We start from the raw sequence: 57,671 nt of genomic DNA on the forward strand, positions 1-57,671 counted from the left end.
CTCGTCCCGAAGTTCACGGACAGCCTGACCGGCTCCTCCCTGACCGTGAGCGGCTCGGAGTCGGCGCGGGCCGAGAAGCTCATGAAGGAGGAGTTCGACAGTGCGGTGACCGAGGACGTCGTGGTCGTCTTCGACTCCTCCACCCGGTCCGCCCGCGACGCGGAGTTCCGCGACGTCGTGCGCCGCGGCGTCGCCGAACTCCGCGAGCGGTCCGGGGTGGCGAGCGTCGAGGACCCCTACGCGGCCGGTGGCGAGCAGCAGATCGCCGCCGACGGCCGTACGGCGCTGGTCCTGGCGGGGCTGACGGGCGACGAGCGCGAGCGGCAGGAGACCGCCCCCGAGATCCAGAAGACGCTGGATCGCGTCGAGGGCGACGGCGTGGACGTCATGCTCACCGGCTCCAGCGCTCTCAACGCCGCGGTCATCGAGCAGCAGGACAAGGACCTGGCGCGGGCCGAGACCATCGGCCTCTCCATCGCGCTGATCGTCCTGCTGATCGCCTTCGGCACCCTGGTGGCCGCCGGTCTGCCGCTCCTGCTCGGCGTCGCGGCGCTGATGACGTCGTTCGGCGTGCTGGGCGCGCTCAGCTACGTGACGACGTTCGACACGTTCGTCCAGGCGATCGTCACGATGCTGGGGTTGGCGCTCGGGATCGACTACTGCCTGTTCATCGTGACCCGGCAACGTGAGGAGCTCCAGGCGAAACCCGGGCGTCCGATCGCGGAGACGGTCGGAGCCACCATGGCGACCGCGGGCAAGGCGGTGCTCTTCTCGGGCTGCACCGTCCTGATCTCCGTCGCCGGTCTCTTCCTGGTCCGGGCGCCGGTGTTCTGGTCCATGGCCTTCGGGGTCATGGTGGCCGTGGCGGTCATGCTGACGGTGGCCATGACCCTGCTGCCCGCGATGCTCGGGCTGTGCGGCACCAGGATCAACCGCTTGGCCGTGCCCGGGCTGCGGCGCACCGTCAACCACCCGGACCCCGAGCACTCGGTGTGGGCACGCTGGACGAGGGTGGTGCTGCGCCGCCCCGTCCTCATCGGGGGCGCGGCGGTGCTGGTCCTCGGTGCGGCCGCCATCCCCGTGACCGGTCTGAAGCTCGGCTTCGACGTCGGCGCGAGCGCGGTGGAGGACGCTCCCGCCGGTGCGGGATACGACCTCGTCTCCGAGAAGTTCGCCCCGGGCGCCGCGGTTCCCGTTCAGGTGGTCGTCACCAGTGAGGACGGCGCCTTCGACGACAAGGGCCTCGCCGCGGTGGAGCGCCTCACGAAGACCGTCAAGGACAACAAGGAGGTCGACGGCGTCCTGTCGGTGACCGACCTGCTCAAGGAGAAGGCGGGCCGCAGCGACAGCGCGACGCTGAAGGCGGCCCTCGAACAGGACGACGACGGCGCGCTGGCGAGGATCGTCAGCTCACGCGGTGACGCCGCCATGCTCACCGTCTTCTCCAAGGCGGCTCCGGACTCGGACGGGACGAGCGCGCTCGTACGCTGGATCCGGGACACCGCCGCGCCGGAGGCGGAGCGGAGTGCCGCGGACGGGATCACCGTCACCACGGGCGGGCTGACGGCTCAGACCGTGGACGTCGCCGAGGAGATCAACCGCGCGACCCCCTGGGTGCTCTGCGCCATCCTCGGCCTCTCCTTCCTCCTGCTGCTCCTCGCGTTCCGCAGCCTGCTGCTGGCCTTCAGCGCGATCCTGATGAACCTGCTGTCGGTCGGCGCCGCGTTCGGCCTGCTCACCTGGGTGTTCCAGGAGGGCGCGGGAGAGGCGCTGTTCGACTTCAGCAGCCGGGGCTTCATCCAGGCGTACCTGCCGCTGCTGACCTTCGTCGTGCTGTTCGGACTGTCCATGGACTACGAGGTGTTCATCATCTCCCGCATGAAGGAGGAGTGGGACAGGACCGGTGACAACCTGCGCGCCGTGACGGTCGGCACCGTCCACACCGCCAAGGTCATCACCGCCGCGGCCGCCATCATGGTCGTCGTCTTCTCCGCCTTCATGATCACGAGAGTGGTCGAGCTGAAGCAGATGGGATTCGCTCTGGCTGTGGCGGTCCTGGTGGACGCGACGCTGATCCGGGTGGTCGTCGTCCCCGCCGCCATGCGGCTCGCCGGTCCGGCGAACTGGTGGATGCCCCGCTGGCTGGACCGGGCCCTTCCCCGCGTGGAACTCACCGAAGGGCCGAGCCCCGTTCCCTCCGACGGGTCCGGGGAACCGGGCGGGCCGCGTGCGCCGGCACAGGAGACGGCGGCGTCCGCCCGCTCCGGGCGATCCGCAGACTGACCCTCGCCGCTCGTGCTACGGAGCGGGGGAGCCCCCAGCCACATCCCCGCGCTCGCCGTCGCCGGACTGCTCGGCGACGGCACCTACCGCACGCACCTCCAGCGGCTCCGCGAACGCCTCACGGAACGCCGGAACGCCCTGGTCACCACGGTGCGCGACACCCTGGGACAGGATTTCACCGTCGCCCTGGACCTTCCGGGCCGCCGGAGCCTCCCGCCGGACGGCTGGGACCGGATGCTCATCTGGGCCTTCGACGACCACCGCCGGGGGCGAAGGACCGACCTCGTCAGCGCCGTCGAGGTCGTGATCGACCCCGCGCACCGGGGCCGGGGCCTGTCCACGCTGATGCGGCGCGCGATGGCGGACAACGCCCGGACGGAGGGATTCCGCGGCCTGGTGGTCCCGGTCCGCCCGACCGCGAAGCACGAACAGCCGGAGACGCCCACCGAGGACTACGTACGTGCCCTCGGGCCCGACGGCCTGCCCCGCGACCCCTGGCTGCGGACGCATGTCCAGCTGGGCAGCGAAGTCGCCGGCATCGCCCCGGCGTCCATGACGATCCCCGGATCGCTCGAACAGTGGCGAACGTGGACCGGCCTCCCCTTCGACGAGTCCGGCCCGGTGATCGTCCCCGGCGCCCTCGCCCCGGTCCACTGCTCGGCCTCCGCCGGATACGCGGTCTACGTCGAACCCAACGTATGGATCGCGCACAGCCTCACCTGACCGCCGAGCGCGGGCCCCGTCGTCGGCCGGAGCGGGTCGGGCGTGAGCGCGGCCGACCGGACCGCGGACCGCTACCGGTGCTCGTTCGCTGGTGGAGTTGCGTTCGGCATCGTCCAGCACGACGCCCGCCCCGCCCAGCGCGCGAACCTGCGGCACGTAGTCACCGGCCGAGAAGCCGCCGGCGGCATCGGCTCCCAGCGCGTCGGCGACCTGGACGGCGGCCGAGTGAACGCGGCGTGACCGGAGGAAACCGTCTCGACGTCGGCCGAGGGCAGGGGAGCGGACCCGCAGAGGCAGGGCCGACCCTTGTGCGACGATATGTCGCCCCGCGTTCGAGCTCTGTACGGTGTGCTGATCCGAGAACGGTGTTCTCGCTCTGGATGAGGAGAGTGTTCGCCCATGTCCCTTCACGTCATCGTCGGGGCCGGTCCGGTCGGCTCGGCAACCGCGAAGTTACTCGCAGGCAGAGGCGAGCAGGTCCGCCTGCTCACGCGCCGCGGCGGCGGTCCGGAACTGCCGGGCATCGACCGCGTCGCGGCGGACGCCACCGACCCCGACGCCCTCGCCCGGCACGCCGAGGGCGCCGTCGCGCTCTACAGCTGCGGGGGTCCGGCCTATCACCGCTGGCCCACCGAGTGGCCGCCACTCGGCGCGGCCCTGATACGTGCCGCCGAGGCCACCGGCACGGTGCTGGTCACCACCGGCAACCTGTACGGCTACGGTCAGGTCGATGCCCCCATGACCGAGCAACTGCCCATGCGCCCCAACTCCGTCAAGGGAGAGGTCCGGGCCAAGCTGTGGGCCGACGCGCTGGCCGCGCACCAGGCCGGGCGCATCCGCACGGCGGAGGTCCGGGGATCGGACTACCTGGGCGCGGACGCCAACACACCCTTCACGGTCATGGTGCTGCCCAAGGTGCTCGCAGGCCGACGCGCCTCCGTGCCCGCCGACCTGGACGCGCCGCACAGCTGGACCCACGTCGGCGACGTGGCCCGCACGCTGGTCGCGGTCGCCGCCGACGAGAGCGCGTGGGGCCGCCCGTGGCACGTACCCACGGCCCCGCCCCTGTCCCTCCGCGCGCTCGCCGCCCGCGCCGCCGAACTGGCCGGAGCCCCAGCCGCCAAGGTGACCGCCATGCCCGGCTTCGCACTCAGGATCGCGGGCGCCTTCAACCCCGCCGCCCGGGAGATGGTGGAGGTCCAGTACCAGCTGCGCCGACCCTTCGTACTCGACTCCTCCGCCGCCACGGCCGCCTTGGGAATCGACCCGACACCGACCGACGAGGCACTGCGCGAGACCATCGACGCCCTGCCCGCGAAAGCCACGCGCTAGGTTCGGCGGCCACCGCCTCGACCGATCTCGCGAGCCGTAAGCCCCACGCCCCCACGCCAGACACCGGCGATCGAGCGGGTCGCGGTGATGTCGGTGGTGGGGTCACCGTGTACGAGGAGCAGGTCGGCACGGAGGCCGGGGGCGATCCGGCCCCGGTCGGTCAGCCCGAAGCGGCGGGCCGGGACGCTGGTGGCCGCCGCGAGCGCTTCCTCGTTGCCGAACCCGGCGTCGGTCAGCAGTACGAGTTCCCGGTGCATGGCGGAGCCGTGCGCGGGCCGGGCCGGGGTGGCGTCCGTACCGGCGAGCAGGCGAACTCCGGCACGGCGCAGGTCCCTTGCCGCCCGGACGGCGTTCCCGGCGCCGAGATCGACCGTCTCGAAGTACGCCAGCGTGCTGACGACGAACACACCCCGTGCGGCGATCCTCCTGGCGATGCGTGCGGCTTGCGGGCCGGTGTCGCAGTAGACGTGCGCCAGGCCGTCGACTCCGGCGTCCAGGGCGACGTCGACGTCCCGGAGGGTGATCGCGTGCGCGATGGTGCGGAGCCCGGCGGCCCTGCCCGCGTGGACCAGCGCGGCGACGGTGTCGGGCGACAGCTTGGGCAGCGGCGTCCCGGCCTGGACTCCGCCGTCGATGACGATCTTCAGGTAGTCGGCGCCCTCGGCCACCCGGTCGGCGACGAACCCCTCGGCCTCGCCAGGATGGGCCACCGTGTCGAACTCGACGCCGGGCACCAGCTGGCTCGGGTGTCCGCCGGGGGCGGTGGCGAGGAGGCCCGCGCTGCGGATGTCGGCCACGTCGTCCCGCTCGGCGGCCAGTTCGCGCTGTGCGGCCAGGGTCTGCGGCAGGCAGAACATGTCGAGCTCGGTGGTGACGCCGAAGCGCAGCGCCTGCGCGAGGCTCCCGTCGTCGACGTGCGTGTGCGCGTCGATCAGGCCGGGCAGCAGGGTCTTCCCCGACCCGTCCACCACGACGTCGGCCGTGTCGGCGTGTCCGTACCCGTGCCGGTGCCCACGCCCGTACCCGTACCCGTGCCCGTGCCCGCTGTACAGCCCGGCGATGCGGTCGCCGTCGATCAGTACGCTGGCGCGTGGCGTGGTCCGCTCGCCGTCGAACAGGCGAACGTTCCGGATCACCGTCACCGTGCGCCCGCGCCCCTTCCGGTGGTGCCGTGGGCTGTCGGCCGAGGCGGTCGGCCCCATCGCCGCCGCACCGAGCGCACTCGCCGCGGCCAAGCTGAAGTCACGCCGGGAAATCATTCCGTGGCCCCTTTCTCCGGGGTTCTCTCGGTCGCTCTCGCGAGCGTTGATGCTGCGAACCAAGAGGGAAGCCGGGCCCGCGAGTGTGACACCGTGTGACGTGAGTCACGGCTCTGCGCCGGGATGTCACACTCGGGCCGCCTCGCACGTTCTCAGCTGGCATGAGCGATTCCACCGAGGTCTTCCTCGGCCACCGGGAGCTGCTGTTCTCGGTGGTCTACAGCATGCTGGGCAGCGTCGCCGACACCGAAGAGGTGCTGCAGGAGACGTGGCTGTCGTGGGAGTCGAGATCGAGATCGGGCAGCCCGGTCGAGCACGCGCGCGCCTACCTCGTACGGATCGCGGCCAACCAGGCACTCGCCCGCCGCGCCGCGATCAACCGGCGCAAGGAGAACTACACCGGGCAGTGGCTGCCGGAGCCGCTCGTCGAGGAGGACGAGGACGGCGACCCGGCCGTCCGCGCCGAGTCGTACTCGATGGCGATGCTGGTGGTGCTGGAGACGCTGACACCGCTGGAACGCGCGGTCTTCGTCCTGCACGAGGTGTTCGGCTACGCGCACACCGAGATCGCCGAGATCCTCGACCGCCGCCCGCCCGCGATCCGTCAGCTGGCCCACCGCGCCCGCGAGCACGTGCACGCCAGGCGCCCGCGCTACCGGGCCGACCCGAGGGTGTGCCGGGAGGTGACGCAGCGGTTCCTGGACGCCGCGGTCGGCGGAGACCTGGAGGCGCTGCTGCGCATCCTCGCGCCGGACGTGACCTTGTGGACGGACGGCGGCGGCAAGGGCCCCGCGTGGAGTCCGCATCCGGTGCACGGCCGCGAGCGGATCGCGAAGCTCTTCGCCGCGATCCACGGCCATCTGCCCGGGCGGCTGGACATCCGTCACCGCCGCGTCGGCGGCGACTCCGCGGCCGTCCTGTTCCTCGACGCCGCGCCGCTCGCGGTCTTCGTCCTCAGCCTCACCCCGGACGGCGGACAGGTGAACCGGATCTACTCGATCACCAACCCGGACAAGCTGCCGCGGTGGACCACGGCGCGTTCGGCGTAGCGGGTGGCCGGGCCGCGGTATCGCTTGAGGGTCTACCCGTCGGTCCAGTGCAGTGTCCCGGGACGGGCGGGATCGGTGTGCGTCGCCTTCCTCTTCTTGTCGTCGGGGAGGGTGAGGGTCCAGGGCGGTTCTGAGTCCAGGGCCTTCCCGACACAATCCAGGACCGTGAGTGGGGTGCCCCATTCCTGGTGCCAGGGCTCGCCCCCGCCGCTGCTTTCGGGGCTCCATGAGCCCAGGCTCTTGTTGCGGGTCTGGACGAGCATCACGGTGGGGCCCAGGGCGGCGACAGGCACATACAGATTCGGAGTCTTGTCGAAGCCGCGCACCCACCATTCCTCGCGCATCTCGCGGCCGAACTCGATCCACATGTCGTACCGTTCGATGATGTCTTCGACGCTGAGCAGCGCGAAGCCATTCGGGAAGACGGCCACGGTGCCGGAGCCGTTGTGCCGCAGCAGCGAGCGTTCCATCTCCCGTGGCAGGCGCACTCCGACCCGCTCATGGAGCCGTTCGAGGTCCTCCCGGCTGCACGGGCCGGGCAGCGGAAGTTCGGCGTGCGCGTAGGTGGCGAGCCAGTGCTCGATGCTCTGCCATGCGCGGTCCGTGCGTTGGTCGCGGAACTCCGCGAGTATCTCGGCCCGCCGTGATGTTCCCATGACGTCTCCTCCGCCGACGCGGTCCTCAGTGGTCCCTATCGGTCCCTGTCGGTCCTCATCGGTCCTCGGGTCGGATCCAGACGAGGGTTTCGGGGAAGGTGTCGTCCTCGTTGGTCGCCATCCACTCTTCACCGTCGGCGAGGACCACCCGGCAGGGCGGAGGGGAGTCCAGGCCGCGGGCGATCCTGGCGAGCACGTCCTCCAGCGAAGGCCAGTCCTCTTCCCACGGTGCGCTGCCACCGTCCACGGCCCACCCTCCCAGCCCGCCGGTACGGGTCTGGACCATGACCATGCTGAGGGTCAGCTTGGCGAGGGGGACGTACAGGTTCGGTGTCTTGTCGTAGCCGCGCACCCACCATGCCTCACGGTCACGGCGCCCGTACTCCACCCAGGCATCGAACTCCTTCGCGATGCCCGCCACGCTCAACAGCTCGAAACAGATCGGGATGAGGGCTGTCACCCCCGAACCGTCGTGACGCAGCAGCGAGGCTTCCACATCCGCGGGCAGGCGCACCCCGAGGTGCTCGTAGAGCGCTTCGAGTTCCCGGCGGCTGCACGGCCCCGGCAGAGGGGATCCCGCCGGCGCGTACCTGGCGAGCCAGCGCTCGATCTGCTCCCACGACTCTTCAACCGTCACGAGCCCATTGCTCCTTCACCTCGTTGCGGGACGGGCGGGGTGTGGTGCTCACCCTGGCAGGCACCACACACCCCTTCAACGGATGCGTAGATCACCCAGTCTTCTTGCGTGCCGAACACACCGCGCAACTGGCGCAGTCGTACAACGAGCCGGAGTACGGCAACGCCCGAATACTCGGCGGTTCCGGTGGACAACCAGTGGACTGAGTACGGGCACCGGCTACCACGGTGGTTTACGCGGATACCCCGCTCGGTTGACGCGACTCTTCCATTACACGGGTACCTTCGTTCTCCGAATACGCGACTTCCGCGTGCGGAGGAGGAATCACCTTGCCTGTCATCCGAAAGGTCACCGTCGGCATAGCCGCCGGGCTCGCCGCGATTGCGAGTGCGCTTGTCCCGATGAGCAGCGCCGGTGCGGCAACCACTGACACCACTAACAGCAAGTGCGCCGTCAAGTCGCCGTGGGGCGTAAAGGGATACAAGCTGTGCAACAGCGACCCCTACAAGCACGGTTACGTCGACTGGGACTCCAACGGCACGACCGATGAAGTCTTCGTCATCGCTCCGGACTACACGATCTGGCACACGTGGAAGGCGGCGGGCCGTTGGGTGGAGATGCCAGGAAAGGGGCGGGCCGACGGAATTGAGGGCCACAATGGGAGCAACACCACGCGGGAACGGTGCATCGTCGTCACAGTGAGCTGGAAGGACTACCCCTACTACCAAAACTGCTTCTACAGCGGAAAGTGGCATTCCTGGCGAACCGCCGGCTGACCTCACCCAGCCGCATGGCCTCCTTGGCGAACCACTGTCGGGGGTAGCTCTGCGCCGCCACTTCGGCGCGGAGCACCTTGGGTGGTGTCGGATGAACCGGAACCGTCGATGCCGATATCTCCCCCTCAAGGCGTGAACGCCTCGCCGTCCCAGGTGAGTGTGGCGAGTCTGGCGGTTACGGCCGCTGCCCAGCCCGAGGGGGTGTCATGTGTTCCGGCGGACGGCACCAACGGGGTCAGCAACTCGACGATCCGGTGTTGTTCCAGGAGATGGCGATCCTCCCCGCCGTGGAACCAGTCCTCGACCGTGAAGAAGCTCCCTGACACCTCCGTCAGCAGGCGCTGCAGGGCGGGTTTGTCGCCCCATCGCGCGAGCAGCCATGGTGCGTAGAAGCGGATTTCCGCTTGTGTCTCCGAGACGAGCGGGGCGACGAAGGGGGCGTGTTCGGCTCGGTAGCGTCCGATCCGCACATATCCATGGAGTGATTGCGCCGCGCAGTTGACGTGCTCGTCGCGCATTCCTTGCAGGAGTGACGGAAGGCAGCGTTCGTCCGCGATCAGGGAAAGCGCGCGGAGCGCGCAGTAGCGGGGGAAGTACTGCTGATCGGATATCAGCGGGGCCAGCGCCTCGACCGCTGACGGATCCCCGAGCATTCCGGCGATCTCCGCCGCGTGGCCGCGTACCTGGGGCTCGTCGGAGCGCAGCAGACCGAGCAGTCCGGGCAGGACGGCCGGAGCGGGAAGGGTCGAGATCAGCCGTGTGACGGATTCCATGAACCAGGGCGACGAGACCATGAAGGGCGACGGCGCGGTGGCGGCCACGTGCTCAAGGAGGACGTGCACGCCCGAGGGGTCTCCGAGTTCGGCCAGCGCGCTCGCGGCGGCGACGCGGGTCTCCGGGTCGTCGTCGGAGAGCCGTTCGACGAGCGCGGGGGCGGCGGCCGATGCCGCGGACAGGCCACGCAGTCCGGTCACCGCGGCCAGCCGGACCTCGGAGTCGGCGTGTGTGGTCAGCGGGATGAGCGCCGGTACCGCGGACGTGTCGCCGAGCCTGCGGATCATCTCGACGGTGGCGGCCAGCAGGCCGGGGTCCCGCTCCCGTTCCAACTGCTCGCGAAGGACCGGAAGGGCCTCCGGAAAGCCCCACGCCCCGAGGGCCAGTGCGACCTGGATCCTGAAGTGTTCGTTGCCGAGGAGCGGCACGAGACTCGGGCCCGCCTGCGGGTCGTCGATGGCCTCCAGCAGCGAGACCAGCTTGCCGAGCTGGATCTCGTCGGACTCGCCGGCCAGTCGGTTGGTGATGTCACGCACCGGGCCGAGGGCGAGGAGCACCTGTTCGGCCCGCGCGCTGGCCTCCTCGTCGGGGGAGAGGAAATCGGACAGGTGCTGGTCGATGGCGACGACGGCCCGTGCGCTCGCGCGCCAGATCCGCTCGGCCAGATCGCCGAGCGCGGCCGTCATGGCTTCTCTCGTGTCCTCGAACTCGATCTCCTCGACCAGCAGCGGCTCGGTGCTGAGGTCCTTTTTCACCAAGGAGACGCGCAGGGAGGCGGAATACCGGTCCGGCCCTTCCGCGCGTTCGACATAGCCGGTCACCATGACGCAGGGCGCCAGTGCGCGGACCTCGTTCACGGTGTCGGCCGGGGGACCGCTTCTCATCTGCCAGACGCTGACGGGATTCCACCCTTCGGCGTGCCGGGCGTCCGCCTGCAACCGCAGGAGCTGGTTCAGCAGGATGCCCGGCAGCCGGCTGCCCGTCTGCTCGGCGCGCTGGCTTCCGAGGTACTCCTGGAGGTTGTACACGCGGATGAGAAGCGCGTGCTCCTCGTCCCGCCTCTGCCCTTGCCCCTGCGGGGTGTCATCAGCGTGAACGGCCGCCCGCCGCGCCAGCCATGCCGCCGCCCCCAGGGCGAGCACCGCCACGCCGAACCAGATGGTCTGAAGCCACCAGGGGCCCTCGACCCGATTGGTCGCCACTCCGCCCAGCACGGCGACGACGGCACCCGTGCCGGAGAACAGACGGCCGCGTAAGCGCCCGGGCATGCCCTCAGAGTGCCACCTGCCCCAACTCGACGGCGACCGAGAGGCGACCGGCGAGGGGCGGCGCGTGCACGCATACGGCGAGCCGCGTCCGTTGTTCTGCGCTGTCAGGCCAGGGGCGTGCGCGGTGAGCACGTCCAGGTCGCCTCGGGATTTGCCAAGCTGTCGGTGCGTGATCGACATGCGGGCCACGGGCAGCAGCCGTCCGGGCCCCGCCTTTTCACCACTGCAGCACTTTCCTCAAGGAGGCCGTCATGTCCTGTCTCACCGTCGGACGCGAGAACAGCACCGACATCGACATTTACTACGAGGACCACGGGTCGGGGCAGCCGGTTGTGCTGATCCACGGATATCCGCTCGACGGAGATTCCTGGGAGAAGCAGACCGAGGCCCTCCTGGAAGCCGGATATCGTGTCATCACCTACGACCGCCGGGGTTTCGGGAAGTCCAGCCGCCCCACCGTCGGTTACGACTACGACACCTTTGCCGCCGACCTCAACTCCCTGATGGAAAGCCTGGAACTGGCAGAAGCCGTGCTGGTCGGCTTCTCCATGGGTACCGGCGAAGTCGGCCGCTACCTCGCCACGTACGGCTCGGGACGCGTGGCCAAGGCGGCCTTTCTCGCCTCTCTGGAGCCCTTCCTCCTCAAGACCGAAGACAACCCGACCGGAGTCGACGGGAGCGTTTTCGAAGGCATTCTGGAAGCCGTCGCCAAGGACCGCTACGCCTACTTCACGGACTTCTTCCGGAACTTCTACAATCTCGACGAGAACCTCGGCACGCGCATCAGCGAGGAGGCCGTCCGCGCCAGTTGGAACACGGCAGCCGGGGCCTCACCCCACGCCTCCAGCGCCTGCGTCCCGACCTGGACGACCGACTTCCACGACGACGTGGCCAAGATCGACGTACCGGCGCTCATCCTGCACGGCACGAGCGACCGCATTCTGCCCATCGACGCCACCGGCCGCCCCTTCCACCAGGCCGTACCCCACGCCGACTACACCGAGATCGAGGGCGCGCCGCACGGGCTGCTGTGGACGCACTCCGAGGAGGTCAACACCGCCCTCCTCACCTTCCTCGCCCAGTGAGCCCCTCGCCCACCCGGCCGCCACGGGAAGCGGCCCGTCAGCCGACCAGCATCCCGCCGTCGACGTGGAGATCATGCGCGTTCATGCCCGCGTTGCGCAGCAGGAAGTCGGTGGCGTCGACGATCTCGGCGGTCGTCACCAGCCGTCCGATGGGGGTGCGCCTTTCATGCGGGTGATCCTTGACGTCCCGCCACCTGGGGCTGTCTCCGATCACACCGGGATGCAGGGCGTTGATCCTGTGCGGTGCCAGCTCCACGGCGAGGGTCTTGACCAGGCCTGACAGGCCGGAATTGAACGTGGTCACCATGGTGGAGCCGGGGTAGGGGCGCTCCTTCGCCATGCCGCCGAAGAGGACGACGGAGGCGGTCGGCCGGAAGCGGTCCCGCAGGGCACGGACCGCTTCCGCGTACCCGACGAGTTTGATCGTCACGGCCCGGACGGCGTTGTCGACATCGAACTCGGCCAGGGAGTTCGGCACGGGATCCATGGCAGTGAGGACCAGATGGTCGACCTCGGTGACGCTGGTCAGGGCCGGGAGGATCGACTCGGGCCGGGAAAGATCGACGGCCAGGCCGCGAGTCGATCCCGATCCTCCGATCTCCTCCGCCGCCGCCTGAGCCCTCGTCCCATCACGGCTGGTGACGACGACGGAATCGCCGCGGTCGGCGAACCGTCGGGCGACCGCACGCCCGAGACCGCCGCTCCCGCCGATGACGATTGACGTGTGCGTCTGCATACTTCGTACCTCCGGGCTGGTCGCTGTGCGTGGCAGTGGTGCGCCTGTGCGGAAGAGGACGGCGCCGCCGACGGAATGTTCTCCGGAATGATCGCCGCGCACTCACCCTGGCAAAGAGCGCAGCGATCCGGGTGTGCTGAGGCTGCAGGCCCATCGCCTCCCAGCGAACGGACGTGAATTCATACCCGGGGGTGAGGGTGATGCTCGGCGCGCCATTCGGTCGGGGTGCGGCCCAGAGCACTGCGAAAGCGGCGGGAGAAGTGCGAGGCGTCAACGAACCCGCTGGCACGGGCGACGGCGGCGATGGTGAGGTCTGGTCGTGCGATCAGGCGTTGCTGAGCGGCTTCCAGGCGCAATTGCATGATTGATTCGCTGAGGGAGAGCGGCTGGGACTGCCAGAGCTGGAACAGTTTGCGCACCGAGATGGCGTGGGCCGCGGCGATGTCGTCAGGGCTGAGGCCCTGGTCGACGGCGTGCATGCGGAGGAAGAGCCTGATCCGGTCCAGGAGATGGTCGTGAGCGGCGGTGCGGGACGGGCCGTCGTCGTCCCGAGCCGCGCTGGCCACCAGCCCCTTCAGCAGGGCGACGGTCGCCTCGGCGGTGGACTCACGGGCCACGGGACCGGTCAGCAGTGGCGCGTTGCTGGACAGGGATGCCAGGTGGTCGCGGACCACCCCGTACAGAGGGCTGCTCGCCAGCCGGTGGTCGGCCCGGCGGACGGTCTCCACGCTCGACTCCAGGAGGGAGCGGTCGACCTGGACGAAGCCTGCCCTGTAGGCGGCGGAGGCATGGAAGGCGAAGGCCGTGTTCACATCCGTGACGTAGAGACCGCCGCGACGTAACGGGCGGCTGACGCCGTCGTGTTCGTAGTGACCGGGCCGGTCGCCGTCGAACAGCAGAAAGTAGACCCGCTCTGGATCGGCCCCTCGCCGGTCCGCGCTGGTGCGCTCGATCGCGAGGCCGCCGCCGATCGTCTCCGCGAAGAGGACCCCGCGGTCCAGCTCCATCCCGGACACGCGGGCTCGGGAGGACGTGGACGTGGGCCGCTCGGCGAGCGTACGGACCCGATGGGGTGAGCCCGATGTGGACGTCAGGAAGTCCGACATGGCCACGGCGCGATCCCTCGGTGCGAACCGCGAGGTGTCGAACAGCACCTGCATGTATCCGCCTCCCCCCGGAGCCACGGCCACCGCCTGCGCGCTCCTACGAGTAGAACCATGTGTAGCGTACAGGGGGCTTTGTGCGCGCACGCCGGAAAGGTGCTGCCATGCGACTCGTCGCCGTTGGTGCCGGTGAACGGCAGGCCCGGCGACCCTGGCGGCCTCACCCGACACCGGCGCCGTCGCTCGCCTCGGGACTGCCGCGGCAACGGGCCGAGCTGCGCAACGAGGGCGGGGGGCCGGCGTACGCCCTGGAGGAACTGGTCCTCGCCCTGCCCGTGCCCGCGCAGGCCGCTCAACTGCTCGACTTCACCGGGCTTCGCGTAGCTGTACGTCTTCCCGTTGATCTCCTTCGTCTTCGCTTCCCGCTCCTCGCCGTCGACCTTGAGCGTGGCGTGTTTCCCGGGGAAGCGGGCCTCCCAGGTGTAGCTGTCGGGGCCCGACGTGTTCGTCAGGGTCGACTTGTCCGCCCCGTTGTGGCGCAGGGTGAAGGTGTTGCCGCCGAGCTCGATGTCCTTGATCTGCAGCCAGTCCATGCCGGAGGGCAGCCGGGACCCCGTGCTGAGGGTCTTGTCCGGCGCGTCGGGCTCGACGCCCATCAGGCCCTCGCCGCTCCAAGCGTCGTTGAAGTACATCTTGAGCTTGTCGGCCTTGTACGTGAACTGCGGGTCGATCTGCACGCGCGCCGCGGAACGAGTCGAGGCAGGCAGCGGCGGGGACGTGGAGCGGCAGGAACCGACGGAAGAGGCCTATCTGCAGGCCGAGGAGGATCAGCAAGACCGCGCGTGGCAGCAGCGGTGAGGGGCCGGGCCGCCACCCCGTGGCGGCTGCACGCCACCCTTCCGCGCAGCGAGGCCAACGGTCCCGGGGTGCGGTACGTGATCTGGAGCCAGGGGTGTTCGCTGGGCTGCCCCGGCTGCTTCAACCCGTCGACGCATCCCGGCGAAGCGCCGCTGACGCGCACCGTGGAAGGCGTGGTGGCCGATGTGCTCGACGGGGCCGACGGCCTGGAGGGCGTGACGCTGAGCGGGGGCGAACCGCTCGAACAGCCGTGTGCCGTCGCCGAGTTCTGCGCCCGGATCAAGGAATGCAGCTCCCTCGGCATCATCGTCCTCACCGGGCTGACGCGCGGCGAGATCGAGGCTGACCGGGACCGGGCCGCGGCCGTCGCCGACGCGGACCTGGTCGTCGCGGGCCGCTACAACGCACGGCGGCATCACGGTCGAGGAACAGCGCGCGCTCGACGTACTGGACCAGGTGCGCCATGCGCGTGACCCCGAGTCCGACCTCATCACCTGGGACATCGCCGACGGTCTGGAGTCCCGGCGCGGGCGGCAGATGCCGAAGGCGCTCATGCCCCCGGACGCGCTCGGCAAGGTGCTGGAGCTGGCGACGAAGGAGCCGGGCCGCCGGGACCTGTACGTGCTCAAGGACTTCCACGCCTTCTGGGAACGCGACCACGCCGTCCGCAGGCGGCTGCGGAACCTCGCGCACAAGCTCGTCTTCACCGGCTCCTCGCTGGTCGTCACGACCCCGGTCCGTACGCTGCCGACCGAACTCACCGACGACGCCGTCGTCCTGGAGATGCCGCTCCCGGAGGGCGAGGCGCTGCGTGGTGAGCTCGACCATCTCATCGACAGCACGCAGGGCGTGAAGTCGACCCCGACACCGGCCGGACGGGGGCGGCTCGCCCAGGCGCGCCGGGCCTTCGCCAAGGCCATCGTCCGCGACGCGGTGCTCGACGACCGGGACATCGAGGCCGTGCTCGCCGAGAAGAAGGCCGTCTTCCGGGAGGACCAGGCTCTGGAGTACTACAGCGCGGAGGAGAGCCCCGAGGACCTCGGCGGTCTGGACGCGCTGAAGCAGTGGCTGCGGCTGCGGGAGCGGGCGTTCAGCGAGGAGGCGCCGGCGTACGGGCTGCCCGCGCCCAAGGGCATCTTGCCCTGTCCGCCGGGGCCGTGCAGCCAGCGTGCGGCGAGCCGCGTGCCGCGGTCGTCCCGCCACTCCCGCAGCTCCCGCAGCTCGGCGTCGCGTCCGGTGAAGTCCACGACGGAGAACCGGGAGTTGAGCATCCGGCTCGGCAACTCGGCCAGGAACTCCGGGCTCACGTCCGGGGTCTCCCGCCAGTTCTCCAGCACGTGGACGGGCAGCCCGTCGCCGAACACATGGATGTCGGCGCCGACCGTCCCGTACGCGAAGCCGCCGGTCGCGGTGACCCGCTGCTCGGAACTCATTGCCGCGCGGCCTGCCCGCCCTCGTCACGCGGGGGCGGCGTCGGCGCGGCGTGGTAGTGGGCGTCGCCACCCTGGACACCGATCGCCACGCCGTTGCTGTGGGCCGTGACGTGCTGGATCTGCGCGGGCTTCTCGTCCGACACCGGCTCTACGCCCAAGTGCCGTGTCAGTGACCGCAGTTCGTCAGCCCGCTCAGGTCGGTCGCGCAGGAGGACGAGCAGCTGTTCGCGCCAGAGGTCGGTCAGAGCCTCCCGGGTTCCGGGGTCCTCCGTCGCCCCCACCACCGCCGACGCGCCCGTCGTCGCCAGAGCAATCACGGCTTCCCCCACTGGGGTCCCCCTCGCTCTCCGCAGCCACGCCGTTCCTCGGTCAACTGCCGTAAGGCCAACGGTAAACGGCCTCTGTACAAGCCGTCAGTGGATCGGTCCGGCCACCCTCCAACAGGAAGAAAGGTGTCAGGTGGCGGGGGCGCGGAAGCCTGCGACGAGGTAGGTGATCAGGCGGGTTTCTGTGTCGGGGGAGTCTTCGCTGGGGTTTTCGTTGGGGTTGAGGTCGAGGAGAGCGCCGGATTGCCAGAGGCCGAGGAGGCCGATCATGGCGGTGTGGCGGAGGACGGCCTCGTTCCGTGGGAGGTGGGGGAGTGCGCGGATGACTGCTTCTTTGTAGCGCCCTTCCACGTCGCGGACCTCGTCGCTGAAGATGGTGCGCATCTGGGGGCTGGGGTCGGAGATGACGCGGCCGATGAAGCGCGCGGTGTGTTCGCCGTGCTCGTGGTGTGCGGTGGTGGGGTCGGTGGTCTCGTTCGGTGTGGGGATGAGGTGGATGCCGGTGGAGACGAATGCGTGGACCAGTTGTTCGATGGTGGGGGTGGTGTCGTCCTCTTCCAGTTTGTCGAGGAGTTGGCGGCGGCGTTGGTTCATGGGGCCGACGGCGCGGGTGATGACGGCGCGGAGCAGTCCTTCCTTGGAGCGGAAGTGGTAGTTGACCGCTGCTACGTTGGCGCCTGCGCGTTCGGTGGCCGCGCGTAGTGATGTGCCTGTGAAGCCGCGCTCGGCGAAGAGGGCCTCGGCGGCGTCGAGGAGGCGTTCCCTGGTGGCCGCGCTGGAGCGGGAAGTGGCGCGTGAACTGTTTCCCGTCGTTCTCTCCACGAGTGCGGACCGCACCTTCCATCTGGTCGGATCGCTGGACAGGAGTCCAGCTTAGAGCCTCGACCGGGAAGTGTTTCAAGCGCCCGCTTGAAACGGGGTGCCGCCGCCCAGGTCAAGCGGGAGGCCCGCGGCGACGGCCTCGGCCATGACCTCGGCGGCGTGCTTGCTGTCGTTGTACTCGCGGATGGCGGCGATGCGGCCGTCCCGCACTTCGAAGACGTGCGCGTAGTGGTTGTTGTACTCGGTGCCGTTGCGCAGGTGTCCGAGGCTGACGGACTCGGCGCAGACCGTGTCGCCCTCGGCGAGCATGCTGAGGATCTCCGTGCGCGGCTCGCCCTCGCGGAAGATGTTCAGCGCCGAGGGGAGCATCGTCTCCAGCAGCTCCTTCTTGCTGTGAACGCCGGATCCGGGGATGTTCCTGGCGCTGATCGTCCAGGTGGCGTCCTCGGCGAGCAGGGCGTCGAGTTCTCGCAGGTCCTGCCGGTTGAGCGCGTCGATGAAGGCGCGGACCGTCTCCTTCTTCCCTGCCTCGGCTCCCGGTTGGGGCTGACCCATCAGCGTGCCTCCTTGGTTGCGAGCGGTCGGTTCGTCTTCTAGCGTAGTTGAATCAAGCGAGCGTTTGAAGCGAACGATTCAAATGATTGTTGCGCATGCCTGGCGGCGAGGACTGTCGGGCCGACCAGGGGAGAAGAGCCGTGGACGACGTACGGAGCGGGGGCCCGGAGCGCCCCGCGGAGGGGGCGCCGGGGTTGGGGAGGCGGCGTGCCGTGCTCGCGGTGCTGTGCGTGGCGCTGATGATGATCGTGAGCATGGTGGTGTCGCTGACGGTCGCGCTGCCGGACATCGCCGGGGATCTGGGTGCCAGTCAGACCGAGCTGCTGTGGATCATGAATTCCTACGGGCTCGTCTTCGCGGGGCTCCTGCTGCCCGCGGGTGCGTTGGGTGACCGTTACGGCCGCAAGGGCATGCTGCTGGCCGGTATCGGCGTCTTCGGTGCGGCCTCGGCCGGGGCGCTGTGGGCCGATCAGCCGGGGGCGCTGATCGCGTTGCGTGTGGTGGCGGGCGCGGGCGCCGCGATGATCATGCCGATGACGCTGTCGATCGTCACCACGACCTTCCCCGCCAAGGAACGCGCGGGCGCCGTGGCCATCTGGTCGGCGGTCTCCGCGGGCGGCGCGCTGATGGGCCTGCTGCTCGCGGGGGCGCTGCTGGAGGGCTTCTCGTGGCGCTCGGTCTTCGGTCTGAGCCTGGCGCTCGCCGTGGTCTCGGCCCTGGGGGTGGTGGCCGTGGTGCCCACCTCCCGGGATCCGGAGGGCACGGCCGTCGATGTCGTGGGCGCCGTGCTGTCGGTGGTGGGGCTGTGCGCGGTGGTGTACGCGATCGTCGAGGGGCCGGAGCGGGGCTGGAGCGACGCGGCCGTCGTCGCGGGAGCCGTCGGGGGAGCGGTGGCGCTGGTCGCCTTCGTCCTGTGGGAGCTGCGGGTGGAGCATCCGCTGCTGGACCCCCGGTTCTTCCGGATCGGTGCCTTCTCCGCCGGGTCGGTGGTCATCGTGATGGCCAGCGTGGGGATCTTCGGGCTCTTCTACATCCTGTTGCAGTACCTGCAGTGGCTCAAGGACTATTCGCCGCTGACGGCGGGGCTCGCGCTGATGCCGATGATGCTCGCGGTCGGCGCCGTCTCGCCCGCTGCTCCGGTGCTGGTGCGCCGGTTGGGGCTCAGGGTCGTGCTGACCGTGGCCATGCTCGTGATCGCGGTGGGGATGGGGGTGCTGGCCACGCTGGACGAGGGTTCCTCGTACGGGCCACTGGCTGCGGGCACCGTGGTCGTCGGGGCGGGGATCGCGCTGTGTCTGGCGCCTGCCACTGATTCCATCGTGGCCTCGTTGCCGCCTGCCAAGCAGGGGGTGGCCTCCGCGGTCAACGACGTGACCCGTGAGGTTGGTGGCGCGCTCGGGATCGCCGTTTTGGGCAGTGCCTTCAACAGCGGCTACCGGGGCGGGATCGGCGAGCGGGAGGGCGAGATTCCCGCGCAGGCCCTCGGGGCCGCGCGCTCGTCGGTCGACGCGGCGCTCGCCACCGCCGAACGCCTCGGCGGGAGCGCGGGGGAGAAGCTGGCCGCGGCGGCTCGCCATGCCTTCGCCTCCGGGATGGACCGCGCCATGCTCGTCGCGGCCCTGTGTGTCTTCGCCGGAGCCCTGGCCGTCCTCCTCCTCGCCCCCGGCCGGACCGAGAGCGTCCGCCTCCAGCAGCGCCAGGAACGCCAGCACACGGAGGCCCGCCAGGGGTGAGCAGGGCGCCGACGGTGACTGAGCTGATCGGGGTGACCGTGGTGACCGGACGCGCGGCCCGGGCCGGGGGACGGCGGCCCGGCCCGGGACCGTGGGCGGGCCCGGCCACGGTCCCGGGTTCGGAATCGGGGTCTCTTCGTGGGGCATCAGATCGACATGCCGCCGTCGGCTGGAAGCACCGTGCCCGTGACGTACCGGGCCTCGTCCGAGGCCAGGAACGCCAGGGCCGCGCATGTCGACTCGGGCGGGGCGAAGTAGCCCGCGGGGATGAGGGCGCGGAGTCGTTCGCGTTGGTCGTCCGGGAGTGAGCTGATCATGCGGGTCTCCGCCACGGGGGAGACGGCGTTCACCGTGACCTGGAAGCGCGCCAGCTCCTTCGCGGCGGTCTTGGTGAGCCCGATGACTCCCGCCTTGGCCGCGGCGTAGGCGGCCTGTCCGGGGTTGCCGTGCGTGCCCGCGTACGAGGTCACGTTGATCACGCGGCCCCCGCCCTGCCGCCGGAAGGCCGGGACGCAGGCGCGGATGAAGCGGAACGGGCCGCCGAGGTGCACGCCGAGGACCGCTTCCCAGTCCTCGTCGCTGAGGTTCCAGAGGAACCTGTCCCGCAGGAAGCCGGCGTTGTTGATCAGGACGTCCACCCGGCCGGTGTCGGCGAGCACCTCCGCGACGACGGCTTCGGCGTCGGCCGTACGGGCCACGTCGGCGGGCCGGAAGCGGGAGCCCTCCAGCGCGTCGGAGGCGTGCTTGAGGCGGTCCTCGTCGCGGCCGATCAGCCACACCACCGCGCCGGCGGCGTGGAAGTGGCGTGCGGCGGCCAGGCCGATGCCGCTGCTCGCGCCGGTGACGAGCACGGTCCTGCCCTGGAAGTCATGGGGAGTCTGCACGGTCTCACCTCGCCGGAACGGGCCGGAAGTCGTCGTCGGAGCACCAGCGCACGAGCGCGGCGCCGTAGTTGAGCCCGCCGCCGAAGGCGAGCAGCAGGGCCAGGTCCCCGGGCCGCAACCGCCGGGCCGCGGCGGCCTCCTGGAGGACCAGGGGTACGGAGGCCCCCGAGGTGTTGCCGAACCGCTCGACATTGGTCAGCGTCTTGGTCAGGGGCTGGTCGAGTGCCTCCAGGACCCCGTGCACGAGGCGGAGGTTGGCCTGGTGCACGGCGAAGAAGTCGATGTCGTCGGCGGTCAGTCCCGCCCCCTTGAGGAACTCCCGGACGAAGTCGGGGATGACGCCGAGCACGAACGCGCGGATGTCGGGCCCGCGCATCGTGGTGAAGTTGTCCCCGAAACCGGAGGACTTGGCCCCGCCGTCCGAGGCGGCGACCCGGGCCTCGCGCGCCGCGTACACGGACCAGTAGTGCCGAGGATCGCTGCGCAGCAGCACGTCCTCGACGCCCCGGCCCGTGACGGTCGGCTCCAGCAGATAGCAGGCGGCGGCGTCGCCGAAGATGACGCCGACGGTACGGTCCTCCGGGTCGAACAGCCGCGTGCTCACATCGGTGAGAACCACCGCGACGCGTTCGTAGCCCGGCGAACGGACGTACTTCGCGCCGACGTCGAGGGCGAAGACCGCGCCCGGACAGCCCCCGCTGTTGACGTCGAACCCCGGCGTCCCCTCCAGCCCGGCCTTCCGCATGAGTGCCGCGGCGGTGTTCGGCAGCATGTGGTCGGGGGTGTAGGTGCCGCACACCACGAGGTCCACGTCCCGTGCCGCGATGCCCCGGCGGGCGCAGGCGTCCTCCAGCGCCCGTGCGCCCAGGTCCGAGGACCACTGGCCGGGGGCGGCGAACCGGCGCTCCCGGATCCCGATGCGCTCGCGGATCCAGGCGTCGCTCGTCGGAAGGACGCTCGCCAGCTCGGCATTGGGCACCATGCGCTCGGGCAGGCAGGAGCCGATGGCGCTGATCCCGACCCCGGGCGGCGGGCCGTCTTCGGGTGGCGGCCCGTCTTCGGGCGACGGCGGATGTTCCCTCACGGCCTGGCCACCTTTCGCTGGGCTGCGGTCCTGCGGGCGTACGCGCTCACGCGGGGGTCACGCGGGATTCACGCGGTAGAGGGGGAAGTAGCCGGCGACCTTTCCCGCCGCGTAGTCCTCCACGAGCTGCGGCACCTCGTCGAAGGCGTAGATCCCGGCCGGGTCGATCCAGGGGATCCAGCCGGTCCGTTCCTGGTGGTCGCGGATGGCGGGGGAGTCGGCGTACCGCCATACGTGCGTGTTCACGTGCAGGTGGCGTCGGATGCACTCGCTCGCGCGCAGGTGGAAGGTGCGCATGCCCGCCTTCCAGCCGACCGTCGTCAGCACGCCCTCACGGGCGAGGGCCTTGACGGTGGCCTTGTGGAGCGGGGCGCCGATGTTGTCGACGAACACCGAGGCGCCCGCGCCGTCGCTGAGCTCGCCGACGGTCCGCAGGAATTCCCGCTCCGAGGAGCGGTAGCGCTCCCGCTCCGTGTCGCTCGGCGGTCCGGACTCCGGGTCCAGCGCCAGATGCGGGAAGGCGCGCCGGTCGACGGGGGTGATGCCGCGCGCGGCGAGGAAGTCCAGCCTGCTGTCGCTGCTCGCGGTCATGGCGACACGGAACCCCTCCCGGCGGGCCAGCTCCATCTCCGCCAGTACAACGCCGCCGCCCCAGCCGAAGACCAGGTGATCGCCCGGGTCCGCGTCCGGCAATTGCGCCCGCCAGCAGCGGCGGGCGACGTTCCAGTTGTCCCAGGCGGTGAAATAGCGGGCGTAGGCGGCCCATTGAGGGAGTGAATACGGGCTGTCTTCCGGTATGGGCAGCAGGAGGTCTTCCTGGATTTTCGTCCGCTTCGCCAGCAGGCCGATCGTACGCGGTTCCTCGTAGGCGAAAACCGTCTCCGCATAGCCGAATCTGTCCCGTTTCCCGAAGGGCATCACCATGCAGATTGTGCCCTCTTCCAGCGCGGTGGACCCGGCGCGCAGCACGCGGACGATCCCGAGGTTTCCCAGCACCACGGAGTCCTCCTCCCGGAGATGGCACACATCGATCGGCTGCCGGGACAGTGCATGCTCGATGTTCGCCTCCCAGGATCCGAAGAGCGGCTCCACCAGCGCCTCTTCGTCCGACGGTGCGGAGAAGGAGAAGGATTCCCTGTGGAGTTCACCCCGGGGTGCCGGCGCCGACGGCCCGCTCCCGGGGCCCGCGCGCAGAACCCATGCCTCGGTCTGCTCCATGTGTCGCCCCCTGAATTCCTGGAGTCTTCCGCAAATTGTTCTACCCGAGCCCGGGCGCCGCCGCAATGAGGAATGCGAATTTCTACGACGTGGTGGTTGTACGGAAAGGTAGAACGACGCGGAGGTAGAATTACCGTCCACTATTGCTATTCCGTGAGGCTACGGGTTAACGTCGCTCGCCATGAAGAGCAACCGGTTATCTCCGATATGGGCCCGGCAGTACGACAGGCTCTCCGAGAAGTTGGAGCACCGCTTCGACGGATCGCGGCTGCGTTCCGGCCTGGTCGGAAACCTGACCGGTCGGGTGGTGGAGATCGGTGCGGGCACGGGACGGAACCTCCCGCACTACGCCGAGGCCGACCACGTCGTGGCCGTCGAGCCGTCCGCAGGAATGCGCTCGGTCCTGGAGGGCCGGGTCGCCTCGGCCCCCGTCAGCGCGGAGATGCGGGTGGCGACCGGCGAGCGGCTCCCCTTCGCCGACGAGGAGTTCGACGCCGCCGTGGGCACGCTGCTGCTGTGCGTCGTCGACGATCCCCGCGTCGTCCTCGCCGAGATCCACCGGGTGCTGAGACCCGGCGGCGTCTTCTCCTTCTTCGAGCACGTCCGGGACACCGGAGCCCGGGGCCGCAAACAGGACCGCTGGGAACCGGTGCTGCGCAGGGCGCTCTTCGGCTGCCGCCCCAACCGCCGCACCCTCGACGTGATGCGCGAGACGGGGTTCGACGTGCGGAGCTCCGCGCCACCCGTCGAGTTCAGCCCCAAGCCGCCGCTCAGCGGCCCGTACCTCACCGGTACGGCGACCCGCCTGTGACCGGCGGCGACGGAGAGGCACAGGTCATGACCGTCCCGAGCGAGTCGATCGACCAGGACGTCCCCGCCAGGGTCCTCGCCGACGTCCAGTTCGAGATCCCCTACAGCAGCGCGGCCTCGTACCACGAGTACTACGGATCCGGAGCCCCGCCGTGGCGGCTCGGCCGGGGCTGCGGATGGCAGACATTCGAGGTCGCGCGGCGGATCGCGCGCCACCACGGCGTCCGGCCCACCTTCCTCTACGCGGGCGGCCACGCCCCCGCGATGTACTTCGAGGACGGCGGGCTCACGCTCCTGGACCCCTATCTGCCGCACCTGGCCCCCCTGCGGCTGCGCCGTGCGGACGCCGTGGACGGCACGGTGAGCGCCGCGGTGGACGCCTACCCCCTCCGGACCCGCGCCGACGGCTCGGCCGCGCCGTCACGGCTGGCCGCCACCTGGTGGCTGCGGGACGGCGTGCTGCTGCTCGAATACGCCCGCTACAGCCCGCGCCGCGCGGCCACGGTCACCCACCGCGCGTTCACCTTCCACCTCGGCACGGAACTGCCCTTCTTCCCGGTGCCCGGCGGCTTCGCCCGCCGCATGCTCCTGGAGCCCATGCAGAACAACCTCTCACTGCGTGCCCTGCACCCCGGCGACCGGTGCCTGCGCGAACTGGTGCTGCCCTTCACCGGCCGCCCGCGCGCCGAACTGCGGGACCCGGCCTTCCTGATGACCAAGAACAACCAGGGGCAGGTCAGCCGGCGCGGCACCCCTGGGTACGACGAGGACCTGGCGGGGCTCGCCGACGCCGTACGGGCGACGCCCGAGGAGGTCACCGCCTTCGTGACGGACGCCGCCGCGATCTACGACCGCGTCGTGCCGCACACCCAGGAGTGGCCCGCCTATTCCGTGGAGGACGAGTGACCACCAGCTACTTCCTGGCCGGAGTCATGCAGGGTGCCCGCCGCGCCGTCGACGCCGCCGACCAGAGCTACCGGCCCGCGCTGCGCGCGCTCATCCACCGCCACGACCCGGGTGCCGTGGTCCACGACCCCCACGAACTCGTCCTCGCCCGGCACGGCGGCGGCCAGCGCGCCGCCCGTGACCGGCTCGCCGCGCTGGCCGGCCCACGCACGCTCGTCCGGGCGGAGCTCGACCGGCCCACGCGCCAACTGCTGGAGCTCTTCCACGAGATGGCCCGGCTCGCCGCCGCGAGCGACGTGTGCGTCGCCTGGCTCCCCGGCGACGAGCCCAGCATGGGCACCGCCGCCGAGATGTACGCCGCCTACGCGGCGGAACGCACCGTCGTCGCCATCACTCCCATGCGGCACAACGTGGCCGTCCTCGCCTGCTCGACGGTCATCGTCCCCGACCTCGACGCCTTCTCCGTCTGGCTGTCGCCGCACGCCGCCGGAGAACGGTCCCCGTACCCCCCGCGCTCCCAGCCGGAGGAGCCGAACCCGAAAGGCGCCCAGCCGTGAACACCATCACCACCCGCGCACTCGGCGCCGAGCTCGCCGTCCTCGAACAGCGGGGCCTGGCCGCCGCGTTCCGGGCACTGGCCGCGGCACGCCCCGAGGCACGTGCCATGACCTTCCTCGACCACACCACCTCGTGGGAGGGCGAGACCCTCCACCTCTCCCGGCGTGAACTCGACACCCGCGCCCGGATCCTCGCCGGCCGGCTGCTGGACCACGCCGTGCCCGGGGACCGCGTCGCCATCCTCTGCCCCAACGGGCCGGGGTACGTGGCGGCGTTCCTCGGCTGCCTGTACGCGGGACTGCTGCCCGTGCCCCTGCTCCCGCCCGATCTGCAGCGCCAGTCGGAACGGCTCGCCCCCACCCTGGCCGACGCCGCCCCCGGCGCCGTGATCACCCTGGAGGCGCACCGGGAGCCCGTGGAGGCGGCCCTCGCCGCCGTCACCGGGCCCGCCGCTCGTGCGCGTGTGCTGACCGCGGACGACCTGGGCGCCGCCCCGACGCCCGCGAGCGGCCCGCCGCCGGGGGCCGTGGAACCCGGCGCGACGGCCTACCTCCAGTACACCTCCGGCTCCACCCGTAAGCCCAACGGCGTGCAGGTCACCCACCGCAACATCGCCGTGTCCGTCGCCCAGCACGTCGACCGCCAGCGGATCGCGGAGGACTCCACGATCGTCAACTGGCTCCCGTTCTTCCACGACATGGGCCTGGTCTTCGCGCTCGTCCTGCCGCTGGCCGTGGGCATCCCCGCCGTCCAGCTGACGCCCCAGGCGTTCATCCAGCGCCCCGCACGCTGGCTGCGCCAGTTCGGCACGTACGGCGGCACGCACGCGATGATCCCGAACTTCGCCCTGGACGTGTGCGTCGACGCCGTGCCCGAGGGCGAGCGCGCGGGCGTCGACCTGTCCACGGTGCGCTACCTCGGCAACGCCTCCGAGCCCGTCCGCGCCGCCTCCCTCTCCCGCTTCACCCGGGTCTACGCGCCGCACGGTTTTCGGCACACCGCCCACTCGCCCTGCTGGGGCCTGGCCGAGGCCACACTCATCGTGACCGGTGACGGGGCCGAGATGCCGCCGGTCGTCATGGGGTTCGACCGCGAGGCGCTCGCGGACGGGCGGGTGGTGCCCTGCCCCGAGACGGAGCCGGACGCGCGCCGTCTCGTCGGCTGCGGAGCGCCCTTCCAGGGCCAGCGGGTGCGCGTCGTCCACCCCGGAACGGATGCCCCCGCCCCCTCGGGCACCGTCGGGGAGCTGTGGGTGTCCGGTGAGAACGTGTGCGACGGCTACTGGCTCCACGACGGGAGCGACCCCACCTTCCAGGGCACCCTCGACGGCGGCGGGCGCTGGCTGCGCACCGGAGATCTGGGCTTCGTCCACGACGGCCAGATCTTCATCGCGGGCCGGGCCAAGGACGTCCTCATCGTCGACGGCCGCAACCACCACGCCATCGACATCGAGGTGACGGTGGAACAGGTCAGCCCGGCCGTGCGTCGCGGACACATCGCTGCCTTCGCCGTGGAGACGGGCGAGAGCGAACTCGCCGTCGCGGTTGTGGAACTGCGTCCGGAGGCCGAGGCGGTGACGGACACGGAGGCGCTGCGCGCCGCGGTGCGCGCGGCCGTCGCCGAGGCCCATGACGTCGAGCTGTACGACATCGCGCTCGTCAGCCGCGCCACCATCCCCAAGACCTCCAGCGGCAAGCTGCGCCGCCGGATCTGCCGCGACCTCTACGTCCGGGGCGAGCTGGCCGCGCAGGCCGTCGCCCGCGACAGGGCGCCGCGATGAGCGCGCTGCGCCACTGGCTCACCGAGCAGCTCGCCGAGCGGTGCGCGCTGCCGCCCGGACAGATCGACATCGACCGGCCGTTCCGCGAGTACGGGCTGCGCTCGCGGGAGGCCACCGCGCTCTCCGGCCGCCTCGCGGCACACCTCGGGCGGCCGCTGGCCCCCACGCTCCTGTGGCAGCACCCCACCGTGCGCCGCCTCGCCGCGCACCTGGAGGAGGTGGCCGACGATGGCCTGGAGGGGACGGAGGGCGGCCCAAGCCCTTCCGGCCCCGCCGAGGGCGGGCACGGCGGCGGCGCGATGCCGCTCGCCGTCGTCGGCGCGGGCTGCCGGCTGCCCGGCGGCCTCGGCAGCCCCGCCGCCCTGTGGGAGTTCCTCCGCGACGGCGGCGACGCCGTCTCCGAACTCCCCTCCGGGCGCTGGGAGGAGTACCGCGGCGCGTCCCCCGCGCACGCCTCCGTGCTCGATCGCACCACCGCTGTCGGGGGATTCCTCGACGACGTCGGCGCCTTCGACGCGGACTTCTTCGGGATACCGCCGGGCGAGTGCGCCGAGATGGACCCGCAGCAGAAGCTCTTCCTGGAGGTCGCCTGGGAGGCGCTGGAGCACGCGGGGATCCCGACCGAGCACCTCGCGGGCACCTCCTGCGGGGTGTTCGTGGGCGCCAGCGGCGACGACTTCGCGCGCCGCCGCATGGAGGCCCTCGGCGACATCAGCGGCTGGACCCTCCAGGGAAGCGCCCTGAGCGTCATCGCCAACCGGCTCTCGTATCTCCTGGATCTGAACGGCCCCAGCCTCACCGTCGACACGGCGTGCTCCTCCTCCCTCGTGGCCGTCCACCTCGCGGCACAGAGCCTGCGTACCGGCGAGAGCGACCTCGCGATCGTCGGCGGCGTCAACGTCCTGCTCTCGCCCGGCGGCACGGTCTACGCCGACCAGGCCGAGGCGTCCTCGCCCACCGGGCGCTGCCGCCCCTTCGACGCCGCGGCCGACGGGATCGTGCGCGCCGAGGGCTGCGTGGCGCTCGTCCTCAAGCCCTACGCCGAGGCGCTGCGCTCCGGCGACCGCGTCCTCGCCCTGCTGCACGGCTCCGCCGTCAACCAGGACGGCCGTTCCAACGGACTGACCGCACCCAGCCCATCCGCGCAGGAGGCCCTGCTGCGCAGGGCCTGGCACGCGGCCGGAACCGACCCCGCCCGGCTCGGCTACGTGGAGGCGCACGGCACGGGCACGCGCCTGGGCGACCCCATCGAGGCCGGAGCGCTGGGCCGGGCGCGTGGCCCCGCGCCCCGGCCGCTGCGTATCGGCTCCGTCAAGGCGAACTTCGGGCACCTGGAGGCCGCCGCCGGCCTCGCCGGGACGCTCAAGTGCGTCCTCGCCCTGCACCACGGCCGGCTGCCGCCCACCCCGCACCACCACCGCGCCCACCCGGACATCGACTTCACCGGTCTCGGGCTGGACGTCGTCGCCCGCCTCACCCGGTGGGACGCCCCACAGGGCCGCCGCCTCGCGGGCGTCAGCTCGTTCGGCATCGGCGGCACCAACGCGCACGCCGTCCTGTCCGACGCGCCGTGACCCGAACCCCGACCGATCCGAGGTGCACATGAAGTTCGGACTGCTCTGCGTCATCACAGACTTCTCCTACGACCCGGTCTCCCTCGGCCAGGAAGCGGAGGAACGGGGCTTCGAGTCGCTGTTCGTACCCGAGCACACGCACATGCCCGCACGTATCGAGACCCCGCGCCCGGACGGCGGCGCCGTCGTCCCCGAGGCCCTTCAGGGGCTCGACCCCTTCACCGCGCTGGCCGCCGTCGCCGCCACCACCGAGACGCTGCTGATCGGCACCGGCATCTGCGAGGTCCCCGTACGGGACCCGCTGATCCTGGCCAAACAGGTCGCCAGCCTCGATGTCCTCTCCCAGGGCCGGTTCCTCTTCGGCGTCGGCACCGGATGGGTCACCGAAGAGCTCCTCAACCACGGCGTCGACCCCGCCACCCGCGCCTCCCGGCTCGTCGAGCACCTGGAGGCCATGCGTGCCGTGTGGACCCGGCACGAGGCGGCGTACGCCGGACGCTTCGTCAAGTTCGACCCCGTGGTGTCGCTGCCGAAGCCCGTGCAGCGCCCGCACCCGCCCCTGCTCATCGGGCTCACCGGGCGGCGCGCGCTCGACCGGGTCCTGGAGACCGGCGGCGAATGGATGCCGATGTACAGCATCGAGGGGGCGGGGCTGGGCGAGCGCATCGACCAGCTCAACGCCCGCGCGGCCGACGCCGGACGGCCACCCGTACCGGTCACGGCGGTCGAGGTGCCGCCCGAGGAGGAGGCCGTCGCCCGCTGCGTCGAAGCGGGCGTCAGCCGCTGCGTGTTCACCCTGCCGCCCGGTGAACGCGAGGACGTGCTCCCCCTGCTGGACTGGTACACCGAACTGATCGAGCAGGCGGACTCCCTGTGACCGCCCCCGCGGATCCCGAGCCGCTGCTCTTCCCCCTCTCCTGCCGCTCCCCGCGCGGCCTCGCCGCGAAGGCCGCGGCCCTGGCGGAGTGGCTGAGCGGCCCCGGCGCCGAGGTGCCGCTGTCCGACCTCGCCCATACTCTCGCCCGCCGCCGCTCCCACCACCCCGTCCGGGAGGCCGTGCACGCCCACGACCCCGGTACGCTCGTACGCGCCCTGCGGAGCCTCGCCGACCGGGCGGGCAGCCGTACGGCGGTGGGCCCCTGCACGCCGGGCGTCGTCTTCGTCTTCTCCGGATACGGCTCCCACTGGAACGGGATGGGCCGCGCCCTCCTGCGGGAACCCGCCTTCGCCGAGGTCGTCGGCGACCTCGGGCCCGTGCTCGACGGGCCCTGCGGCGGTTCGCTGCGCGAGGCGCTCACCGGGGCCGACCTGGCACAGGCCGAGGCCCCGCTGCTCCAGCCCCTCCTCTTCGCCACGCAGCTCGGCCTCGCGGCCGTCTGGCAGGCCCGGGGGCTGCGCCCCGACGCCGTGCTGGGCCAGTCGATGGGCGAGCTGGCCGCCGCCGTCGTCAGCGGCGCGATGGACCGGCACGAAGCCGCCCGCGCCGTGACCACCCGTGCCCGGGTCATGCAGCGGCGCATGTTCGGCCATGGCACGACGGCCGTCGTCGACCTGCCGCCCGGTGAGACCGAACGGCGGCTGCGCGCCCACCCGGAGGTGGAGATCGCGGTCCACAGCTCCACACGTTCCTGCGTGGTGGCCGGGCCCGCCGCGCCCGTCGACACCTTCCTCACCGCCTGCGAGGCCGAGGACATCGCCACCTACCCCGTGCGCGGCGGCCACGCGCCGGGCCACAGCAGCCTGGCGCAGCGCGCCGTGCCGGACCTGCTCCGGGCACTCGACGGAATCGGCGGCGAACCCCCGTCCCTGCCCTTCTACAGCACGGCACTGGCCGACCCCCGGGAGGTCCCGGACTTCGACGCCGCCTACTGGACGGCCAACGTGCGCAACCCCGTCCGGCTGCTGGACGCCGTGAACGCCGCCCTGGAGGACGGCATGCGGGTCTTCGTGGAGGTCGCCCCGCACACCGTCGCCGCACGCCCGCTGACGGACACCCTGGCCGACAGCGGGATTCCCGACACCCTCGTCCTGGCGTCCCTGCGCAAGGACGCGCCGGACACCTCGGCCCTCCGGGACGGCGTGGCCCGCGCCTACGCGCACGGCTGCGCCCTGGACTGGGCACGCCTGTACCCCTCGGGCCGGCTCGCGGACGTACCCACCACCGTCTGGCACCACGCCGCCGGTCCTTCCCCGTCACCTGTCACCGCCCCGGCCGCGACCGCCGTGTCGCAGGACGCCGGTACGCACCCCCTGCTCGGCGTCCACATCCATCTGCCGGGCGAGCCCGAGCGGCATCTGTGGCAGCAGACGCTCGACACCGCGCGGCTCCCCTGGCTGGCCGACCACCGGATCGGGGATCTGCCCCTGCTCTCGGCGACCAGCTACTGCGAGATGGCCCTCGCCGCGGGAAGGACCGCGCTGGGCACGCCGGTACGGGAACTCGCGCTGCGGGACGCCGAGTTCCGCAGAATGCTGCCACTCGCAGCCCCCGTCACGCTCACCACGGCGCTCACCGTCACGGAGGACGGCGCCGACATCGAGTTCAGCACGCATCAGCGCGGGGCGACGGTGCTGCACGCCACGGCCCACCTGACGGTTCCGGGACCCCGCCCCGTGTCCGCACCGCCCACTCGGACCCGCACGGACGGGGAGGCCCCCACGCGCACCGCGACCGCCGTCTACGACCGGTTGAGCGCGGCGGGACTGCGCCACGGCCCGGCCTTCGCCGCCCTGACCGGGCTCACCCTGCCCGCCGCGGCGGACGGCGATGACGAGGAGGACGCCGGGGGAGGCGACGGCGGGGGCACGGCCCGCAGCCGGGTCCGCCGGCCCGACGGGCTGCCGCGCGACGCGCGGATGCACGCGCACCCCGCGCTGCTCGACGCCTGTCTGCACGGCCTCGCCGCCGCGCTGGTGGAGGAGACCGGCGGCCTGTGCGTACCGGCGCGCATCGGCGGACTCCGCCTCCACGCCGACCTGCCCGCCTCCCTCGCCTGCGCGGCCCGGCTCCGGCCCCACCCGGCGGGGCGGGCCGCCGACATCGAGGTCGGCGACGAGAGCGGACGGCTCGTGGCCGAGCTGCGCGACGTCGTCCTGCAACGCCTGGACGAGGACGCGCTGCCGGTCACGGCCGACGGTCTGCTCCACGAAGTGACGTACGTGGCCGCGCCGTTGCCCCCGCCCCCGGCGGACCGGGCAGTGGCCCGCACCTGGCTGATCGCGGAGGGAGCGGATGACGGCTTCGCCGCGAGCCTGGCCGCGGAGCTGGAGCGGCGTGGCGCGACGGCCGAGACGCTCGCCCTCGCCGACCTGGCGGAGTGGACCGGGCGTGCCGGGCCCTCGGCGCCGCCGGTGGACGGGGTCGTCCTGCTGGGCTGGTCCACGGATCCCGTGGACGACGGCCTCCCCTCGCCGCGGGAGGACGACGGGCGGCGCTGGGCGTCCTTCCTCGGTGCCGCGCGTGCCGCCGCGCGGCACCCCCGGCAGCCCGAACCGCCCAGGCTGTACGCCGTCACCCGGGCGACGGAACCGGCGGACGCGGAGCCCGACCTCGCCCAGGCCGGGCTGCCGGGCCTGTTCCGCTCCCTGCGCGCCGAGGTCCCCGAGCTCCGCCCCACGCTCGTCGACCTCGACCAGGACGCGGGCCCCGTCCGGCTGGCCGACGAGCTCTGCTCGGGGGCCGATCACGCGGAGGTCGTGCTGCGCGGCGCCACCCGCCGTCTCGCCCGGGTGACCCCCGTGGAGCCGGGCGCCCGCCCCGTCGCCCCCTCCACGGGCCCCCTCGTACGGCCCGACGGCGGCTATGTCATCACCGGCGGTACGGGCGGCCTCGGCCTGGCCACGGCGCGCTGGCTCGCCGCGCACGGTGCCCGTCACCTCGTGCTCAACGGTCGCTCGGCGCCCGGCCCTGAGGCCCGGGAAGTCATCGGCGCGCTCACGGCGGACGGCACGCACGTCGAGGTCGTCCAGGGGGACCTCGCCGAACCCGGCGTCGCCGAACGGCTCATGGACGCGGTCACCGCACGCGGCGCGGCGGTGCGCGGCATCGTCCACGCGGCGGGGCTCACCGACGACGCCCTCGTCTCCGGCATGGACGCCGCCAGGACCGCCCGCGTGTGGCGGCCCAAGGTCACCGGCGCCTGGCGTCTCCACCTGGCCTCTGCGGGCCACCAGCCGGACTGGTGGATCGGCTACTCCTCCAGCGCGGGGCTCCTGGGCTCGCCCGGCCAGACGAACTACGCGGCCGCCAACACCGCCCTGGACGCCCTCGCCCTGTGGCGCCGTGCCCGGGGGCTGCCCGCGCTCGCCGTCGACTGGGGCCCCTGGGCCGAGACGGGCGGCGCCAGCGGCCGGAGGGTGACCGGCATGGACAAGATCCGGCCGCGCGAGGCGTTCGCAGCGCTGGAAGAGCTGCTGGCCCAGGGCCGTACCCAGGCCGGAGTGCTGCGCCTGGCCCCCGACTTCGCCCTCGTCTCACCGCACGCCACGGCCTCCTCGTACCTGGCCCCGGCGCTGCCCCGGGGCAGCGAGGACGCGGAGCTGTCGCCCGAGGCGCTCGCCCTGCTCGGCCCCGAGGCGCTGCGGCGCACGGTCGGCGACCGGCTCGCCCATCGCGCCCGTCCCCTGCTCGGCGGGCAGCACGAACGGCTCCCCGAGCGCGAGGCGCTGGTCCACCTCGGGCTCGACTCCCTGGCCGCCGTCCGCATCAAGAACGCCGTACGGGACGACTTCGGCACCGAGATCCCCGTCACCCGGCTCCTCCAGGGGGCGACCCTCGCGGATCTGACGGACGAGATCACCGCCCGGCTCACACCCCCTACGTCCGCCACCACGACCGCCACCACGACCGGAACCGCGCGGAACGGCGCCGACGACGGAACCGCTCGCGCGCAGACCCGGTCCCGGTCCCGTCGTACGCGTACCGCGCAGCAGGCGAGAAGGAGAAAGCCGCAGTGAACCCCGGAGAGCACGAGCACAGTTCCCAGGACGGTACCGACGCCCAGGAGGCCGTCGCCGTCGTGGGCATGGCTGGAAGATTTCCCATGGCCCCCACCGTGCGGGACTTCTGGGAGAACCTGCGCGACGGCCGCGAGTGCCTGGAGACGCTCGGCGAGGAGGAGCTCCGCCGCCAGGGGGTCCCGTCGTCCGTCCTGACCGACCCCTCCTACATCCCCCGGGCCGGGACCCTCACCGGCATCGAGGACTTCGACGCCGGCTTCTTCGGCTTCGCACCCAGCCTCGCGGCCACCATGGACCCCCAGCAGCGGCTACTGCTGGAGTGCTCCTGGCACGCCCTGGAGGACGCCGCGTGCGACCCGTACCGCCACGAGGGCGCCATCGGCGTCTTCCTCTCGGGATCGGCCTGCGGCTACTACCCGTACCACGTGCTCTCCCAGCAGGACCTGCCCGCCTTCCTGGGCGCCGGGAGCTCCTCGGCGCAGATGAGCGCCTGGTCGGCGAACGACGTCAACTTCTACGCGACCCGTGTCGCGCACGCCTTCGACCTGCACGGCCCCGCACTGAGCGTGCAGACCGCCTGCTCCAGCGCCCTCGTCTCCGTGCACCTGGCCTGCCAGAGCCTGCTGTGCGGCGAGTCGGACATGGCTCTGGCGGGCGGCATATCGGTCAAGGTGCCCCACCGGGTCGGCTACGTACGCGACCTGGACTCTGTGATGTCCCCGGACGGCCACTGCCGCCCGTTCGACGCCCAGGCGGGGGGCACGGTCTTCACCAGCGGCGGAGGAGTCGTCGTGCTCAAACGGCTCGACGACGCGCTGCGCGACGGCGACCCCGTACGGGCCGTCATCCGCGGCTCGGCCGTCAACAACGACGGCTCGCTGAAGATGGGTTATACGGCGCCCAGCGTCCAGATGCAGGCCGAGGTCGTCAAGGAGGCGCTCGCGCTCGCCGGCACCGACCCCCGCACCATCGGCTACGTGGAGGCCCACGGCACCGGCACAGCGCTCGGGGACCCGGTCGAGGTCGCCGCGCTGCGCGCGGCGTTCGGGCAGCACGAGGAGTCCGGCTGGTGCGCCCTGGGCTCGGTGAAGGGCAACGTCGGCCACTGCGAGACGGCGGCGGGCGTCGTCGGCCTCATCAAGACGGTCCTCTGCCTGGAGAACCGGACCCTGGTCCCCACGCTCCACTTCACGGAGCCGCACCCCGAGCTCCAGCTCAAGGACAGCCCGTTCCGCGTGCAGGACCGCCGCACCCCCTGGCCGGAGGGCGAGGGCGGCACACCCCGCCGGGCGTGCGTCACCTCCCTCGGCGCGGGCGGCACCAACGCGCACGTCGTCCTCGAAGAGGCCCCCGCCCGCCCCGACGCGCCCCTCCCGCCGGGGCCCCAGGTGCTCACGCTCAGCGCCCGCACGGCGGAAGCCCTCCGCGAGGCGCGCACCCGGCTGGCCGCGCATCTGCGGGAGCGGCCCGGCGCCGATCTGGCCGCGGTGTCCTCGACGCTGTCCCGCGGCCGACGCGCCTTCGGCCACCGGCACACGCTGCTCGCGTACGACGCCCGGCAGGCGGCGGAGGCGCTCGACCGGCCCCTCGCGGACGCGGAGGCCGTACGTGTGGCGACGGCGGCCGGGGACGCGCCGCCGCCCGTGCTGCTGCTGTTCCCCGCCGCGCCGAAGGGCGGTCCAGGGCTGCCGCCCGAGGGTTTCCGGGCGCTGTGCGAGGCGGAGCCCGTCTTCGCCCGCCACCTGGAGGAGGCCGCCGGGGCGGCCGGGGAGCGGCTGGGCGTGGACCTGTTCGCCCGCCTCCTCGACCCCGGGGCGGATGCCGCCGAGGACGACGGCTGTGGCCCCGCGCTGGTGTTCTGCGCGCAGTACGCGTGCGCGCACGGGCTCTCCGCGTGGGGCGTCTCCCCGTCGGCCGTCGCCGGTCGGGGGGTCGGCGAGGTGACGGCCGCCTGCCTCGCGGGGGTCGTCGGTCTGGAGGACGCCGCCGCGCTGGTGGCTCGCTGTCCGATCGGGGCCGGGGCCGGGGCCGGGGCCGGGGCCGAGGGTGAGGGCGGGCCCGCGCCCGTGCTCGCGCCGCCGGGCTCCCTCCCGTTCCTCTCCGCGGCCCACGGCGGCTGGCTGAACGGGGCGCCCGCCGACCCTGACTGGTGGCTGCCGGACGAGGAGCACGACCAGCGGGGCTGGGCGAAGATCCTGGGCGCGGTCCCTGAGACCGAGCGTCATCTCCTGCTCGAAGCGGGGCCGGGGCGGGCCGTGCGGGTGCTGCCCGGTTCCGCGGAGGGCGAGGACGAGGGGGCGGAGGACGAGGACGCCGTCCCGGCCCTCGACCGCTTCCGGCGCGCGCTGGGGAGGTTGTGGGAGCAGGGCGTCGACGTGGACTGGTCGCCGCTCCACCTGGGACGCGTCCCCTGCGCGTTGCCCGGCTACCCCTTCCAGCGTGCGCGCCACTGGGTGGAGTCCGCCTACGCGGCGGGCGGGCGGCACGAGGCCGCCGCATCGCAGGCCGCCGGACAGGGCGGGAGCCCCGAGGCCGGGAGCCCCGAGGCCCAGCTGGCGGGCCTGTGGGCACAGACCCTCGGGATCACCAGCCCCGACCCGCGGGCCAACTTCTTCACCCTGGGCGGCGATTCGGTCATGGCGGCCCAGATGTCGGGCCGGGCACGCTCGGCCGGGCTGCGCTTCAGCCCTCGTACCGTCCTGCAGAACCCCACGCTCGAAGCGCTCACCCGCGCCGTCACCGGCGGAGAGGTCCAGGGCGCGGAAGCGAGCGCCACCGCGGGTCCTGCGGACGGAGGGACGGCCGCTCCTTCGGCCCCCTCGGGGCCCGCGCTCGTGGAGCTGCCCCTCACCCCTCCCCAGCTCGATCTGCTCGCCGACGCGGCGGCCGTTCCCGGGCTCGACGTCCCCCTTGTCCTCCGCCTCGACGCGGCGGCCGGCGCCGATCACGTACGCCGGGCCCTGCACACGGTCCTTGAGGCCCACGACGCGCTCCGGGTCCGGCTGTCCGTACGCGCGGGACTGTGGGAGACCTGGCTGCCCGACCGGCCCGGTCCGCCGGACGAGATCCTGACGTTCGCTCAGGGGCCGGAGGCGGCGGAGCCCTCCGGGGACGAACTGGCGGCCGCCGCGCGCGCGGCGTACGGCGAGCGTGCCGGGGACGGCGCGCGTGCCGGGGACGGCGCGCGTGCCGGGCTCGAAGCGGTGCTGCTCGACGCCCCGGACGGCGCGCCGCGCCACCTGGTGCTCGCGCCGCACGCCGCGCTGGCCGACCGCACCACCCAGCGGCTGCTCGTCAAGCACCTGACCACCGCGCTGCGCTGGGCACTCGCGGACCGTACGAACGCGCTGCCGCCCGCACCCACCAGCTGGGCGCGGTGGGCCGGGACGACCACCCGGCTGGACCTGGACACGCTCGCCGGGGAGAGCGCGTACTGGCTGGACGTCCTGCGCCGTGCCCCCGGCACGCCTCCGGTGCGGGACGGGCAGGGGAGGGGCCCCGCGCGGCGCGCCCGGCTGACCCTGGACGCCACCCTGACCTCGCGCCTGCGGACGGCGGGAGGCCCACGCCGCCCGCGAGCCGCCACGGTGCTCCTGGCCGCCCTGGCGGGGGCGCTGGCCGCGCACGCGGAGCAGGACGGTGCGCTCGTCGAGGTCCTGGGCAGCGCCCGTACGGAGAAGATCCCCGGTATGGATCTCGACCAGGCCCTCGGCTGCTTCACGGCCGGACACCCGGTCCTCCTCCCCAGCCTCGGCGCCGGTGGAGTGGCGGACGTGGAGGCCGCGGCGGACGCTCTGGCGGACGTCCCGTTCCACGGCCTCCACTACGGCACGCTGCGGCACTTCCACCCGCCGACCGCGGTGGCGCTGAGCCGCCTTCCCGCGGCCCGCACGACCTTCACCGACCAGGGCACCCGCGCCCTCACGGCGGCGAGCGGGCACGCCCTGCTCGTCCCGGTGCCGGTGGAGGGCGAGCCGCTGGGCGAACCCGCGCTCGCCCGTGGCCAGTTCCTCGACGTACGGGCCGTGCGGGAGGACGGCCGCGTCCACCTCGACTGGTGGTACGACCCCCGCCGGTACACGGAGGAGGCGGTGCGCGCGCTCGGCGAGCACACCGCCGAGCTCCTCCGCTCCCTCACGCGCACGGGCCGGAGCTGACCGCTCCGGCCCTGCTCGGAGGGGAGTTCCTAGCCGCACCAGCCCGATCGGCCCGGCGCGGCGTCCGCCGCCGGCCCGCTTCCCTCCCACCGGGGGGAGGCGGGCCCGGCCACGGCGGTCGCCAGTTGCGCCCACAGCGCCGGATCGGCGCGGGCCTGCGCCACGAAGTGCTCCACCGCGTCGGCCCCGTAGTGCGCGAACACCTTCCGCACCGCCAGGCCCACCTCACCCCGGCAGGTCGCCTGGTAGAGGAAGAGGCGCCCGCTGCGCTCCCGCGCCGCGGCGCCCGCCTCCACCAGGCGCCGCAGCACGGTGAGGACGGTGGTGTACGCGAGCCGGTGCTCCTGCTCCTGGTTCAGCCGCTCCTGGATCTCCCGCCCCTGGAGGGGTCGGTCGGCCGACGACAGCAGATCGAGCACCCTCACCTGCAATGACATGCCCGTCTCCTCCCATGCCCCCGGGGGCGTCTCAGGACGCCGTCTCCACGGCGGGGACCAGAGTGCGCGAGACGCTGCGCAGCTTCTCGCAGGTCTCCTCGAACTCCCGCTCGGGGCGCGAGTCCCCGACGATCCCGGCGCCTGCCCGCAGCCAGGTCCTGCCGCCGCTGCGGAAGACGGTGCGCAGCACCAGTGCCGCGTCCATGGCCCCGTCGTGGCCGACGGTGAGCACCGCGCCGCTGTAGAGGCCGCGCGGATCGGGCTCCAGCCGCCGGATCGTTTCGTAGGCCGCGGACTTGGGGACCCCGGAGGCCGTCACGGCCGGGAAGACGGCGGCCAGCGCCGCCCAGGGCCCCTCCCCGTGGGTCCGCAGTTCGCCGGTGATCCGTGAGGCCAGGTGCTGCACGCTGCCGCGTTCCCTGACCGTCATGAACTCCTCGGCGCGTACGGAGCCCGCTCGGCACAGGGCGGTCAGCTCGTCCCAGGCGACCTGGACCGATATCGCGTGCTCGTAGACCTCCTTGGCGTCCGCGAGCAGTTCCGCGCGCCGGGCCGCGTCACCGTCCGCGTCGCCGGTCAGCGCGCGGGTGCCGGCCAGCGGCTGGGTGGACACCCGCCCCTCGGGCGTCACCTCGACCACCGTCTCGGGGCTGAAGCCGGCGGCCTCCGTGCCGCGCAGCCGCAGCAGGAAGGAGCGCGCGGGGGAGTTGGCCGCCCGGCCCGCCAGATACGTCGCGGGCAGGTCGATCTCCGCGCCGACGGGGACGGTGCGGGAGAGGATGACCTTGCGCAGCTGCCCCTCCTGGATCGCCGAGACGGCCTGGGACACCGCGCTCCGGTAGGCCGACAGTCCGCTGTGGCCCGGGTCGAGATCGACCGGGACGGCGCGGTGCGGCCCGGTCCGCGGGTCGGTCCGGGGCTGTGCCAGCGTGGTCCGCAGGGCCTGCTCCGTCGCCGCGTCCGGGCAACATCGGATCTCGGCGCCGCCGTGCGTGAGGGCCACCTCCGCCTCGGGGACCACGAGATGCAGCAGCGGCCCGTGCTCCCCGGGGGCGGCTCCGGCCAGGGCGTACGCCATCTCGAAGGCGACCCAGCCGTAGGCGCGCCACCGGTCCATCGGGAGCTGGGCGAGCAGTTCGCGCACCGCGGACAGCGGATCGGCGCGCCAGGCCCGGACCACCTCGGTGCCGCCGTGCCGCAGGGTCGCGCTGCCGGCCTCGACGGTGACCGAGGCCGCGACGCCGCCCGCGTACCACCAGGTGCCCTCGCGCTCGTAGACCACGTACTGCTCGTAGGGGCCCGAACGGGCCAGCCGGGCCGCGGCGGTCGCGGGCGAGCCGGTGAAGGCGGCGTGCGGAACGGGCCGGGAGACGGGAGCTGCGGGCATGACGGACGTCCTTTCGTACGGAGGGGGGATCACGGGGCGGCGCTCAGGAGGCCGACCGGGCCGACCGTTCGCCGCTGTCGGCGGCGCGGCGGGCGAGGGCGCGCTTGTCGACCTTGCCCACGCCGGTCACGGGCAGCGCGTCCAGCAGGTGGACGAGGTCGGGGCACTTGAACGCGGCGACACCCCGCTCGTCGAGGAAGGCGGCCAGGTCGGGCTCGGCGGTGTGCGGGGCGCGCAGCACCAGGAACGCGCAGGTGCGCTCGCCGAGATAGGGATCGGGCACCGGCACCACCGCCGCGTCGAGCACGGCGGGGTGGGCGCGCAGATGCCCCTCCAGCTCGTCCGCCGAGACCTTGTCGCCGCCCCGGTTGACGAGGTCCTTCTGCCGTCCCTCGACGACGAGTTCGCCACCGGGAAGCACGCGTACGAGATCGCCGGTGCGGTAGAAGCCGTCGGGAGTGAAGGCGCGTGCGTTGTGCTCCGCCGCGCGGTAGTAGCCGCGGGGCGTGTAGGGCCCGCGGGTCAGCAGCTCGCCGACCTCGCCGGGGGCGACGTCGCGGTCCTCCTCGTCCACGACGCGGATCTCGTCGTCGGGGCTGAGCGGGCGGCCCTGGGAGACGGCGGTCAGCTCCTCGTCGTCGGAGAGCCGCGTCATGCTCAGCAGCCCCTCGGCCATGCCGAAGACCTGCTGCAGCGTGCACCCCAGGCCAGACGGCACGCGGCGTGCCACCTCGGGCGACAGCCGGGCGCCTCCGACCTGGAGGAGCTGGAGACTGCCGAGGTCGGGGGTGTCCCACTCGGCCGCTTGGAGCCACAGGGCGGCGAGCGGGGGCACCGCGGAGGTGATCGTCACCCGGTGCGCGGCGATGAGGGGGAAGACGGTCTCGGGCCCGGGGGAGCGGCTGAGCACGACGGTCCCGCCCGCGCCGAGGGTGCCGAGCACGCCGGGGCAGGCCAGCGCGAAGTTGTGCGCGACGGGCAGCGCGGCGAGATAGACCGTTCCGGGGCCCAGGCCGCACAGCTCGGCGCTGGCGCGGGCGTTGTACGCGTAGTCGTTGTGGGTGCGCGGGATGAGCTTGGGCAGCCCGGTGGTCCCGCCGGAGACCAGCAGCAGCGCGGGGGCGCCGGGGTCGGGCTCGGGGAGGGAGGCCGGGAGCGGCGCGGACCCGGCGCGTTCGACCGCGTCGAGACCGTGGGCGCGGTGTCGGCCGGGATCCCCGTCGACCAGGACGTGCCGCAGCTCGGGGACCTCGGCCCGGACCGTGTCGGCCAGTTCGCGGTGGTCGAAGCCGGTGACCGGGTCGGTCGCGGGCACGGCGTAGGCCACGGCGCCGGTCTGCCGGCACAGATGGACGATCTCGCTGCGGCGGTACGCGGGCAGCCCCAGGACGGGCACGGCGCCGATCCTCAGCAGAGCGAAGAGCAGCACGAAGAAACCCGGCTCGTTGGGCAGTTGGACCACGACGCGGTCGCCGGGGCGCAGTCCGAGCCCGGCGAGTCCGGCAGCGAGCCGGGCCGCGCGCTCCTCCAGCTCCGGGTAGGTGAGGGAGCCGCCGTCCCAGACGAGTGCTGCTCCCTCGCCCCGCGCGCGGGCCCCTTCGGCGAGCAGCTCGCCCAGCGGCCGGTCCCTCCAGTACCCCGCCGCGCGATAGCGCGCGGCCTGCTTCTCCGGCCATCGAACCATGTCCACGGTGAATCGCACTCCTCGGTGACAGGGAAATCGAGAAAACGGGAACGCGGCCGGGTCCAAGAATTCTGGAAGGCCGACACCGTGTAAATAGTTCCCCAGCTTGCCGGGAGCCGAGTCAATAACGGAATGATTACTTTCTGGAAAACCAACGAAAAATTGACTGGCGATTTCGGGGGGTGAAGTGGCTGTATGTGAGGAAAAAGGGGACATACCTGGGGCAGGTATTGTCCCTTCGATTACCTACCTTTTCGCTGTCCTGCGACTGACGTAGATTGGCTGACCGTGTCCCGGGTCGGGAATGAATTCTGGAATGCCCTTCTTCCCGGTCTCGCACTGAATTCCAAAAGGCGTGGAAAGGATTGGCCATGGCGCAGGACGATCCCGCTGTCGACCCGCGTGTCGACCCCCGGGTGAGCGAGGCGGTTGCCGAGGTCCTCGGGACCCGCCCGGCGGCGCTCGCGGCCGACGACAACCTCATCCGCCGCGGGCTGGACTCGATACGCACCATGGCGCTGCTCGGCCGATGGCGCGCCCAGGGCGCCGAGGTCGACTACGCGGAGCTGGCGCGCGAGCCCACCCTGGCCGCCTGGTCCAGGCTGCTGGCCGAACGCCGATGTCCGGGCGCGCGGCAGCCGCACGGCGAACACGGTGAACAGGGCGAACAGGGCGGCCGGGAAGCGGGGCAGGCGCCCCGGGACGGCGCCGGGCGGGCGGCCCGGAGCGAGGACGCCCCCTTCCCGCTCACCCCTGTGCAGCAGGCGTACTGGCTCGGCCGCGGCGAGGGCCGGACGCTGGGCGGCAACTCCTGCCACGCGTACATGGAGTTCGACGGGCACGGCGTCGTCCCGGACCGGCTGGAGGACGCCGTCCGGGAGGTGGTCGCGCGGCACGCCATGCTGCGGGCCGTGTTCGCCGAGGACGGCACCCAGCGCATCGCCGCGGACTCGGCCTGGCCCGGCCTGACCGTTCACGACCTGCGCGAACTGACGGCGGATCAGGCGCGGGAACGGCTGGAGTCGCACCGTGAGCTCTATGCGCACCGCCGCTTCCCCCTCGCCTCCGGCCCCCTCTTCGACGTCCAGCTCTCCCTCCTGCCGGAGGGTGCCACCCGCGTCCACTTCGACATCGACCTGCTGATCGCCGACGTCCTCAGCATCCAGCTCCTGCTCGGAGACCTGGCGCGCGCCTACGCCCGGCCGGGCAGCGTCACCGGCGACGCCGGACCCGCGTACTCCTTCCCGCGCTACCTCGCCGACCTGGAGACGCACCGGGCCGCCGACCGCGACAAGGCCCGCGCCTACTGGCAGGAGCGACTGCACGAGTTGCCCCCGGGCCCCCGGCTGCCGGTCGCCACCGACCCGGCGACGCTGGCGGCACCCCGGTTCACGCGCCGTACCCATCGCCTGGCCGCATCCGACTGGGAAGCCTTCGCCCGGCACGCGCGGGCCCACGAGCTCACCCCCTCGATGGCGCTCGCCGCCGCCTACGCCGCCGTGCTCGGCGCCTGGAGCGACAAGCAGCACTTCGCCCTCAACCTCCCGCTGTTCGACCGCCAGCCGCTGCACCCGGACGTGCACGGGCTGGTCGCCGACTTCACCAACCTGGTGCTGGTGACCGCGGACACCGGCCAGCGCGAGCCGTTCGCCCGCCTCGCCGCCCGGCTCCAGGCCCGCACCCGTGAGGACGTCACGCACGCCGCGTACTCCGCCGTGGACGTACTGCGCGATGTCGCACGTGCCCGCCCGCAGGAGTCCTACGCGGCCCCCGTCGTCTTCGCCTGCAACCTGGGCGGTCCCTTCGGCGGGGCCTTCGTCGGCGAGGAGTTCCGCACGCACCTGGGCGAGTTCGGCTGGATGCTCTCCCAGACCCCCCAGGTGTGGCTCGACCACCAGGTGTACGAGGACCGGGGCGAGCTGCTGCTCGCCTGGGACGCGGTCGAGGAGCTCTTCCCCGACGGCGTGCTGGACGCCATGTTCGACGCGTACAGCGGACTGCTCACCGGCCTCGCCCGCGTCCCGGCCGCCTGGGACGCGCCCCTGCCCGGGCTCGTGCCCGCCACACAGCTGGAGACGCGCGCGAAGGTCAACAGCACCGCCGCGCCCGAGCCCCAGGAACTGCTCCACCAGGGAGCCGTGGCCGCCGCGCGGCGCGCCCCCGGGGACGTCGCGCTGCGCTGGGACGGCGGCACCATGACCCATGGCGAACTGCTGCGCCGCGCCCTGGCCGTCGCCGACGTGCTGACGGAGACGGGGCACCGGCGCGGGGACCGGGTCGCCGTCGTCATGGACAAGGGCTGGGAGCAGGTCGCCGCCGTCCTGGGCGTGCTGCTCGCCGACGGCGTCTACGTGCCCATCGACACCAACCAGCCGCCCGCCCGCCGCGCGACGGTCATGGCGGACGCCGGTACGCGCCGGGTGCTCACCCAGTCGTGGCTGAGCGCGGAGGGCTGGCCCCCCGGTACGGCACCCCTCGCGGTCGACACCCTCGAACCGGTGCCCGAGGGCACCACACCGCCCCCGGCGCACGCCTCCCGCGAGGACCTCGCCTACGTCATCTACACCTCGGGCTCCACCGGCCGCCCCAAGGGCGTGATGATCAGCCACCGCAGCGCCGTCAACACCCTCACGGACATCAACTCCCGGTACGGCGTGTGCTCCTCGGACCGTGTGCTGGCCCTGGCGGCCCTCGGCTTCGACCTGTCCGTCTGGGACGTCTTCGGCGTCCTCGCGGCCGGCGGATGCCTGGTGCTGCCCGACCCCGCACGCCGCGCCGACCCTTCCCACTGGGCCGACCTGGCCGCCCGGCACCGCGTCACCCTGTGGAACTCGGTGCCCGCCCAGCTCCAGATGCTGGAGCACTACCTGAGCAGCGTGCCGGACCTGGAGCTGCCCGTCCTCCGCCTGGCCCTGCTCTCCGGCGACTGGATCCCCGTGACGCTCCCGGACTCCGTACGCGAACGCATCCCCGGCGTCCGGCTCGTCAGCCTCGGCGGCGCCACCGAGGCCGCCGTATGGTCCATCCACCACCCCATCGGCGAGGTCCCCGCGCACTGGCGCAGCATCCCCTACGGCACTCCGCTGACCAACCAGACCTTCCACGTGCTCGACCCCGCGCTGCGGCAGCGCCCCGAGCACGTGCCCGGCGAGCTGTGGATCGGTGGCACCGGCGTCGCGCTGGGCTACCTGGGGGACCAGGAACGCACCGCCGAGCGCTTCGTCATCCACCCCGACACCGGCGAACGCCTCTACCGCACCGGCGATCTGGGCCGCTGGCTGCCCGACGGCACCATCGAGTTCCTCGGCCGCGAGGACTCCCAGGTCAAGGTGCGCGGGCACCGTATCGAGCTGGCCGAGATCGAGTCCGCGCTGCTGGCCGACCCCCGCGTCGGCTCGGCCGTCGTGACCGTCCTCGGCGAGAGCACGGCCGACCGGACCCTGGCCGCCGTGGTCACCGGCGCGCCCGCGCACCCCGACCCCCCGGACACGGCCGGGCTGCTGCGCTCGGCCGCGACCGCCGGACGACAGGCGCTCCCGGCCCGGCGCAGCGACGGGCTCGCGGAGTCCGTACGGCTGCTGAACGGGGCCGGACTGGCCGCCATGACCGCCGCGCTGCGGGAGACGGACGCGTTCCCCGCGGACGGCACGCCCGTCGGCGCCGCGGAGATCCTGCGCAGGACCGGCACCGTGCCGCGTGCCCACCGCGTCGTACGGCGGTGGCTGACCGCGCTCACCGACGCGGGCCTCCTCGGCCGCGAGGCGGGTACCGGCCGCTACCACTGCCTGGCCGCCGGGAGCCGGAAGGAGCTGAGCGCGGCGTGGAAGGCCGTGGAGGAGCACGAGTGGCAGGCCGGGTACACGCTGTGGCCGCCGTCGGTGCTGACGCTGTTCCGGACCAGCATGGAGCGGCTGCCCGAGCTGATGCGGGGCGAGGAGGACCAGGTGCGGCTCCTCTTCCCTGACGGCGGGACGGAGACCGCGCAGGCCGCGTTCGCCGACAACGACGTCGTCCGCTACCTCAACCGCGCCGCCGCCGGACTCGCCGCCCGGCTCGCGGCCACCGTCCCTCCCCACCGTCCCCTGCGGGTCCTGGAGATCGGCGCGGGTGTGGGCGCCACCACGCGCGAACTGGTGCCCGCGCTGGCGCCGTCGGAGCCGGACTATCTCTTCACCGACGTGTCCCAGTTCTTCCTCACCACGGCCCGCGAGGAATACGCCGACCGACCCTGGATGCGCTTCGGCCTCTTCGACATCAACGCCGACCACCGCGCCCAGGGCTACGGCGCACAGTCCTTCGACCTGATCGTGGCCGCCAACGTCCTGCACAACGCCCGGCACATCGGCCGTACCCTCGACCGGCTGCGCGAGCTGCTGGCCCCCGGAGGCTGGCTCGTCCTCACCGAACTGACCGCCGACCGGCCCGAGCTGATGACCTCCATGGAGTTCCTGGTGCGGCTCGACGGGAAGGCGGGGGAGGGCGCGGACTTCGAGGACCTGCGCAAGGGGCGTGACCAGACCTTCTTCGACGCCGGCGAGTGGAGTGAACTCCTCACCCGTGCGGGAGCGGAGGCGGTCCTCACCCTCCCCGACGGCAGCGGCGAGGGCGGCGGTCCGGTGGCCTTCGGGCAGCACCTGATCGCCGCGACCTTCAAGCGCGGCCAGCACGAGATCCCCGTGGACGACCTGTTCGACCACCTCGCCGACCGCCTGCCGGACTACATGATCCCCGACCGCTTGGAGCCGGTGGACGCCCTGCCGCTCAGCCCCAACGGCAAGGTCGACCGGAAGACCGTGGCGAGCTGGCTGGCCGACTCGCACCGGCAGGCCGCGCTGCGCGGAGCACCGCCACGGGACGCGCTGGAGCGGCGTCTCGCGCAGGAGTGGGAGGCGGTCCTGGCCCAGCCCGAGGGGGCGGTCGCCCGCGACAGCGACTTCTTCGCACTGGGCGGGGACTCGCTGCTGGCCGCCCAGCTCGTCGCCCGGCTCCGCGCCGAGGTCGCCGAGGCCGCTGCCGTCCCCTTCGAGGACCTGCTGCGCGCCCTGCTGCGAACCCCTACGGTCGCAGCCCTCGCGAGCGAACTGCGCACCACGGGAGCCCGGGCATGAACGGCCCGGGCGCGTACGGCGAGGTGCACGGGGATGTGAACGGCAGGGCGGGCGGCGGCGTGTACGGGCAGGCGAACGGGGACGTGAGCGGCGACGCGGACAGCGGCGTCGACGGCCGGGGCGCCGCAGGCACGTGGCTGCGCGTTCCGCACCCCCGGCGCAGGGCCCGGCTGCGCCTGGTGTGCTTCCCGCACGCCGGGGGATCGGCACGGTTCTTCTTCCCCTGGCTGCGCGCCCTGCCCTCCTCCGTCGAGCTGGCGGCCGTGCAGTACCCGGGGCGTGACGACCGGCTGGACGAGCCGATGGCCACCCACATGGACCAGATCGCCCGGCCGCTGGCCGCTGAACTCGCCGCGTGGGGCGACGTCCCCGTGGTTCTCTTCGGCCACAGCATGGGCGCGGTCGCTGCCTTCGAGACCGCGCGCGCCCTGGCGGCGACCGCCCCGGAACGGCTCCGCGCCCTCTTCGTCTCGGCCCACCCGGCACCGGCCGACACCCGCCGGGGCGAGCTGCACCAGCGGGACGACGAGGCGCTGCTCGCCGAGCTGAACCGGCTCAGCGGCACCGACCCCCGGCTCTTCGACGACGAGGGGCTCCGGGAGTTGCTGCTGCCGGCGGTGCGCGGCGACTTCCGGCTCATCGAGCGGTACCGCTACCGCCCCGGCCCGCCCCTCAAATGCCCCGTCACGGCGCTGGTCGGCTCCTCGGACGAGGGCGTGCCCACGCATCTGGCCGAGGGGTGGTGGCAGTACACGACAGGCCCGTTCACCCTGCGGGCCCTGCGCGGTGATCACTTCTACCTCGTGCCACGGCGCGAGGAACTCGTCGCCTATCTGCTGACCAGCCTCGGCGTCCGCACGGGCAGGGCACCGGCGGGCGCCTGGCTCTCGACCCCGTAGGAGGCGGACATGCCCATGGACGAGCCCCGGGAGGCGTGCGGGGTGGCGGGGGTCTGGCAGCCCGCCCCCCGGCACGGCCGGGCGGCGCGGCTGGTGCGCACCATGCTCCTCGCGCTCCAGCACAGGGGCGAACAGAGCGCCGGGCTCGCCGTCGTGCGCGACGGAGCGCTCACCCGGCACGTCGGCTCCGGCCGGGTGGAGGAGGCCCTACCGGCGCCGGACGCGTTGCCCGCCGGGCACGGGGCCATCGGCCACGTCCGTTACGCCACCTCCGGCACCCGGCACGCCCGTACGGAGACGCGTGCCGCTCTCACCCTCGCCCAGCCCGTCACGGCGGGCGCCCCGGGGCGGCCCGCGCTGGCGGTCGCGCACAACGGCACCTTGCAGGAGACCGGCGGGGAGCCCGGCGAACCCGACACCGTTGCGCTGGCGCGCGCCCTGCACGCCGCCGGGGGCCCGCTCCTGGACGCGCTGTGCCGCGTGCTGCCGCGCGTGCGGGGCGCGTACTCCCTGGTTCTCACCGACGGGCAGGCGCTGTTCGGGGTCCGCGACCCGCACGGCTTCCGCCCGCTGTGCCTGGGCAGGGCGGAGGAGACCTGGCTGCTCGCCTCCGAGACCGCGGCGCTGGAGGCCGTGGGCGCGCGCGTGGTGCGCGAGCTGGAGCCCGGCGAGATCGTGCGGGCCGACGCGTCGGGCCTCAGCAGCACGCGGCTGCCCGTACCACCGGTGCCCCCCAGCCTGTGCCTGTTCGAGTACGTGTACTTCGCGCGTGCCGACTCGCGCATCGGCGCGCGCGACGTCCATCAGGCGCGCTACGAGGCCGGGCTGGCTCTCGCCGCGCAGGCGCCGCCTCCGGACGGCGCCGGAGGCACGCGCGGGGCCGTCGTCGTCGCGGTGCCCGACACCGCGCGGGTGGCCGCCGACGGGTACGCCTGGGCTGCCGGACTGCCGCTCGTCCAGGGCCTGTTGCGGCACCGCGGCGTCGGCCGTTCCTTCCTGGGCGGCACCGCCGGGGAGCGGGAGGCGGCGGTGCGGGCCAAGCTCACGGCCGTACCGGCGGCGCTCGCGGGCCGGTCCGTCGTCCTCGTGGACGACTCGCTGGTCCGGGGCACCACGCTGGCCACCGTCGTGGCGATGGTGCGTGCCGCGGGCGCCCGCGGCGTGCATGTGCGGCTGGCCTCGCCCCCGCACCGCTGGCCCTGCTTCTACGGCATCGACACCGGGCGCGGCGACACCCTGCTGGCCGCCGAGGGCGCCGCCCGCGTCGGAGGGGAGTCCGGCGGAGACTCCGACGGGGCCCTCACCACGTGGCTCGCCGAACGCCTCGGCTGCGACTCCGTCGGTTTCCTCTCCCTACCCGAGCTGTTGCGTACCGTGAACGCGGGGGAGCCCGGCGCGGCCTCCCACTGCACCGCCTGTCTCGACGGGCGGTATCCGACGCCGGTCCCGGCGCCGCTCCTCAACGCCGGTGCCACCGAAGGGCGTTCACTGGTGAGGAGCGAAGCATCCCGATCAGGCCGGGAGGCCGAAATGGGTTGACACCTCAACTACGGTGATCAATAGTAGGATTCGCTGGCGGGGTGACGAGCCCTGCCGACGGGGAGGCGCTGTGCAGGGGGATCGCCGCGACGCGTATGCGATACGCACGAAGGCCATAGGGAGCACCACGCTGCTGGTGGACCCTGACGCGTCCTCACGGGCCCTGCTCAGATCGCTGCTGGAGTCCAGCGGCCTGTGCCGCGCGGTCGTCTCCACGGATTCGGTCGCCAATGTCCCGCTGGGCGAGATCACCGATCAGCCCCTCACGGTCGTCCTCTCCTCCGAGGTCGCCCAGAGCGAGCTGGCGCTGCTGGGGCCGCTGCTGGCGGACACCACGACGTACGTGGTGCTCGTCCTGCGCTCGCTGGCGCCCGACCAGCTCTCCGCGCTCCAGGGCACCCCGGCCGACGCGATGGTCTACGCGGAGGACCTCCGGGGCCCCGAGGCCGGCCGGCTGCTCACACCGGGCAACGGGCACGCCCTGGTCTCGGTCTCGTCCGAAGTGCTGCGGCAGCTGCTGCACCTCGCCTCCGGGGACCGCGCGGACTCCGTGCGGCGCCCCCGGCTCACCGACCGCGAGACGCAGACCCTCATCCGGGTGGCCAACGGGCTCAGCAACCGGCAGATCGCACGCGACATGGGCATCACCGAGCACGGGGTCAAGCGGCATGTCGCCAACATCCTGGCCAAGCTCAACTGCCAGAACCGCACCACGGCCGTGGCCGTGGCGCTCCGCAGCGGCCTCATCGAGGCACAGACCCTCACCGCGGGCGCGAACTGAGAACCTGAGGGTCTCAGCGGCCGGGCAGCCCGGCACCGTGAGACCGTCCGGTCCAGCTCGGCCTCGGCGTGGCACCTCAGCAGCACAGCCACCACAGGCCCACGGTCGCGATGAACGGTCCGGTCGCCGTCAGCCCGAGTCCGGCCGCTGCCATCAGCCACTCGCAGCGTCCCGGTCGGCCGTCCGCCGCGGTCAGCCGTGCGAGCCGCAGCTTCACATCGTGACCGGCCGCCTGCCGAGTCGCCGGGCCCGTGGTCGAGGCGATGAGCCCGGCCAGCCCACGGGCCACCGCGCGCTTGCCGTGCCGCCGTGCCGCCGCGTCGTCGGCGGCCAGCTCCGTGAGCCGGGCCATGGCCCGGCGCGCCGTTCCCAGCACGGGGATCCACGGCAGGCTCGACGCCAGAGCTCCGACGACGACCAGCAGTTGGTGGTGCCTGCCCCGCAGGTGCGAGTGCTCGTGCTCCAGCACGGCGGCCAGCGCCTCCGGGGTCAGGGAGCGCAGGGCCCCGCTCGTCAGCACGATCCTCCCGCCGCGCCCCGGCAGGCAGTACGCCGTGGGGCGCGCGTCCTGCAGCAGCACGGCACGGGTCGCTCCCGGCCGCCTCGCGGGGTGCTCGGCGCCGATGAGGTCCAGCTTGACGATGTGCTCCAGGCGCGTCCTGCGGTCCCGAAGCAGCGCCCTGCCGACGGCCCAGAGCGCGCGCAGCGGCGCCCCGATCCCGAGCAGCAGCCCTCCGGTGAACGAGAGCGCCACCACGGGCTGCGAGCCGCTCTGCCCCCACAGCGTCTCCCAGCACCCCTGGCTCAGGAGGAAGAACCGGTCCCCGTGCAGGACCGGGTCCGCGGCCGTCAGTCCGAGCGCGGAGACGGCCAGGACCGTGAGGACGCACAGCAGCGCCCACGCGGCGAGGCCGAGCCGGGGCCAGCGGCGGGACCAGGCCGTGTCCGGCAGCAGCAGCGGCGCGAAGAGCCGGGAGAAGAGCAGACAGGCCGCGACTAAGACGCCGCCGATCATGCGTCGGAGGCCAGGATCCTGCGGACGGTCTCCTGGAGCTCCGGGGAGCCGTTCTCCTCGACCTGCCCTACGAAGTGCATGAGTACGGTCTCCGGATCGCCGCTGTCGCTGAGGACCTGGGTGATGATCTGTGCCGCGCACGCCTCTCTGCTGGTGCTCGCCTCGTACACGTAACGGCGGCCCTCGCGGGTGCGGTTGAGCCACCGTTTGCGGTGCAGCTTGACCATCGTCGTCATCACGGTGGTGTAGGCCAGCGGCTGCGCGCGGCTCTCATTGAGCTGCTCGGTCACCCGGCGTACGGAGACGAGTCCCTCGTCCGCCCACACACACTCCATGACCGCCGTCTCCAGGCTGCCCAACTGCCACATGCCGTTCCTCCTGCCAGGAGCGGGCCATGCTACCGGTGTTCGAACTGCCAGCGCGCCAGCTCGTCGAGCTCGCCGTCGAGGTACTGGCGGCGGGCGAGCCACCGCTGGACCTTCCCGCTGGAGGTCTTGGGGATCGTGCGGGGCCTGATCAGCACGACGGCGTGCGGCGGGAGGCTGAGTTCGCGCGAGACCGTGCGTCGGATGCCGTCGAGGACGGCCGCGTGGTCCTCGACGTCCCCCGCACCCCGCACGGCCCCGGCCCCTGCCCCGGCCTCCGCCTCGTAGACCAGGACGAGCCGTTCGGCGGCGCCCTGCTCGTCCTCGACCGCGAAGGCGGCTCCGCAGTTGCGGCGGATTCCGGCGACAGCGGTCTCGCAGGCCCGTTCGATGTCGACGGGATGGTAGTTACGCCCGTTGACGACGATCAGGTCCTTCATCCGTCCGGCCAGGAACAGTTCGCCCTCAAGGACGAATCCCAGGTCCCCGGTGCGCAGATACGGGCCCTCGCCGTCCGCGGTGGTCGCGCCGAACGTGGCCGCGGTCTCCTCGGGGCGCCGCCAGTAGCCCTCGGCGACGCTCGGCGAGTCCACCCACACCTCGCCGACCGCGCCCTCGGCCAGCGGCTCGCCGTTCGCCGGGTCGACGACGCGCACCCGGGCGCCGGGCGAGGGGGAGCCGCAGCTCACGGCCGGTCTGGACGCTTCACCCGCGGCGGCCGGCCGGGCAGTGCCGTTGTCCTCCAGCGCCTCGCGCGCGAGCGGCACCGTGCGCCAGCCGCCCAGCGGCCTGCCGCCGGTCACGAAGAGCGTGGCCTCGGCGAGGCCGTAGCACGGATAGAACGACTCGGGCCGGAACCCGCTCGGTGCGAAGCGCTCGGCGAAGCGCCGCATCGTCTCGGCCCGTACCGGCTCGGCCCCGGTGAACGTCAGCTCGACGCAGGACAGGTCGAGCTCCGCCACCTCGGCGTCGGTCGCGCGCCGGACGCACAGGTCGTAGGCGAAGTTCGGGCCGCCGGTGATCGTCGCGCGGTACCGGGAGACCATGCGCAGCCAGGAGAGCGGGCGGCGCAGAAACGTCACCGGCGACATCAGCGTCACCGGGATCCCGGAGGAGAGCGGGGTGAGGATCCCGCCGATCAGCCCCATGTCGTGGTACGGCGGCAGCCACAGGCCGCCGGAGCTGTCCGGGTGGATACCGAATCCGTGCGCGATCTGGGCGCAGTTGCTCAGCAGTTGGGCGTGGGTGAGCACGACACCGCGTGGCAGCGCGGTCGAGCCCGAGGTGTACTGGAGCAGCGCCGGTCCGTCCGCCCCGCCTGCCGGGGACGGCTCCCCGGCCCCGTACCCCTCACCCTCCCCGGTGGTGTCGGTGACGATCACGCGGGGGGCGTGCCCGCCCAGGCCGATGGTGAGCCACTCCTCGACGAGCGGCGCGATGTCCGAGGTGGTCAGCACGGTCCGCGCCCCGGCGTCCTCGATGATGGCCGCGAGCCTGGGCAGCGTCCGTGCCAGCCGCGTGGGGTCCGGAGGGAAGGCGGGCACGGCGGGCACGCCCGCGTGGAAACACCCGAACAGCCCGGCCAGATACTCGTTCCCGGGCGCGTAGAGCAGCAGCGCCGGGCCGGTGTGCCGCGCGCCGTCGGCCGTGACCCGGGCGGCGACGGCGCGTGCGCGTGCGTCGAGCCCGGCGTACGTGGTCTCCACGGCCGACCCGTCCTCCGCGACGAACCGGAACCCGGTCACGTCGGGTGACCGGAGCGCCCTGTCGTGCAGCACGCGCGCGAAGTCCACGGCGCCGTGCTCCTGCGAGTGACTCAACCCCCGCTCCTTTCCGGAATTGCGCATGCCGATTTCAGAGGGTCCCCTTTTCCGGATGCGCGACCACGGAAAAGTAATTCATTGCACGGTCGCGGAAAAGGGGAGTGATCGAAGGAGTAATATACCCCCGAAGGGTATAGAGTAATAGAGGTGTAAGGGGGGATTTTCTGGGACGTAATGCCCGGGTTTCAGGTCATTGCCCTGCCTTGCCTGTTTCCTGTATTCATTGAATTCGCGTGCCGGGGGAATTCGGCTTCCGGGGTGTCACGTGTAAATTCTGTGAAGGGGACCGGGCGATGATCGTCAAGGTCAGAGGCGTACTGCTGCGATTCACCAACTACGAGAACGAGATACCCGTCGGCGGGGCCACGGTGCGCGACGGCCTGACCGCGCTGACCGCGCGCTACCCGGACCTCGCCGAGGTGCTGCTGGACCGGGAGGGGGCCGTTCGTGCGACACACCTGATCGCCCTCAACGGCGAACGGCTCTCCCCGGCGGAACTGGACCGGTCGGCCGACGAGGACGACCGGGTGGACATCGTGACAGCGATCTCGGGGGGCTAGCCGGCGATGCCACGCAGTTCCGTCTACGAGGTCGTGCTGGACGCCGGCCTCTTCACGCCCACCCAGCTCCAGCCCACCGCCGCCGGACGCCTCGGCTTCCAGGCCGGAACCCGCTGGATGCGGGACCACGTGTGCAGCCACCGCACCCTCGTCTCCGAGCACGGCCTGGGATTCGTCCTGTGGGCCTGGCAGTTGGAGTACGACAAGCCCCTGCGGTTCACCGACGCCGACGAGGCACGCATCGCGGTCAGCGCCCGCCTGCGCGGGCCCCGCCCCTCGCAGCTGGAGATCGAGACCACCATCTCCGGCCCCGCGGGCCCGGCCGTACGCACCCGGGCCGCGTCCCTGCCGCTGCGGCTCAGCGGCGACCGGGCGCTCTCCGGCGCGCCGGGCAGCCTGCCCGATTCGCTCGTGGCCGCCTTCCGCACGGACGAGGTCCACCGTGCCCCCTACCTCTCCCGGGCCCGCGCGCTGTGGGGCTCCTGCCGTCGGGAGGGGGAGCAGCTGGCGTCGAGCACCACGGAGTTCCGCGTCCACCGCCACCACTGCGAGGTGGCCGACCAGTGGTACTGGGTCGAGTCCCTCGGCTTCGCGGGCGGCGCCCGTGAGGAGTTCGTACGGCGGCACGGGGTGCGCCTTCCCGAACTGCGCCGCGCGCTGGACGGAGGGATCCGCCGGATCGACGTGACATGGCTGCGGGCCGGGCAGCTGTGGGACCTGCTGCCCGTGCGTACTCTCGCCTACCGCCACCGAGGCGGACTCGCCTTCGTGCACGAACTCGGAAGTGCCGAGGGAAGCGGACCGTACGCCCTCGTGGTGGAGCGGACGTGACCGGCCGGACGAGCGCGTCGGCGGGCCCGGCGAGGGCGGCTGCGGACGCGGCGGCCCTGCCCGCGCTGGAGACCGCGGCGGTCTTCGAACGGACCCTGGGCTGCCCCTTCGATCCGAGCACCGGCATGTCCCTCGCCGGAGGCGTACGCGCCGACGAGCGGGAGAGCGAGCCCACGGCGGCCTATGAGGCGGCCTGGGCCGCCGGACTGCACGAGCACATCGTGCCCGCCTCCGAGGGCGGCCGCCTCACCTCCTTCGAGGAGCTGCTGCCCGTCGTACGCGCCGCGTCCCGCCGTGATCTGGCGGTCTCGGTCGGCATGGGCTCCACGCTCCTGGCCGCGGCGCCGGTGTGGATCTGGGGCGAGGAGGCCCAGCGGCGCAGGATCGCGCAGCTCGTGCTCGGCGGAGCGTGGGGCACGGCCGGGATCAGCGAGGAAGCGGCAGGCAGCGACCTGCTGGCCACCCGCACCCGCGCCACACCCGTCCCCGGCGGGTACGTGCTGAGCGGGACGAAATGGCTGGTCGGCAACGGCCGCAGATCGGCCTTCGCCACGGTGCTGGCCGACTCCGAGCCCTCCTTCGGACTCTTCCTGGTCGACTTCGCCGGACGCGGACCCGACGGGGTGGAGCGGCTGGCGAAGATCCCCACCCACGGCCTGCGCGGCCACGACCTGAGCGGATTCACCCTCGACGGCCTGCGCGTCGGCCAGGACGCCGTGCTCGGCCGGCGGGGACGCGGCGTCGAAATGCTCTCCGGCGCGCTCCAGTTCACCCGCACCATGGTCGGCGGCACCAGCCTCGGCGGGGCCGACACGGCACTGCGCATCGCCCTGCGACACGCGCGGACCCGGGAGTTGTACGGACGGCCGGCGCTCACCCTGCCCCCGGTGCGCTCGCTGGTGGCACGGGCCTTCGCCGACCTGCTCGTGGCCGAGTGCGTCGAGTGGGCCGCCGCCCGCGCCCTGGACGTCGCGCGGCGGCGGATGGCGCTGTGGTCGGCGGTGGCCAAGTACGTCGTCCCCCGACTGTGCGTGGAGGCGGTCGAAGCCTGCGGCGAGGTGCTGAGCGCCCGCGCCTACCTGCGGGAGGGCGTCGCCTTCGGCGCCTTCCAGAAGGTGGCACGCGACATCGCGATCACCCCCGTCTTCGAGGGCACCGAACTGGTCCAGCTCGACACGGTCCGCGCCCAGCTCGCCGGTGGCGCACGCCGCGCCGCCGGACCCGCCGAACTGCCCCTCTCCCTGCTGTTCCGCCTCGGCGAGCCGGGGCCCTCGGCCGCCCCGGCCGAGCAGCGGCCCTCGCTCACCTACGGCGCCGCCGACGAGGTCGTCGGCCTCCTGGAGGAGTCCGTGGAGGCTCTGGACGACGAGGAACTCACCCCGCTCGCCCGGCAGTTGCTCGCGGTCCGCGACCAGACCCGGGAGACCTCCCGGCGCCTGGGCACGCGGCGTACGTCCGAGGCCTACGAGTCGGCCCGTCGGCACTGCCTGGTGCACGCGGCCGCCTGCTGCCTGCACACCTGGACACAGCGCCGCACGGCGCTCGGCCCCCTGGCCGCCGAACGGGCCTGGCTCTCGGTCGCGCTGCGCCGCGTCCTGCACCGGCTCGGCCACCCGGCCGCACCGGACCACGAGGCCGAGGACGCGCTGGTGCGGCGGCTCGAAGAACTCGACGACGACGACCGGGCGTTCTCCCTCGCCCCGCTGCGGCTTGCCCCGCAGCACCGGGGGCCGGCGCCCGCCCGAACCTAGGAGGACACCATCACCACCGGACACGGCACGGCCGAGCCCGTCGACACCTGGCTCCTGCCCCTGCTCAAGGAACTCCTCGGCGCGGGCGAGCAGCCCCTTGCGCCCGACCGGCCGCTCGGCGAGCTGGGCATCGACTCGCTCACCGCGGCCCAGCTCTCCGTGGAGATCGAGGAACGGACCGACATCACCATCCCCCTCGAACGCTTCCTGGGCGAGGAGAGCCTCCAGGACCTGGTGCACGAAGTGGAGAACGCCGCGGGCGCCACGGGCGAGGGCGACCCGTCGAGGGGGGACGGGTCATGACGCCCCGTACGCTGGAGTCCGAGGTGGAGCGCGTCCGGCGGGAGACACGGCGCCGGTTCGCAGGCCTCGTACTCGACGGCACCAATCCCGGTTCGTACTTCCGCGAGCACGAGGGCCACACGATCGGCAAGGACGTCCTGGCGCAGGCCGGAGACCTCGGGCTCATCCCGTTCTCGCTGCCGGTCGAGGTGGGCGGCGCCGGACGGGACAAGTTCTCCTGGGGCGTGGTGGTCGAGGAGCTGGCCCGTCTCTCCCTCGACCCCGGCTTCTCCGTGCTGGTCGACACCACCGTCTCGATCACCGAGGTGATTCTGGCCAGCGGCAGGCCGGAGCTGACCGAGCGCTACGTACCGGACCTGGTGGCGGGCCGTAGCTTCGCCGCCCTGGCCGCCTACGAGAGCAGGGACCCCTACGACTACGAGGCCACCGCCCGTCTCGATGGCGACACCTGGGTGCTCAACGGCACCAAGCACTTCGTGACCGGGGCCCGGATCGCCGACCTGTTCGTGCTCTTCCTGCGCGACGAGGCGTCCAACGACATGCTGGCGTTCCTGGTCGAGAAGGACGATCCGGGCCTGACACTGCTGCCCCTGGAGACCATGGGGCTGCGCACCATGGCGCTGGCGCAGGTGGTGCTGCACGAGGTGCGGGTGCCGGGGCGGCGGCTGATGTGGCGCGCGGACGCGCTCAGCCGCCTCAACGCCTACGCGCGCGGTCGCCGGACGATGACCGCGTGCGGCGTCGTGGGTGCCCTGGAAGGCGTGATCGAGAACTGCCTGGAGTCGCTCGCCACGCGCAGGCGCGGCGGGCGCCGGGTGCTGGACCACCCCAACGTCGAGCGCTCGGTGGGGGAGATGCGCGCGCTGCTGCAAGCGGCCCGTGCCGCCACCCATCTGGCGCTGGACAGCACCAGGTCGAGCGAACGCGACCCGTACTTCGACGAACCCGGCACCGTCGCCAAGCACTACGCGGCGGAGTGCGCGGTCCGCGTCGGCGAGTTGGTGATGAACCTCCAGGGCGGCGAGGGCTATGTCACCGGCTTCCCCTGGGAGAGGTTCATGCGCGACGTCCTGGGGATGATCGGCGGCCAGGGCTCCCAGGAGATGCTCCTCATCCAGTTGGGCCAGCGCACTGTGGTCGGCCTGGAGGGCAGGCGCCTGCGCCAGGAAGCGGCCGAGCGGCACATCGCCAAGCTGGCCGAGTCCTGGTGCGCGCTGCACGCGGCCGAGTACGGCGCGGAGGGGGAGTTCGCCGCTGCGGCCCGCGACGTGGTCGCCGCCGCCGGTATCGAACCGGCGGACCCGCCCGCCCCTGGGCCGCCCGCACCCGGCCGGCGTGACGAACTGAGCGCGTTGCTGGACCGAGCCCACGCGCTGCTGGCGGCGATCGACTCCGGACGGCCGCCGGAGCGGATGCCCCCGGGGCCCGAAGGCCGCTTCGAAGGGCGGCTCGCGGACGTCGCCGACCGGGCCTGGGGCCTGCTCGCGTGCGCCGTCGCCCGGGAGAACGGGCTCCTCACCCGGTTCCTGGAGCCCTGTACGCCCAAGGAAGCGGCCGGAAGCCTGCCGCACGGTCTCGTCCAGGACCTGCTGGAGCCCCTGGTCCGGGCCTCGGTGCTGCGCGAGCAGGACGGGGGCCGCTACGTGGCCGAACCGCACCTGGAGCGGGTGCTCATGGGCGGCCCTCGTGCCTCCGCGTTCGCCGCGCGGCTGCGGCGTGCGCTGGCCCACGGCGCCCGGCTGCGCGGCGCGGCGCCCCTCGGACGTGAACTGGCCGCCGGGTGCGGGGACGAGGCCCACATACTCGCCCACGTACTGGTCAACTCCTTGCTCAGACGGCTGGAAGGGCTG

At 72.8% G+C, this 57,671-nt stretch carries 45 protein-coding genes (2 of these 45 cut by a window edge); 27 read left to right on the plus strand and 18 right to left on the minus strand.

What is annotated here, in order from left to right; genetic code table 11:
- From ACGF3A_RS39845 to ACGF3A_RS39860, 4 genes are all read left to right on the plus strand, one after another.
- Positions 1 to 2,283: the 3' portion of an MMPL family transporter gene (locus ACGF3A_RS39845; protein ID WP_393735449.1), read on the plus strand. 132 nt of this gene lie to the left of the window's left edge; 2,283 of the gene's 2,415 nt are visible here — the last part of the coding sequence; the start codon falls outside the window, past its left edge; its stop codon occupies positions 2,281 to 2,283.
- Positions 2,284 to 2,295: 12 nt separating this feature from the next.
- Positions 2,296 to 3,006 (plus strand): N-acetyltransferase, encoded by a 711-nt coding sequence (locus ACGF3A_RS39850; RefSeq protein WP_393735450.1) that lies wholly within the window; start codon positions 2,296 to 2,298, stop codon positions 3,004 to 3,006.
- A 42-nt stretch (positions 3,007 to 3,048) separates the two neighbouring features.
- Positions 3,049 to 3,246, plus strand: coding sequence for a hypothetical protein (locus tag ACGF3A_RS39855; protein ID WP_393735451.1), 198 nt, complete (start codon positions 3,049 to 3,051; stop codon positions 3,244 to 3,246).
- A 159-nt stretch (positions 3,247 to 3,405) separates the two neighbouring features.
- Positions 3,406 to 4,338, plus strand: a complete 933-nt coding sequence (locus ACGF3A_RS39860) for an NAD-dependent epimerase/dehydratase family protein (RefSeq protein WP_393735452.1) — start codon at positions 3,406 to 3,408, stop codon at positions 4,336 to 4,338.
- Here the strand turns inward: ACGF3A_RS39860 and ACGF3A_RS39865 are convergent.
- Positions 4,335 to 5,597 (minus strand): amidohydrolase family protein, encoded by a 1,263-nt coding sequence (locus ACGF3A_RS39865; RefSeq protein ID WP_393735453.1) that lies wholly within the window; start codon positions 5,595 to 5,597, stop codon positions 4,335 to 4,337. The two genes, ACGF3A_RS39860 and ACGF3A_RS39865, sit on opposite strands and share 4 nt — an antisense overlap.
- Positions 5,598 to 5,758: 161 nt before the next feature.
- On the opposite strand from ACGF3A_RS39865, the gene ACGF3A_RS39870 reads away from it, so the two are divergent.
- Positions 5,759 to 6,646, plus strand: a complete 888-nt coding sequence (locus ACGF3A_RS39870) for a sigma-70 family RNA polymerase sigma factor (protein ID WP_393735454.1) — start codon at positions 5,759 to 5,761, stop codon at positions 6,644 to 6,646.
- A 32-nt stretch (positions 6,647 to 6,678) separates the two neighbouring features.
- Here ACGF3A_RS39870 and ACGF3A_RS39875 read toward each other — a convergent pair whose 3' ends face one another.
- Together ACGF3A_RS39875 and ACGF3A_RS39880 are read right to left on the minus strand one after the other, a co-directional pair.
- Positions 6,679 to 7,302, minus strand: a complete 624-nt coding sequence (locus ACGF3A_RS39875) for an SMI1/KNR4 family protein (protein ID WP_393735455.1) — start codon at positions 7,300 to 7,302, stop codon at positions 6,679 to 6,681.
- A gap of 55 nt (positions 7,303 to 7,357) precedes the next feature.
- A complete protein-coding gene (locus ACGF3A_RS39880; RefSeq protein WP_393735456.1) occupies positions 7,358 to 7,939 on the minus strand; it encodes a hypothetical protein in 582 nt (193 codons plus the stop codon).
- A 329-nt stretch (positions 7,940 to 8,268) separates the two neighbouring features.
- Here ACGF3A_RS39880 and ACGF3A_RS39885 point away from each other — a divergent pair, with 329 nt between their 5' ends.
- Positions 8,269 to 8,715, plus strand: a complete 447-nt coding sequence (locus ACGF3A_RS39885) for a hypothetical protein (protein ID WP_393735457.1) — start codon at positions 8,269 to 8,271, stop codon at positions 8,713 to 8,715.
- Positions 8,716 to 8,840: 125 nt separating this feature from the next.
- Here ACGF3A_RS39885 and ACGF3A_RS39890 read toward each other — a convergent pair whose 3' ends face one another.
- Positions 8,841 to 10,757, minus strand: a complete 1,917-nt coding sequence (locus ACGF3A_RS39890) for a HEAT repeat domain-containing protein (protein WP_393735458.1) — start codon at positions 10,755 to 10,757, stop codon at positions 8,841 to 8,843.
- A 251-nt stretch (positions 10,758 to 11,008) separates the two neighbouring features.
- Here ACGF3A_RS39890 and ACGF3A_RS39895 point away from each other — a divergent pair, with 251 nt between their 5' ends.
- Entirely contained in the window at positions 11,009 to 11,842 is an 834-nt protein-coding gene (locus tag ACGF3A_RS39895) for an alpha/beta fold hydrolase (protein ID WP_393735459.1), read from the plus strand.
- A 37-nt stretch (positions 11,843 to 11,879) separates the two neighbouring features.
- Here the strand turns inward: ACGF3A_RS39895 and ACGF3A_RS39900 are convergent, their stop codons facing one another.
- The 3 genes from ACGF3A_RS39900 to ACGF3A_RS39910 all read right to left on the minus strand — a co-directional run bounded on the left by ACGF3A_RS39900 (position 11,880) and on the right by ACGF3A_RS39910 (position 14,418).
- Positions 11,880 to 12,578: an SDR family oxidoreductase gene (locus tag ACGF3A_RS39900; RefSeq protein WP_393735460.1), complete on the minus strand. Its 699-nt coding sequence runs from the start codon at positions 12,576 to 12,578 to the stop codon at positions 11,880 to 11,882.
- 179 nt (positions 12,579 to 12,757) lie between these two features.
- Positions 12,758 to 13,684 (minus strand): helix-turn-helix domain-containing protein, encoded by a 927-nt coding sequence (locus tag ACGF3A_RS39905; protein WP_393735663.1) that lies wholly within the window; start codon positions 13,682 to 13,684, stop codon positions 12,758 to 12,760.
- Complete coding sequence (locus ACGF3A_RS39910; RefSeq protein ID WP_393735461.1) at positions 13,669 to 14,418, minus strand: hypothetical protein; 750 nt, start codon at positions 14,416 to 14,418, stop codon at positions 13,669 to 13,671. Before ACGF3A_RS39910 ends, ACGF3A_RS39905 begins: the two co-directional genes overlap by 16 nt.
- 105 nt (positions 14,419 to 14,523) lie before the next feature.
- Here ACGF3A_RS39910 and ACGF3A_RS39915 point away from each other — a divergent pair, with 105 nt between their 5' ends.
- Together ACGF3A_RS39915 and ACGF3A_RS39920 are read left to right on the plus strand one after the other, a co-directional pair.
- Positions 14,524 to 15,012, plus strand: a complete 489-nt coding sequence (locus ACGF3A_RS39915) for a 4Fe-4S single cluster domain-containing protein (protein ID WP_393735462.1) — start codon at positions 14,524 to 14,526, stop codon at positions 15,010 to 15,012.
- Positions 14,996 to 16,081 carry a hypothetical protein gene (locus tag ACGF3A_RS39920; protein WP_393735463.1) on the plus strand — a complete coding sequence of 362 codons (1,086 nt, stop codon included), beginning with the start codon at positions 14,996 to 14,998 and terminating at the stop codon, positions 16,079 to 16,081. The genes ACGF3A_RS39915 and ACGF3A_RS39920 overlap by 17 nt, the downstream gene beginning before the upstream one ends.
- Before the next feature lie 346 nt (positions 16,082 to 16,427).
- Here the strand turns inward: ACGF3A_RS39920 and ACGF3A_RS39925 are convergent, their stop codons facing one another.
- Positions 16,428 to 17,120 (minus strand): TetR/AcrR family transcriptional regulator, encoded by a 693-nt coding sequence (locus tag ACGF3A_RS39925; RefSeq protein WP_393735464.1) that lies wholly within the window; start codon positions 17,118 to 17,120, stop codon positions 16,428 to 16,430.
- Between the two features lie 75 nt (positions 17,121 to 17,195).
- Positions 17,196 to 17,675 (minus strand): nuclear transport factor 2 family protein, encoded by a 480-nt coding sequence (locus tag ACGF3A_RS39930; protein WP_393735465.1) that lies wholly within the window; start codon positions 17,673 to 17,675, stop codon positions 17,196 to 17,198.
- Between the two features lie 140 nt (positions 17,676 to 17,815).
- Here ACGF3A_RS39930 and ACGF3A_RS39935 point away from each other — a divergent pair, with 140 nt between their 5' ends.
- Positions 17,816 to 19,408 (plus strand): MFS transporter, encoded by a 1,593-nt coding sequence (locus tag ACGF3A_RS39935; RefSeq protein ID WP_393735466.1) that lies wholly within the window; start codon positions 17,816 to 17,818, stop codon positions 19,406 to 19,408.
- Positions 19,409 to 19,554: 146 nt separating this feature from the next.
- On the opposite strand, the gene ACGF3A_RS39940 is transcribed toward ACGF3A_RS39935, so the two are convergent.
- Genes ACGF3A_RS39940 through ACGF3A_RS39950 form a run of 3 tightly spaced genes read right to left on the minus strand, consistent with a single transcriptional unit; the run spans position 19,555 to position 22,594 of the window.
- Complete coding sequence (locus ACGF3A_RS39940) at positions 19,555 to 20,292, minus strand: SDR family NAD(P)-dependent oxidoreductase (RefSeq protein ID WP_393735467.1); 738 nt, start codon at positions 20,290 to 20,292, stop codon at positions 19,555 to 19,557.
- Between the two features lie 4 nt (positions 20,293 to 20,296).
- Positions 20,297 to 21,376 carry a 3-oxoacyl-ACP synthase III family protein gene (locus tag ACGF3A_RS39945; RefSeq protein WP_393735468.1) on the minus strand — a complete coding sequence of 360 codons (1,080 nt, stop codon included), beginning with the start codon at positions 21,374 to 21,376 and terminating at the stop codon, positions 20,297 to 20,299.
- A 57-nt stretch (positions 21,377 to 21,433) separates the two neighbouring features.
- Positions 21,434 to 22,594, minus strand: coding sequence for a zinc-binding alcohol dehydrogenase family protein (locus ACGF3A_RS39950; protein WP_393735469.1), 1,161 nt, complete (start codon positions 22,592 to 22,594; stop codon positions 21,434 to 21,436).
- Positions 22,595 to 22,775: 181 nt separating this feature from the next.
- Here ACGF3A_RS39950 and ACGF3A_RS39955 point away from each other — a divergent pair, with 181 nt between their 5' ends.
- Genes ACGF3A_RS39955 through ACGF3A_RS39990 form a run of 8 tightly spaced genes read left to right on the plus strand, consistent with a single transcriptional unit; the run spans position 22,776 to position 37,338 of the window.
- The gene (locus ACGF3A_RS39955) at positions 22,776 to 23,405 is read left to right on the plus strand and encodes a class I SAM-dependent methyltransferase (protein ID WP_393735470.1); all 630 of its coding nucleotides are present in this window, start codon (positions 22,776 to 22,778) and stop codon (positions 23,403 to 23,405) included.
- 26 nt (positions 23,406 to 23,431) lie between these two features.
- On the plus strand, positions 23,432 to 24,310 hold the full coding sequence (locus ACGF3A_RS39960; protein ID WP_393735471.1) for a hypothetical protein: 879 nt from the start codon (positions 23,432 to 23,434) through the stop codon (positions 24,308 to 24,310).
- Positions 24,307 to 24,867 carry a hypothetical protein gene (locus tag ACGF3A_RS39965; protein WP_393735472.1) on the plus strand — a complete coding sequence of 187 codons (561 nt, stop codon included), beginning with the start codon at positions 24,307 to 24,309 and terminating at the stop codon, positions 24,865 to 24,867. The genes ACGF3A_RS39960 and ACGF3A_RS39965 overlap by 4 nt, the downstream gene beginning before the upstream one ends.
- Positions 24,864 to 26,648: a fatty acyl-AMP ligase gene (locus tag ACGF3A_RS39970; RefSeq protein ID WP_393735473.1), complete on the plus strand. Its 1,785-nt coding sequence runs from the start codon at positions 24,864 to 24,866 to the stop codon at positions 26,646 to 26,648. Before ACGF3A_RS39965 ends, ACGF3A_RS39970 begins: the two co-directional genes overlap by 4 nt.
- A complete protein-coding gene (locus ACGF3A_RS39975) occupies positions 26,645 to 28,222 on the plus strand; it encodes a type I polyketide synthase (protein WP_393735474.1) in 1,578 nt (525 codons plus the stop codon). Before ACGF3A_RS39970 ends, ACGF3A_RS39975 begins: the two co-directional genes overlap by 4 nt.
- Before the next feature lie 28 nt (positions 28,223 to 28,250).
- Entirely contained in the window at positions 28,251 to 29,099 is an 849-nt protein-coding gene (locus ACGF3A_RS39980) for an LLM class F420-dependent oxidoreductase (RefSeq protein ID WP_393735475.1), read from the plus strand.
- Entirely contained in the window at positions 29,096 to 33,178 is a 4,083-nt protein-coding gene (locus tag ACGF3A_RS39985) for an SDR family NAD(P)-dependent oxidoreductase (RefSeq protein ID WP_393735476.1), read from the plus strand. The genes ACGF3A_RS39980 and ACGF3A_RS39985 overlap by 4 nt, the downstream gene beginning before the upstream one ends.
- A complete protein-coding gene (locus ACGF3A_RS39990) occupies positions 33,175 to 37,338 on the plus strand; it encodes a type I polyketide synthase (protein ID WP_393735477.1) in 4,164 nt (1,387 codons plus the stop codon). Before ACGF3A_RS39985 ends, ACGF3A_RS39990 begins: the two co-directional genes overlap by 4 nt.
- 29 nt (positions 37,339 to 37,367) lie before the next feature.
- On the opposite strand, the gene ACGF3A_RS39995 is transcribed toward ACGF3A_RS39990, so the two are convergent.
- The 3 genes from ACGF3A_RS39995 to ACGF3A_RS40005 are packed head-to-tail and all read right to left on the minus strand — an operon-like array spanning position 37,368 to position 40,846.
- The gene (locus tag ACGF3A_RS39995; protein WP_393735478.1) at positions 37,368 to 37,775 is read right to left on the minus strand and encodes a BlaI/MecI/CopY family transcriptional regulator; all 408 of its coding nucleotides are present in this window, start codon (positions 37,773 to 37,775) and stop codon (positions 37,368 to 37,370) included.
- A gap of 31 nt (positions 37,776 to 37,806) precedes the next feature.
- Positions 37,807 to 39,162 (minus strand): salicylate synthase, encoded by a 1,356-nt coding sequence (locus tag ACGF3A_RS40000; RefSeq protein WP_393735479.1) that lies wholly within the window; start codon positions 39,160 to 39,162, stop codon positions 37,807 to 37,809.
- Between the two features lie 43 nt (positions 39,163 to 39,205).
- Positions 39,206 to 40,846 carry a (2,3-dihydroxybenzoyl)adenylate synthase gene (locus tag ACGF3A_RS40005; protein ID WP_393735665.1) on the minus strand — a complete coding sequence of 547 codons (1,641 nt, stop codon included), beginning with the start codon at positions 40,844 to 40,846 and terminating at the stop codon, positions 39,206 to 39,208.
- Positions 40,847 to 41,217: 371 nt separating this feature from the next.
- Between ACGF3A_RS40005 and ACGF3A_RS40010 the strand changes: the two genes are divergently transcribed.
- From ACGF3A_RS40010 to ACGF3A_RS40025, 4 genes are all read left to right on the plus strand, one after another.
- Positions 41,218 to 45,954 carry an amino acid adenylation domain-containing protein gene (locus tag ACGF3A_RS40010; RefSeq protein WP_393735480.1) on the plus strand — a complete coding sequence of 1,579 codons (4,737 nt, stop codon included), beginning with the start codon at positions 41,218 to 41,220 and terminating at the stop codon, positions 45,952 to 45,954.
- Positions 45,951 to 46,853, plus strand: coding sequence for a thioesterase II family protein (locus tag ACGF3A_RS40015; protein WP_393735481.1), 903 nt, complete (start codon positions 45,951 to 45,953; stop codon positions 46,851 to 46,853). Before ACGF3A_RS40010 ends, ACGF3A_RS40015 begins: the two co-directional genes overlap by 4 nt.
- Before the next feature lie 9 nt (positions 46,854 to 46,862).
- The gene (locus ACGF3A_RS40020) at positions 46,863 to 48,392 is read left to right on the plus strand and encodes an amidophosphoribosyltransferase (protein WP_393735482.1); all 1,530 of its coding nucleotides are present in this window, start codon (positions 46,863 to 46,865) and stop codon (positions 48,390 to 48,392) included.
- 70 nt (positions 48,393 to 48,462) lie between these two features.
- Complete coding sequence (locus tag ACGF3A_RS40025; RefSeq protein WP_393735483.1) at positions 48,463 to 49,173, plus strand: response regulator transcription factor; 711 nt, start codon at positions 48,463 to 48,465, stop codon at positions 49,171 to 49,173.
- 76 nt (positions 49,174 to 49,249) lie between these two features.
- Here ACGF3A_RS40025 and ACGF3A_RS40030 read toward each other — a convergent pair whose 3' ends face one another.
- Genes ACGF3A_RS40030 through ACGF3A_RS40040 form a run of 3 tightly spaced genes read right to left on the minus strand, consistent with a single transcriptional unit; the run spans position 49,250 to position 52,373 of the window.
- Entirely contained in the window at positions 49,250 to 50,188 is a 939-nt protein-coding gene (locus ACGF3A_RS40030; RefSeq protein WP_393735484.1) for a M56 family metallopeptidase, read from the minus strand.
- Positions 50,185 to 50,556: a BlaI/MecI/CopY family transcriptional regulator gene (locus ACGF3A_RS40035; protein ID WP_393735485.1), complete on the minus strand. Its 372-nt coding sequence runs from the start codon at positions 50,554 to 50,556 to the stop codon at positions 50,185 to 50,187. The genes ACGF3A_RS40030 and ACGF3A_RS40035 overlap by 4 nt, the downstream gene beginning before the upstream one ends.
- A 29-nt stretch (positions 50,557 to 50,585) precedes the next feature.
- Entirely contained in the window at positions 50,586 to 52,373 is a 1,788-nt protein-coding gene (locus tag ACGF3A_RS40040) for a fatty acyl-AMP ligase (RefSeq protein ID WP_393735486.1), read from the minus strand.
- Positions 52,374 to 52,669: 296 nt separating this feature from the next.
- Here ACGF3A_RS40040 and ACGF3A_RS40045 point away from each other — a divergent pair, with 296 nt between their 5' ends.
- The 5 genes in view from ACGF3A_RS40045 to ACGF3A_RS40065 are tightly spaced (at most 60 nt apart) and all read left to right on the plus strand, a layout consistent with a single transcriptional unit that may run on beyond the window.
- Complete coding sequence (locus ACGF3A_RS40045) at positions 52,670 to 52,936, plus strand: MoaD/ThiS family protein (RefSeq protein WP_393735487.1); 267 nt, start codon at positions 52,670 to 52,672, stop codon at positions 52,934 to 52,936.
- 6 nt (positions 52,937 to 52,942) lie between these two features.
- The gene (locus tag ACGF3A_RS40050) at positions 52,943 to 53,767 is read left to right on the plus strand and encodes an acyl-CoA thioesterase (RefSeq protein WP_393735488.1); all 825 of its coding nucleotides are present in this window, start codon (positions 52,943 to 52,945) and stop codon (positions 53,765 to 53,767) included.
- Positions 53,764 to 55,518 carry an acyl-CoA dehydrogenase gene (locus ACGF3A_RS40055; RefSeq protein ID WP_393735489.1) on the plus strand — a complete coding sequence of 585 codons (1,755 nt, stop codon included), beginning with the start codon at positions 53,764 to 53,766 and terminating at the stop codon, positions 55,516 to 55,518. The genes ACGF3A_RS40050 and ACGF3A_RS40055 overlap by 4 nt, the downstream gene beginning before the upstream one ends.
- 60 nt (positions 55,519 to 55,578) lie before the next feature.
- A complete protein-coding gene (locus ACGF3A_RS40060) occupies positions 55,579 to 55,821 on the plus strand; it encodes an acyl carrier protein (RefSeq protein ID WP_393735667.1) in 243 nt (80 codons plus the stop codon).
- Positions 55,818 to 57,671 carry the 5' portion of an acyl-CoA dehydrogenase family protein gene (locus tag ACGF3A_RS40065; protein WP_393735490.1) on the plus strand. The gene runs 498 nt beyond the window's last position, so the window shows 1,854 of its 2,352 coding nt (coding positions 1-1,854); the start codon lies at positions 55,818 to 55,820; its stop codon lies beyond the right edge, outside the window. Before ACGF3A_RS40060 ends, ACGF3A_RS40065 begins: the two co-directional genes overlap by 4 nt.

Origin of the sequence: Streptomyces sp. NPDC048172 (genome assembly GCF_043202595.1) — a bacterium.
Classification (GTDB): Bacteria; Actinomycetota; Actinomycetes; order Streptomycetales; family Streptomycetaceae; genus Streptomyces.

Bases quoted from the DNA above. Each gene is read 5' to 3' on its own strand.
- ACGF3A_RS39860 (WP_393735452.1), top strand. From the start codon at position 3,406: ATGTCCCTTCACGTCATCGTCGGGGCCGGTCCGGTCGGCTCGGCAACC.
- ACGF3A_RS39865 (WP_393735453.1), bottom strand. From the start codon at position 5,597: ATGATTTCCCGGCGTGACTTCAGCTTGGCCGCGGCGAGTGCGCTCGGT.
- ACGF3A_RS39870 (WP_393735454.1), top strand. From the start codon at position 5,759: ATGAGCGATTCCACCGAGGTCTTCCTCGGCCACCGGGAGCTGCTGTTC.
- ACGF3A_RS39875 (WP_393735455.1), bottom strand. From the start codon at position 7,302: ATGGGAACATCACGGCGGGCCGAGATACTCGCGGAGTTCCGCGACCAA.
- ACGF3A_RS39890 (WP_393735458.1), bottom strand. From the start codon at position 10,757: ATGCCCGGGCGCTTACGCGGCCGTCTGTTCTCCGGCACGGGTGCCGTC.
- ACGF3A_RS39895 (WP_393735459.1), top strand. From the start codon at position 11,009: ATGTCCTGTCTCACCGTCGGACGCGAGAACAGCACCGACATCGACATT.
- ACGF3A_RS39900 (WP_393735460.1), bottom strand. From the start codon at position 12,578: ATGCAGACGCACACGTCAATCGTCATCGGCGGGAGCGGCGGTCTCGGG.
- ACGF3A_RS39905 (WP_393735663.1), bottom strand. From the start codon at position 13,684: ATGTCGGACTTCCTGACGTCCACATCGGGCTCACCCCATCGGGTCCGT.
- ACGF3A_RS39930 (WP_393735465.1), bottom strand. From the start codon at position 17,675: ATGGGTCAGCCCCAACCGGGAGCCGAGGCAGGGAAGAAGGAGACGGTC.
- ACGF3A_RS39950 (WP_393735469.1), bottom strand. From the start codon at position 22,594: ATGGAGCAGACCGAGGCATGGGTTCTGCGCGCGGGCCCCGGGAGCGGG.
- ACGF3A_RS39955 (WP_393735470.1), top strand. From the start codon at position 22,776: ATGAAGAGCAACCGGTTATCTCCGATATGGGCCCGGCAGTACGACAGG.
- ACGF3A_RS39960 (WP_393735471.1), top strand. From the start codon at position 23,432: ATGACCGTCCCGAGCGAGTCGATCGACCAGGACGTCCCCGCCAGGGTC.
- ACGF3A_RS39975 (WP_393735474.1), top strand. From the start codon at position 26,645: ATGAGCGCGCTGCGCCACTGGCTCACCGAGCAGCTCGCCGAGCGGTGC.
- ACGF3A_RS39980 (WP_393735475.1), top strand. From the start codon at position 28,251: ATGAAGTTCGGACTGCTCTGCGTCATCACAGACTTCTCCTACGACCCG.
- ACGF3A_RS39995 (WP_393735478.1), bottom strand. From the start codon at position 37,775: ATGTCATTGCAGGTGAGGGTGCTCGATCTGCTGTCGTCGGCCGACCGA.
- ACGF3A_RS40000 (WP_393735479.1), bottom strand. From the start codon at position 39,162: ATGCCCGCAGCTCCCGTCTCCCGGCCCGTTCCGCACGCCGCCTTCACC.
- ACGF3A_RS40005 (WP_393735665.1), bottom strand. From the start codon at position 40,846: ATGGTTCGATGGCCGGAGAAGCAGGCCGCGCGCTATCGCGCGGCGGGG.
- ACGF3A_RS40010 (WP_393735480.1), top strand. From the start codon at position 41,218: ATGGCGCAGGACGATCCCGCTGTCGACCCGCGTGTCGACCCCCGGGTG.
- ACGF3A_RS40015 (WP_393735481.1), top strand. From the start codon at position 45,951: ATGAACGGCCCGGGCGCGTACGGCGAGGTGCACGGGGATGTGAACGGC.
- ACGF3A_RS40020 (WP_393735482.1), top strand. From the start codon at position 46,863: ATGCCCATGGACGAGCCCCGGGAGGCGTGCGGGGTGGCGGGGGTCTGG.
- ACGF3A_RS40030 (WP_393735484.1), bottom strand. From the start codon at position 50,188: ATGATCGGCGGCGTCTTAGTCGCGGCCTGTCTGCTCTTCTCCCGGCTC.
- ACGF3A_RS40035 (WP_393735485.1), bottom strand. From the start codon at position 50,556: ATGTGGCAGTTGGGCAGCCTGGAGACGGCGGTCATGGAGTGTGTGTGG.
- ACGF3A_RS40045 (WP_393735487.1), top strand. From the start codon at position 52,670: ATGATCGTCAAGGTCAGAGGCGTACTGCTGCGATTCACCAACTACGAG.
- ACGF3A_RS40050 (WP_393735488.1), top strand. From the start codon at position 52,943: ATGCCACGCAGTTCCGTCTACGAGGTCGTGCTGGACGCCGGCCTCTTC.